This is a genomic window from Streptomyces sp. NPDC031100 (assembly GCF_055570785.1).
Window position 1 is genome coordinate 475,872 of the sequence record NZ_JBVIGN010000003.1, and the last position, 55,524, is coordinate 531,395.

The following is a 55,524-nucleotide window of genomic DNA, read 5'->3' on the forward strand; positions in this document are numbered from 1 at the left end:
GTGGTTCCCAGCTAGGCCTCCTCCCCAAATCCCTTCCCCTTCCCCCCCGCCCCCCCCCCCCCCCCCCCCTCTCCCTCCCTCCTCCCCCCCCCCCCCCCCCCCCACGAGGCACTCGTCGCCTGGCACGACATCCCGTTCTTCCATGTGCCGGTCACCGCCTCGACCAAGCCCGAGGCCGAAGCCCGACTCCTGGAGATCGTCGACTCGTTCGACGTCGACCTGGTCGTGCTGGCGCGCTACATGCAGGTCCTCTCCGACGAGCTGTGCACCAGACTGGCCGGCCGGATGATCAACATCCATCACTCGTTCCTGCCCAGTTTCAAGGGCGCCAAGCCCTACCACCAGGCCCACGAGCGCGGCGTCAAGCTCGTCGGCGCGACAGCCCACTACGTCACCGCCGACCTCGACGAAGGCCCGATCATCGCCCAGGAGGTCATCGGCGTCGACCACAGCCACACCCCCGACGACCTCGCCGCCATCGGCCGCGACGCGGAGTCGGCGGCCCTGGCCCGAGCGGTCCGATGGCACAGCGAGGGCCGGGTGTTCGTCCAGGGCAGACGCACGGTGGTCCTCCGCTGACGTCACCACCGGCGGGGTGTCGACGCGCAGGTCGCGGGGCCGGCTGTGGTAGTACACCGCCGATGTTCGGGCCTGTGCTTCGCAGCCCTGGCAGGTCTAGAGCCTGTGTCATATCCCCGGTCGCCCGGCCGGGGATATGACACAGGCTCTAAGGGCCTGTTGCCTTTTCGATCTTCAGGGGCGCGGGAGTGTGTGTCACCACTCGATGGCGCGTCCGTCGACGGTCGTTCCGGGGTAGAGGTGTTCGGCAGTCAGGGCCAGGATGGTGGGATTGATGCGGTCCAGGTGACGCAGCAGCATCAAGTCGGCGAACTCCTTGGCGTGGCGGGCGACGGCGGCCACTTCCGCGGTGTCCTGCAGGTACTTGCGGGTCTCGTCCAGGTGGCGGGGGTCGTCGTCGTTGGCGGGGTTCTTGTGTCCGGCGACGACGGCGCGAGGGTGGACCGCAGCGATCTTGTCGATGGCGGCGATCCAGTCCGCGCGCCGCTCGGGCAGCGGCCGGGCCTTCTCGCCGCCGGCGAGGTAGGGGTGGACGCCGTTGTAGACGATGTCGCCCGCGACGACGAGGCCGATGGACGGCACGTGCACGAACGTGGTGTCCGGTCCGTCGCTGTCGCCGGCCTCGACGAACCGGACCTCCTCGCCCTCCAGCAGGAAGGTGTAGTCGTCGATCACCTCGGGCAGCACGATGTCCTTGACGATCTGGCCGGGAAACTGGCCGTTCCAGAACGCCATACGCTTTCCGGCGGTGAACTCCGCCAGGGCCACGGTGCCCTCGGTGGCGATCATCCGCGCGTCAGGAAAGTCCTTGGCGACCTCGGAGAAACCGAACCAGTGGTCGCCGTGGCCGTGAGTGGCGTACATGGCGACCAGGTTCTTGCCCGAGGCCAGCACCCACTCGGCCACCTGCCGGGACTGCTCCTCCAGGTGCGGGGCGTCGATCAGGATGGCATCCCGCTTCCCGTAGATGAGGGTCGCCGACATCGGGGACCAGGCCGGCAGCGGCCGGACCGAGGAACCATCGGGCAGGACCGCCCGGGGAGGAAGGGTGACGAGGACGTCGTATTCGAGAGCCACGGTTGTCCGCTTTCTATACTTTCGATGCTTCATTCTTATGTTTGCCTAGAACACCCGAAATGCTCCCGGCCGGGGTCGGCGACCTTGTTGTCGCCGAGTCTGTGGGGCGCAGAGCACCTTCCGGTCTCAGGACCGTGCGACTCTCGCGGTCACCAGGCCGGAGCCGGTTCTGCAGCAGGCTGGTGGCGGCGGATGATCAGGTGTGTGATCTCGGCCGCGCCGAAGGCAAGGACGATCAGTGCGGCGCCGACGGGGCCGAGCCAGTGCACGCCGGCCCAGTTCAGCGCGCCCTGGCCGACGACGGGGGCGATGGACACCCCGACGTAGAGCGTCGCGGAGTGGAGGCCCGTCAGCATCGGGGCAGCCGCCGGCATCGCACCGATCAGGCGGTGGGTCTGCGGCGTGATGAATCCCCAGCCGCACAGGCCCCACACGATCAGCGCGACGACGGCTGTGCCCATGTGCGCACTGGACCATGGCATCAGCACGAAGTCGATGGCGAGCACCACGAGGGCGGTGTTGATGATCCGGCGGGCGCCGAGCCGGTCGACCAGGTGCCCCGAACCGAGCGTGCCGATCGTCGAGGCCACACCCCACACAAACAGCAGGATCGAGAGCGTGATGCCGCTGCCGCCGGTCGCGCGGTCCAGGCCGTCCGCGATGTAGGAGTAGACGATGTACAGGCCGATGAACAACAGGAGTGTCGTCAGCAGACCCATGCCGACACGGCGGTCGCCGAGCGGCGCGAGCCGCGTCCGCAGCGGGACCAGCGGCGGGTTGGGGATCTTGGGCAGCAGAAGCGCGATGGCCAGCGCCGCAACAGCCCCGAGAGTGGAGACGAACACCATGGTGATGCGCCAGTCACCGGTCAGACTGCCGATGGCCGTGCCGATGGGGGCACCGAGCGCGGTCGCCGCGCTGAGACCGGCCATCACCGTGGAGATCGCACGCCCCCGGCGCTCCGGCGGAGCGAGCGCGGCCGCCGCAGCTATCGCGGTCGGGGTCACCATCGAGCCGCCCAGCCCGGCCAGCGCCCGTGCGAACAAAGCGATACCGAAGCTCGGAACAAATGCGGTCAAAAGGTTGCCCACGACGAAAATGCCGAGTCCGGTGAGGAACAGCGTGCGTCGCGGCCAGCGCGTGGTGAGTGCCGCCATGACGGGGCCGAGGATGGCGTATGTGAAGGCGTAGGCCGTGATCAGCCATCCGGCGGTTCCGATGTCAACACCCAAAGAGTGCCCGGCGTCGGGCAGGATGCCGGCGATGACGAAGCTGTCCGTGCCGATGGCGAAGAGCGCGGCAGTCAGTACGAGGAGCGATCGGTACACGTGGGGTCCTCCTGATGATGTAACCATGTCTGTTACATCACTGTTTTAAAGAGAGGCCGATCCGAAGATCGGCCGGAAATAAACCGGATATCACCGAGCGGGCGCGTTTCAGGCGGCGGCGATCGTCTCCTTCAGGACGTCGGCGATGGTGATCGCCGCCAACTCTTCCTTCATCGCGCGCTCCGCGCGGCCATACACACCTTGCAGCACCGGTGGGAGACCCAGGCCGACGGGACACTCCTGACTGGGGAGGGTCGAATGCAGCGCGATGAGCGGCTCGGGTTCGACGGCTTCGTAAACATCTTTCAAGGTGATCGACTCGGGGGGCCGCCCGAGCTTCACACCCGCACCCTGACCACGCACCGACACGACCAGGCCGGCCTCACGCAGACCGCCGAGGATCCGACGAATCACCACGGGGTTTGTATTGACACTCGCCGCGATCCTGTCGGAGGTCACAATGCCGCCGGGACGTCGAGGGCAGGTGAGCGCCATCCAGGTCAATGCGTGTATGGCCACGGTCATGCGACTACTGACGGCCATCGGATCCTCCTGCCTCGAGCGACCAGTGTTGTAACAGATTCAATTACAACACGACCGCCTGTCAAGCGCAGCGAGAGCCGACGGTCAGGCCCTCCTGAACGGCGGCGTCCGTCGCGCGAGGCCTGGCCTCCCAGCGCCGCCCTCGCCTTGCGAGACCTGGGCGGAAGGCTGAACCTGAACGTGAGGCATGCCTACCGACCAAATGGACCGAGCGCAGACGGCTGTGGGGCTCGGCCACCGCGGCCCGTGCAGGGAGCGGGTTCCTGATGAGGCTTGTCGTCGATCTCAACCGGTGCCAGGGATTCGCGCAGTGCGTCTTCCTCGCCCCGGACGTCTTCTCCCTGCACGGGGAAGAGGCGCTGCTGTTCTCCCCTCGCTTCGACGAGGCACAGCGTGACCGGGTGGAGAAGGCTGCTGCCGCCTGCCCGGTCCAGGCCATCCTGGTCGACTACTCCGACGAGCCGACGAAGGGTGTGGAGTCCCATGTCGGCTGACACGGACGTCGAGGTCCTGCGGCGCCAGGGCCGCATCGTCGTCGTCGGTGCCTCGCTGGCCGGTCTGCGCGCGGCGGAGACCCTGCGCGAGGAGGGCTTCACCGGATCGCTGACCATGATCGGCGACGAGCCGTACGAACCCTACGACCGGCCGCCACTGTCCAAGCAGGCGCTGCTCGGGCGGGCACGGCCCGAGGACACCGCGCTTCCGCGGCGGCGCGACATCGACGCCGCATGGCGTCTGGGCGTCGCCGCCGAGGGCCTGGACCGGGACGCCAAGCAAGTGCGCCTGACGAACGGCGACACCGTCCCCTACGACCGCCTGCTGATCACCACCGGGACCAGAGCGCGGCCCTGGTTCCACCCGGAAGAGGCCGCGCTGGACGGGGTGTTCGTGCTGCGTACCCGCGACGACTCCGCTCGCCTGCACCGGAAGCTGACCGGGGGCGTGTCCCGGGTGCTGGTGATCGGCGCCGGTTTCACGGGCTCGGAGGTCGCCTCCGCCTGCCGGGAGCTGGGCCTTCAAGTCACGGTCGCCGAGCGCGGCCCGGCACCGCTGGTGGGGGCGCTCGGCGGAGTGATCGGCGCGGTCGCGGACCGGCTGCAGCGCAAGCACGGAGTCGACCTGCGCTGCGGCATCAGCGTCACCGCCCTCGAGGGCGACGATGTGGGACGACTCAAGCGCGCCCATCTGTCCGACGGTTCGGCGATCGACGTGGAGGTGGCGGTCGTCTCGCTCGGGGCCATGCGGAACACGGAATGGCTGGCCGGCTCGGGGGTGGCCGCGGGTCCCCGGGGCATCGCGTGCGACGCCGGTTGCCGGGTGTTCGACGTCAACGGCATCGTCACCGACGACATCTACGCCGCCGGTGACGTCGCCCGCAGCCCCCACCCGCTGTTCGACTACCAGTTCCTGTCGCTGGAGCACTGGGGCAACGCGGTCGAACAGGCCGAGATCGCCGCCCACAACATGATCTGTGCGGGCCCGGATCGCCGTCCACACTTGTGGCTGCCTATGTTCTGGTCCACCCAGTTCGGTGTCAACATCAAGTCGGTGGGTGTGCCCTCGCTCGGCGACCAACTGGTGGTCGCCCAGGGGGCGCTCGACGAGGAGCGGTTCGTTGCGGTGTACGGGTACCGCGGCCGCGTCATCGCCGCGGCGTCCTTCGACGGAGCCAAGTGGCTGGGGTTCTACGAACAGCAGATCGCGTCCGGCGCCCCCTTCCCGCCGGAGTACCGCACGGTCGACCGCCGCACCGAGACGCTGCAGCCGATCGACCCGGCCTTCCCCGACCCCCATCTGCCCACCCATGGGGCCACGGTCACGCTGACGGGCCACTCACCGAGCGAGCGGCGTGTCGCGTTCGTTCCGTCGCATGCCTGATCACCGGCCCTGCACCGCCCGGAGCCCTCAGGAGTCACCATGACGTCCGGCAGCATCGTCGCGCAGATCACCGACTACGCCAATCGGGCCGATCCGTACCCGCTCTACGCGGAACTGCGCAAGCAACCGGTCAGGCGGGAGGACGACGGCACCTACCTGGTCAGCACCTATTACGAGGTGCGGAGCCTGGCCAACGACCCACGGCTGAGCAACGACACGAGCAACCGTCCACCCGGCTACGCCCGCCCCGGACAACCGGTTGAGTCCGGCCTGCCGCCCAGCTTCATCTTCACCGACCCGCCCCTGCACGACCGGCTGCGCGACACCATCAACCGGCCCTTCGGTCCGCCGCACAGCCCCAGATTCCTCGACGGCCTGCGCGCAGAACTGGCCAAGACCGTCACCGAGCTGCTCGACGCCTTCGAAGGCAAGGACCAGGTCGACATCGTCGAGGACTTCTCCTACCCCCTTCCTGTCACCGCCATCTGCAAGGTCCTCGGCGTCCCGCGCGAGGACGAACCGCGCTTCCACGTCTGGGCCGACGCCCTGGCGTCGTCAATCGATCCCCACTCAGGCAACGACGGCGGCCCGGAAAAGGCACAGCGGGCCCGCCAGGAGCTGGGCGCCTACCTGACCGATCTGATCGAGACCAAACGCCGCCACCCCGGCCCTGGGATCCTCAGCGCCCTCGCCCCCGCCATGACACCGGCCGACCTGGAGGCCACCGCGGTGCTGCTCCTGGTCGCCGGCCACGAGACCACCGTCAACGCCATCACCAACACGACCCTCACCCTGCTGCGCCACCCCGACGTCCTCCAGCGGTTCCAGAAGGACCCGGACCTGGCCGTCCCGCTCATCGAGGAAGTGCTGCGGTACGAGCCTCCGGTCCAGTTCGTCCCGTGGACCACCGCCCTGGCCGACATCGACGTCGCCGGCACCACCATCCCCAAGGGCTCGCCGGTCTGGCTCATGCTGGCCGCCGCGAACCGCGACCCCCAACGTTTCAAGGACCCCGACCGGTTCGATCCCGACCGCAAGGACAACGAGCACCTGGGCTTCTACACCGGCATCCACTACTGCTTCGGCGCCCCGCTCGCCCGCATAGAACTACATCTGGCCGTGCCCGAACTCTTCCGCCGGGTCACGTTCTCCCGGCTGCTCGAGGACCCGCCTCCGTACCGCGCCAACGCGGTGCTGCGCGGCCCACGCCATCTTCCCGTGGCCATCGAGGGCCTGACGGCCTGAGCACTCCTGACGCAGGGCCTGCTGAACAGAGTGCCACTGGCGGCATCAGTGCCCTGCGGGGTCGTGACTCCCGCTCGTTGGGCACCTTCAAACTCTGTGGCGGGCACATGGCCACACGGTCGGTGGAGTCTCACCGACCCAGTCAAGCGCTGCTGCCCGGGTCTTGGAGCACCGGTTTGGAAGATCGTGTATGCGGATGCGTGTCGACCTGGCGCGATGTTGACCCGCGCGAACGCAGGCGGCTCGCCATTGTTCCCCGTGGCTCCCCGTTGGTCGCTGACCGTTCGGGCACGAAAGGGGCACAGCACCTCAGGCCGTGAAGTTCCTCTCGGCGCAGGCGTCGGTTTCGTCAGTCTCAAGATCCACGGCCACAGCAAGTGGCCGGACGAGTTCTCCAGAGCGCTTGCTCGGCTTTCCAGAGTAGGCAGATGGACAGCGTGCCTCTGGTCCGCCATGCTGCCTTGGCGATAATGCGCCAGCGGTGGCTGCATTCTGTGAGGGGCGGGGATTGATGGAGCAATCGCAGGTCGCAGCTATGTCACCGGAGCGCATCCGTTACCGGTTGACGCGGCTGCAACGCTTGCTGCCCATGCTGCCCGGCTTCGTCGTCATGGCCTTCCAGGTCTTGTTCTGGTTGGACGGGGAACCGTTTGGTCCTGTACTTGTCTCAGGACTGCTCGTGTGGGGTGTCCTGCCGCCCGTGGTGTTGATCACCTCGCGGTCCTTCGGGGTCACTATCACGCCATCGGCGGCCATCGTGCACAACCTCCGCCGCCGGACCATCCCGTGGTCGAACGTCCAAGCCATCCAGATCGAGTCTCTCTTCGGAAGCCGGACCGTCGTGATCTACGAAGCGGGCGGTCGCCGTACCCCCCTGCGGGCGCCGATCACCGGGTTCCTCAGCTGGGATCGCAGCTTTGAGGAGAAGTTCCACACCATCGGTAGGTGGTGGCTGGATCACCGCGGCCCGGACTGGGCTCCTGTCCCGCCGCCGTGGGCGCAGTGGGGTTGCCCACCGGCGTCCGACGGGAACCCTTACGCCCCTCCCGCATAGGCAGCAGCTGATCCACGCACCCTCCGGGCGGCGGAGTCTCCATGACTGGGTCAAGCCACGGGGCGCCGTCCATAGGTCGGAACAGTGCCCGTGCCGGCCACAGACTTGAAGGTCTGGCCTCATCTTTATCAGGCCGATCATAGGGGTCTGCCAACGTCGACCAACCGCCCCTGTGCCTCGACCGATCGTCCACCGGGCTCTGGCCTCGACCGTTGCTGTTCGCGCTTGTTGGTGTCAGCCGCCCCGCGCGGTCTTGACAAGGCGGTCCCACCGGAACAAAGCACCGGGTTGGAAGATCACGTATGCGGATCCGGTCTGACATGGGGAACGCTGACTTGCGCGTTCACGGAGCGCTGCCCGGTGTTCCCTGGTGGTCCCTCTGGCGTGCCTCTCGAACGGTCACGGCAGCGGCACGATGGACAGCTCGCCAGCTCACCCCTCATAGGCCCAAGTAGATCCTGATGCCAAGAGCGGCGACGAAGATTACGGCCATGCCGATCAGGAAGCGGCGGACCGGCGTTCCATCCTTGGACAACGTATAAGCGACCACCGCCCGCTTCGGCTTCCTCGGGTCATAGATGACGTCGACCCGCTGCCTGATCTCTGCGCTGGCCTGGGAGCTGCGCGGCGTGGTGAAGGTGACCGACTCCCCATCTGGGAGCCGGAATCGGATCAGACAGCTGACCTTGCCATCCCTCGGTACGGAATGGCTGACGCACACACCTCGCCCTTTCACGCCTCGCCGACGAAGCCGTTCGTTCCAAAAGTGAGGAACCGCGAAAAAGAAGGAGATAACAGCCACCATGAACATGACGGCCTCAGCCAAAAAAGCTGCTTCCGCGTGCGTCATCTGCTCCCCCCTCAGATCAACACGCCCCACGGGCCACCACAGCATCACTGCTCGTAGAGCCTTGGTCAAGCCTTGATCACAATGAGGCAAACCTGCAGATCTCCCTCCCGCACCAGCCCACCACTCACCCCAGCTCCCATCCCGTCCGCCGTCGACCCACACACCGTGGAGCAGGCGTGGTGTCGGTTCTGAGCCCGCCGTGATGCCGCGGTGGCGGCATCACGGCAGGGGCGGTGACGGCATCGGAGGGCTCAAGCGAGGGCGATGGCGCGCACCTTGACGGTCCGGACGGACTGCTCGGGGGTGCCGGGGCGGCCATGCGGGGTGGTGCTCAGAGGCTGCGGGCAGTGATGTCGCCGTGGGAGGTGGTGGCGCGGATGTCGAGTTCGGCGGTGCCATCGTTCTTGAGGGCGTTGCTGACACGGCCGTAGCCGGTGCCGGCGTCCAGGGAGGCGGAGACGCCGGCGGCGGCGACGACCGAAATGTCGCCGGACTGGGTGCGCAGCACGACCGTGCCGCGCACGGCCTCGGCGATCCGGATGTCGCCCCTTGCGGTGCTGATCTCCGCGGGACCGCCCAGCCGGCCGACCTCGACGTCGCCGTCGACCGCGGTGAGGCGGACACTCGCGGCCTCGTCGATCTTGATCTGGCGGTACGCGCCTTCGAAGACGACGTCACCGAGGCGGCCGACGCCGCGGAGCTCGCAGCTGGCGGACTTGGCCTCGATGCGGGAACCGGCGGGCAGTTGGACGGTCACCTCGATGGATCCGGAGTTGCCGAGGATCTGGTTCTTCGCCGCCGGGACCTCGATCCGCAGGACGCCGTCGCCGTATGCGACCTCGGTCTGCTCCGCCGCCTTCACGTCGCGGCCCTTCGCGGCGTTGGTGGGCAGGACCTCGACCGTGGTGTCGTCCCGGTCGGCGGCGATGAACTGGACGCGCCCCGCGGGGATGTCGAGGACGGCGGAGATCGGGGCGGGGGTGTCGAACTTCTGCATCGTGCTCTCCTTCTGCGGCTGTCGTTTCTGACACCGGAAACGCTACGTTGCATTCGAGGATCAGGCAACAAGTCCGTTGCACACATTCAGCATCTATGCAGGTGAAAGCCCAATTTTCGTTGCAACAGCTCTGTTTCTAACGCAACGACAGCCACTCTGTTCGTTGCATTGGGTGGAGAGTGAACGCTATGTTGGAGGCATCAAGGAAGCGTGAAGGGAGATCGCGATGCCGGGAGGCAGGCTCACCCAGCAGGAACGCCAGCAGATCGCGCTGGGACTGGCCGACGGGCTCGCGTACGCGGAGATCGCCAGACGTCTCGACCGCCCCACCTCGACGATCACGCGTGAGGTGATGCGCAACGGCGGCCCCACCGCCTACCGCGCCGACCTGGCCCACCGCGCCACCGAACGCCGCGCCCACCGCCGCAGACAGGCCGCACCCCGCGGGCCGCAGGCGCCCGAGCAGGCCCACGGACGCGACGCCGAGGCCGTGCGCGAGTACGAGGAGGCGTTCACCACCCTCCTCATGCAGCAGGGCCTGCCCAAGATGATGTCCCGGGTGCTGACCTGCCTCTACACCACCGACGCGGGCAGCCTCACCGCGTCGGAACTCGTCCAGCGGCTCCAGGTCAGCCCGGCGTCCATCTCCAAAGCGGTCACCTTCCTCGCGGGCCAGGGCCTCATCCGGCGGGAACGCGACGAACGCCGCCGCGAGCGGTACGTCGTCGACACCGACGTCTTTTACCAGGGGATGATGGCCGCTGCCCGGTCCAACGCCCAGCTCGCCGAGACCGCACGGCAGGGCGTCGGCCTCCTCGGCCCCGACACCCCGGCCGCCGCCCGCCTGGAGAACATCGCCCGCTTCGTCGACTTCGTCGCCGAGAGCATGGCCCGCGCCGCGGAACAGGCCCGCGACATCCTCTACACGAAACCCGAAGCGACCTCAGGCGGCACTGCCACGCCACGTTCAGATCGCTGACGCGATACGGACGTTCTGGAAGGCGCCCCGGACCACCGGGACTCGTTCCTCACGGAGGAGGAGCGGGCTGCGGGGCGACACGATGACGATCTGCGTGTCGCGGCGCCGGGGCGCCCGTCTGGTGCCGGATCCGTGACACTCGGGCCGGGTCAGGAGGTCAGATAGGCCTCCACCTCGCTGAACTGCCCTGCCGGCCAGCCGGTGTTGGCGCTGACGCTGAGCCGCAGGTAGCGCAGGTCGGCGGAAGCGGGCAGGGCAACGGTGGTCGTGTTGCCGGTGGCCGGATCGAAGCGGTAGCCCTGTGAGCCGACCACCGTCGAGTAGGTCGAGCCGTCGGTGCTGCCCAGCACCGTGATGGTCTGGGTGCGGGCGCCCCAGGCCGAGGACGGGGGCAGCTTCAGCACCAGGCGGCGGACTGCGTAGGAGGAGCCGAGGTCGACCGTCCAGGACTGCGGGAAGGCGTTGTTGGTGGACTCCCAGTAGCTGTTGGCGTCACCGTCGACGGCCTTGCCGGGCATGTAGACGTCCTGCGAGCCGGTGGCACTGGCCGGGCGGCCCTTGGCAAGGTTGCGGTTCGGGTCGGGGTCGGGGTTGCCCTGGCCCGGCTGGGGCCAGGTGGAGCAGTCCGACCAGGTGCTGGACCAGCCGGAGTTCCCGCCGCCGTCGGTGAGCGTGAAGGAGCCCGAGTTCGCCGGGTAAGGGCAGTTGTAGATGCCGGCAGCGCCGACCTGGTCGGCGGTGACGTTGCGGAACGTCGCCGCGCCCTGCGCCTCGGCCTGGACCACGACCGTCCCTGTCCTGTTCACCGTAGCGCCGGTCACGTTGACGTTCCTGACCGGGTAGCCGTGTCCGCCGCCGGAGACGAACTCGAAGGCGCTGTACGGGCTGTCGCTGATGGTCGTGTTGGTGATGTCGACCGTCGCGTTGATCGCGCTGTCGTAGGAGTCGACGCGCAGGGCGCCCATCGGATGGTTCCAGTTGGGGTTCATCGCGCCCGCGCGGACGAGCGTGTTGCCGTCGACCGTGATGGTGCCGGCCAGCGGATGGAACGGGTCGAGGAACTTCTGGTTCGAGATCGCGATGCCGCTGCCGAGGGCGTTGGTGTCGGAGATCAGGTTGTTCTTCACCGCGATGTCGGTACCGCCGTAGATGGCGATGCCGTTGGCGAGGTTGGGCTGCGAGATCGTGTTGTTCTCGAAGCTGGAGTTCGTGTCGGGTGAGTACAGCGACCACATGGCGAGCGCGTCGTCGCCCTGGTTGCGCAGGAAGTTGTTGCTGACGCGGACGCCCTTGGCGGTGCCGTTGAGGTTGAGGCCGTCCGCGGTGGTGTCGAGGATGCGGTTGTTCTCGACGACCAGGTTGTCGTTGTTGCCCGTCAGCCAGAGGCCGACCTTCATGTGCTGGATCCACATGCCGGACACCGAACTCCCAGGGCCCAGTGAGCCGTTGACGAAGTTGTCCGGGCTGGAGTCGACGCGCTCGGTGACCTCGCCGATGACTACGAAGTCCTTGATGTGGACGCCTCCGGAGGAGCTGGACTGGTCGATGAACCGGGAGGTGTGCACGACCGAGTACCAGCTGCCCGCGCCCTGCAGGGTCACGTTCTGCACACCGCTGAGCGAGGAGGTGGTGCGGTAGTCGCCCGGCGGGATCCACACCACCCCTCCCTGCGCCGCCGCGATGGCGTCCCGGAAGGCCTGGGTGGAGTCGCCGTTGCCGCTGGGGTCGGCGCCCTTGGACACGACGGACACCGAACCGGCGGGCTGGGCGGCGGCCGCCGCGACCTGCTCGAAGTCGGCGACGTCCACGGTGACCTGGGTGCCGGTCGACTCGAAGGCGATCCTGTCGCCCGCCTGGACGGTCTGCCCCAACAGCAGCCGGGCGTTGTCGAAGAAGTGGTGGGTCTTCGCGCCCGGGATCCAGCCGGTGTCGATGTAGGAGTACTTGGACGTCACCGGGAGCGTCTTGGCGAGCTTGGTGCCATTGACGTACACGTTGAGCGAACCCGACTGCCCGTCCGGGACGCTGTAGGCGAGATTCACGGCGTTGGACGCGCGCGGCACGGTGAACTCCACCCGCTGACCGGAGGTAAGCCGTACGGCCTGCCGTCCGGAGGCCTCCGAGGCGAGGGTGCCCTGCGTGTAATCGGGGCCGATCTTCGTGCCGGTGGTGCTCGCCGACTCGGCCTCGACGGAGGTGAAGGGGAGCGTGGCGCCCGAAGCCGCGTGGGCGGTGGGGGCCACGGCGACGAGCATGCCGGCGGCCAGGGCCACGACCGCCCCGATGGCCGGCATGCGCCTGACATGTTCGGCGGTGCTGCTGCTGTGCATGTGCTGATCCCTTCGTGGTGGGGGTGCGTGGGATAGCAAGGGGTGCGGGGGGCGGCTCAGGCGCGCAGCCAGGCCGCCGTGTCCTGTGGCAGCCGGCCGGCGTAGTCCAGCGGGCCGCTGCTGAGCAGGAGTTCGGAGTGCGCGGGCAGCTCGGCGGGTGCGGCGGCGAGGTTCACCACGCACGACACGCCCTCCGTGCGGGAGAAGGTGAGCACGCCCTCGGGGGCGGGCAGCCAGGTCAGGGCGCGGTCGCCGAAGACCGGGCGGGTGGCGATGGCCTCGCGGTAGAGGGTCAGCATGGAGGTTGGGCTCTGCTGCTGACGGTCGGCCGCGTACGACGGCCAGTCGACCGGCTGCGGCAGCCACGGCTCCTCGCGTGAACCGAATCCCGCATACGGTGCGTGGGCCGCCCAGGGCAGCGGCACCCGGCAGCCGTCACGGCCGGGGTCGACACCGTGCGAGCGGAAGTACATCGGATCCTGGATGCGGTCGACCGGGATCTCGGCCTCCGGCAGCCCCAGTTCCTCCCCTTGGTACAGGTACACCGCTCCGGGCAGCGCCAGCGACAGCAGCGCGGCCGCCCGTGCCCGGCGGGTGCCGAGGGCGAGGTCCGTCGGGGTGCCGAAGGCCTTGGTGGCGAAGTCGAAGCCGGTGTCCGAGCGGCCGTAGCGGGTGGCCGTGCGCGTCACGTCGTGGTTGCACAGCACCCAGGTGGCCGGGGCGCCGACGGGGGCGTGCTCGGCGAGGGTGCTGTCGATCGAGGCGCGCAGCCGTCCGGCGTCCCAGGGGCAGGACAGGAAGGAGAAGTTGAAGGCGGTGTGGAGTTCGTCGGGGCGGAGGTAGCGGGCAAAGCGTTCGGGGTCGGGGAGCCAGACCTCGCCGACGAACACGCCGTCGTAGGTGTCGGCGACGGCCCGCCAGGCGCGGTAGATGTCGTGGAGCTCGTCGCGGTCGACGAACGGGTGCGGCTCGGGGTGCGTGGCGAGATCGGGCAGGTCGGGGTCCTTGGCGAGGAGGGCCGCCGAGTCGATGCGGACGCCGGCGACACCGCGTTCGAACCAGAAGCGCAGGATGTCCTCGTGCTCCTGGCGGACGGCCGGGTGGGCCCAGTTGAGGTCGGGCTGCTCGGGGGTGAACAGGTGGAGGTACCAGTCGCCGTCGGGCAGCCGGGTCCACACCGGTTCGGTGGAGCCGGCGAACTGCGACGGCCAGTCGTTGGGCGGGAGGGCGCCGTCGGGCCCGCGTCCGCGCCGGAAGTGGAACAGCTCGCGCTCGGGGCTGCCGGGCCCGGCGGCGAGGGCCGCCCGGAACCAGGGATGCTGGTCGGAGACGTGGTTGGGCACGATGTCGACGATCGTGCGGATGCCCAGCTCGCGCGCCTCGGCGATGAGTTTCTCGGCCTCGGCGAGGGTGCCGAAGGCCGGGTCGACGGCACGGTAGTCGGCGACGTCGTAGCCGCCGTCCTTCATGGGCGAGAGGTACCAGGGGTTGAACCACAGGGCGTCCACGCCGAGTTCGGCGAGATACGGCAGTCTCGAGCGGACTCCCGCGAGGTCCCCGGTGCCGTCGCCGTCGCCGTCGGCGAAGCTGCGGACGTACACCTGGTAGATGACGGCCGAGCGCCACCAGTCACGGTCCTTCCGGGCATGGGTGGGCTGTCCCACTGAGCTTGCCTTTCTGTAGACGGGGCGCTTTCTGTAGACGGGGCGGCTGCGTCAGCCCTTGGTGCTGCCCGCGCTGATCCCGGCGATGATGTGCCGCTGGAAGACGAGGAACAGCCCCACCATCGGGATGCTGGCGATCACCATCGCGGCGATGAGCACGGTGAGCTGGATGTTCTGCGACAGCTGGACGAGGGCCACGCTGATCGGCTGCTTGTCGGTGTCGGAGAAGACCATCAGCGGCCAGAGGAAGTCCTGCCACACCCCGACGAGGGCGAAGATCGACACCACGCCGAGGACCGGCCGGGACATGGGCAGGACGACCGACCACAGGATGCGCAGCGTGCCCGCGCCGTCGATCTCGGCGGCCTCCAGGACGTCGCGCGGCAGCTGGTCGAAGAACCGCTTCAGCAGGTAGAGGTTGAAGGCGTTGGCGACGGCCGGCAGCCAGATGCCGAGGGGGTCGTTGAGCAGACTGGTGTGGATCAGCGGCAGGTCGGCGACCGCCAGGTACTTCGGTACGACGAGGGCCTGTGCCGGGACCATGAGGGTCGCGAGGATGCCGCCGAGGATCACCTTGCCGAAGGCGGGCCTGAGTTTGGACAGGGCGTAGGCGGCGGCCGTGCAGAACACCAGCTGGAACGCCCAGGCGCCGGCCGCCTGCACCACCGTGTTCCACAGGTGCTGCGGCAGTTGCATCAGCTCCCAGGCATCGGTGTAGCCGCCGGTGTGCCAGTGTTTCGGGATCAGCGTCGGCGGGGTCTGCGCGACCTCGTCCGGGGACTTCATCGCGCCGGTCACCATCCAGTAGACCGGGAAGAGGAAGGCGAGCGCGAAGAGGGCGACGACGGCCGTGAACACCGTCCAGTAGAGCGCCTTGCCGCGCGGGCGGGCGAGGGCGGCCGGGGAGATCAGGGTGCGGGTGCTCATGCGGTGTCTCCCTCGCTGCGGGTGAGCCGCAGATAGACGGCGGAGAACGCGCCGAGCAGGGCGAGCAGCATCACGCTGAGCGCGCAGGCGCCGCCGAAGTCGTTGTAGAGGAAAGCGTACTTGTAGATGAGGTAGAGGACGGTGACCGTGGCGTTCTCCGGGCCGCCGCCCGTGATCACGAACGGTTCGGTGAACACCTGCATGGTGGCGATGATCTGAAGGAGCATCAGCATCAGGATGACGAAGCGGGTCTGCGGGATCGTCACGTGCCGGATGCGCTCGAGCAGGTTCGCGCCGTCCAGTTCGGCGGCCTCGTACAGCTCGCCGGGGATGGACTGCAGGGCGGCCAGGTAGATGAGGACGGTGCCGCCCAGGTTGGCCCAGGTGGCCACGATCACCAGGGAGACGAGCGCGGTGTCGGTGCCGTTGGACCAGTTCGAGGTGGGCAGGTGCAGCAAGCGCAGCGCCTCGTTGGCGAGGCCGGATCCGGGGTCGTAGAACCACTTCCACAGCAGGGCGCTGACCACCGGAGGGATCATCACCGGCAGGTAGACCACCACCCGGAAGAACGCCTTCGCGTGCCGCAGCTCGTTGAGGACGAGGGCGAGGACGAAGGGGACGGCGAAGCCGATCAGCAGGGCCAGCAGGGTGAAGGTGAAGGTGTTGCGCCAGGCCGCCGTGAACTCGGGGTCGTGCCAGACACGGGTGAAGTTGGCGGTGCCGACCCACTCGGGCGAGGAGCCGGGCGTGTACTTCTGGAAGGCGATGACGACCGCGCGGATCGCCGGGTACCAGGAGAACAGCGCGAAGCAGATCAGTCCGCCGAGGAGGAACCCGTAGGCGCGGGCCTGGTCCGCCAGGCGGCGCCGCCCCCGGCCCCCTACCGGGGGCGGCGCCTGGACCGGGTGAACGGCGGCCGCCTCGACCGGGTGCCGCTCGGCCGTCTTCGTCATGGCGGTCAGCTCCGGGCCAGAATGCTGTCGATCTTGCCGGACGCGTCCTTCAGGAGCTGGTCGATGTCCGCGTCCTTCTTGGTGAGGACGGCGGATACGACGCCGTCGAGGACGGAGTAGATCTGCTGGGCGTCCGGCGGCTCGATCTTCATCCGGAGCTGCTGGTTGCCGTCGAGGAAGGCCTGGTAGATCTCCACCGGGACATTGGCGTTGGCCTTCTTGGCCTGCTGGTCCTCGGTGTCGGCGGCACCGGTGAACAGGCGCGGCTCGGGCAGGCCCACGGGTGCGTCGTTCTTCTTGGCGCGGGCGTAGTCGCCGAGGAAGCCGGATCCGGGGGTGAGGAACATGTGGTCGAGCCACTTCAGGCCGGCGCGGATCTGGGCGGGCGTGTCCTTCTTGTTGAACATGTAGCCGTCGCCGCCGATGAGGGTGCCCTTGCCACCGGGCATCGGGGCGAGGGCGAGGTCCTTGTAGTCGCCGCCCTTCTCCTTGACCAGGATCGGGATGTTGTCGGGGGCGGAGAGGTACATGCCGAGCTTGCCCGAACCCATCATCTGCTGCACGTCGTTGATGATGAGGAGCTGCTTGCTGCCCATGGAGTCGTCGGTCCACCGCATGTCGTGCAGGTTCTGCAGGACGGCGTGGCCCTCGGGGGTGTCGACGGTGGCCTTCTTGCCGTCGGGGCTGACGACGTCGCCGCCTTGCGAGTACAGCTCGGCGGTGAAGTGCCAGCCGCCCTGGTTCTGCGCGCTGTAGTCGGCGAATCCGACCGTGCCGTTGCCGAGGGCGGCGATCTTCTTGGCGTCGGCGCGGACCTCGTCCCAGGTCGCCGGGGGCCGGTCGGGGTCGAGGCCGGCCTTCTCGAACAGCTTGCGGTTGTAGATCAGCCCCATGCTGTATCCGGTACGCGGTATGCCGTAGACCTTCCCGTCCACGGTGTAGATGTCCCGCAGCTGCTTCTGGAGGGTGCCGTAGCTCTTCAGTTCCTTGAGGTACGGCGTGAGATCGGCCGCCTGGTTGATGTCGACGACGTGCCGGGCGTCGGTGAAGTACGTGTAGAAGACGTCCTCCATCTGCCCGCCGGCGAGCTTGGCGTCGAAGGTCTTGGGGTCCTGGCAGGGGAAGGCGTCGTGCGCGACGACGTCGATCTCCGGGTTCTGCTTCTCGAAGGAGGCGATGTCCTCCTCGAAGAACTGCCGGTCGACCTTGGCGCTCTTGGGCGGCTCGCAGTTGACCGTGATGCGGGTCTTGCCGCTCGCCGTGTCGTCGTCGCCCGACCCGCAGGCGGACGCGGCGAGGGCGAGGGAGGAACAGACGCCGATCGCGGCGAGGGTGCGGCGGAACCCGGTTCTTCTCATCGGTGGACCCCTCAAGGCAGGAGCGGTGGGCGCCGCACACTCAAGCACCGACGACACTCTGCCGCAAGATGTCGCGCGAAAGCTGAAATTATTTAACAGACAGTTGGATCCGCTGGATCTCAGTCACGCGGGGCTTGCGCGGTGGAGCCGCGCACCACCAACTCGGGCTCGAAGAGCAGCTCCTCGGCGGGTACGGCGATGCCCCCGATCCGGGCGTTCAGCAGCTCCACGGCCGCGCGGCCCATGGCCTCGATGGGCTGGCGGACGGTGGTCAGCGGGGGTTCGGTGCAGTTCATGAAGGCGGAGTCGTCGTAGCCCACGACCGAGATCCGCCCCGGGACGTCGTATCCCTTGCGGCGGGCGGCACGGATCGCACCCAGGGCGAGGGGGTCGCTGGCGCAGATGATGCCGGTGACACCCCGGTCGATCAGCCGTGCGGCGGCCGCATGGCCTCCCTCGATGGAGAAGATGGCCCGGGCGACGCACTCGTCCGGCAGGTCGGGGGCGAGGGCGCGGGCGGCGGCCAGCTTGCGGGCCGAGGGGACGTGGTCGCCGGGGCCGAGGACCAGGCCGATCCGCTCGTGGCCGAGGGAGGCGAGGTGGCGCCAGGCCTGCTCGACGGCGACGGCGTCGTCACAGGACACGCCCGGGAAGCCCAGGTGTTCGATGGCCGCGTTGACCAGTACCACGGGGATGTTGCGGTCGGCGAGCAGTCGGTAGTGGTCGTGCGGCGCGTCGGCCTGCGCGTACAGGCCGCCGGCGAAGACGACACCGGAGACCTGCTGTTGCAGCAGCAGCTCCACGTAGTCCGCCTCGGAGACCCCGCCTTTGGTCTGCGTGCACAGCACCGGGGTGAGCCCCAGCTGGGCAAGCGAACCCCCGATGACCTCGGCGAACGCCGGGAAGATGGGGTTCTGCAGCTCCGGCAGGACCAGGCCGACGAGCCGGGCACGTTCGCCGCGCAGCTGGGTGGGGCGCTCGTAGCCGAGGACGTCGAGAGCCGTCAGGACCGCCTGCCGGGTGGCATCGGAGACTCCGGGCTTGCCGTTGAGCACCCGGCTGACCGTGGCCTCGCTGACGCCGACCTTCTTCGCCACTTCCGCAAGTCGTCGTGTCATGCACGCAAGGCTAGCGCAATTTACGCAAGCCGTTTGCGTAAACCGGCCTGGGGTGCCGCGTAAACGGGGCTAGGAGTGCCGCGGGAACGGGCTAGGCCTGTCCGGCGGATCATGTGACCGTTGCGGCTTCGGGTGACGCTCCCGGGGCGGCCTCACCTGCAAGATCCACCTCCCCGGTGAGGGGGACGCCACCCCCTGGCCCTGCTGATCACTCCGGGCCCGTGGGGCGACGCTCCGCAGCTCATTCCGGGATGTCGAAGGTCAGGTGGACAGCCTGATCGTGGAGGGCGGCGGTGCTGACGACCGCAACGGTCTCATCTCCGATCGCGGCGAGGGTGGCGGTGTAGTCGCCGTACGTGACTGCCTGCGCATTGACCTCCGTTCCGTCGACGACGAGCCGGCCTGTTCCGGCGGTGAGTACGTTGGGCAGCCAGATCGGTCCGTCAGGCGAGGAGTTGAAGAGGAACTCGCCCAGGAGCGCATCGGGCTGCAGGGTTGAGAACACGCGGACGTGCTCAGGCAGGCGCCGCTGGGTGGTCACCTGCACCAGCATGGTGTGCTCCTCGTAATATCCGAGGTCGATCCGCTGGAGGAAGCCGTCGACGGACCCCTGGCTTACCAGGCGGCGCCATCCGGGCTGGGGCCGCACGAGGACGGCCACCGGGCGGCTGAACGCCCCGAGTGTCTCCAGCCAGATGCGATCGTCGGGACGGCCCGGGTGGGCGGAGCTGTGGAACATGACGGCCCCCTCTGGATGGTCGCAGCCGCGGACGCGGTGCCTTCATCGTGGCATCGCACCGGCGTTCGCGGTCCGGAATATCGACGGACCCGATCATGGAGGACACCGCGGCGGGGCAAAGGAAAGGTGCGTGCCGTGCGCGGGGCGCGAGGCGTCCGCAGCAAGGGTGCGTATCGGGTCGTGATCGATCTGCGGGGGTCGCCCTCGCGGCGGGCCTGAACCGGTAGATCTTTTTGCGTGACGCGCGGGCAACTGACGGACGAGGAAGGGGAGTTCATCGGGTCGTACCTGCCGATCGGTGAGTACCGCACGTATCCCGAGCGGCTGCGGCAGCAGTTCGAGGGCATGATCTGGCGGTTCAGGACCGGGGGTCCTGGGCGTAGGGCCCGAGCCTGCGGCTCGGTAAAGATCCGCTGCCAGATACCGTCTCGCTGCCAGCAGCGGAACAGGTCGTACGCCCGGCCCCAGAGCCTTCTTGCCCTTCGGTAACAGCCGCTCCGCACCGCTCACTGCGCATCCGTCAGATCTCCTCGCCCCACGAATCAAGATCACCGCATGCTCGAGATCCACTTTTGATACACGCCCAGGGGGTGCGGTCGGTGTACTGGGGCTCCCGCTACAGGTTCGTCGCCGCCCTACGCCGGCCGACACCGGAGCGATCCGGCGCCGTATGACCGTGCGCCCGAGGGAGATTCAGCGGGGTGCGACCGGTCCGCTCCACGCCGTGGACGTGGACGTGGATGTGGCGCTGGCCTGGACCCACGGCGGGCCCTGCCTCACCCAGGGGTAGCCCGTCGAGCGGCCGGGACTGAGTGTGGGGGCCATCGGCACCCTGTAGACGGGCCGCACCGCCCGCCTCGGCGAACTGTCGCTGCGGCTCCCCGCCGAGGCGCTCGGGCTGTTCTCCCGTGAGGCCGGGCGGCTACCGCGGCTGCCCCGCGCCAGGTCCCCGGCAGCTCCCCCGGATCTGTGCGCAGCGGCGGAGCCGCCGTCCGCGCCCCGCCACCGGCGCGTCGGCCGGGGTGCGCCGACCGCCGTCCTGACGGCCCATCTCGCGCGGCCCGAGCCCGACTCCGGCTGGCCCGCCATCGTCCGACCGCCCGGGGCCGGAAAGACTTGCCGGTGCTGCGGGCCGCTCACGAGGTGCGCGGCCGGTTCCCGGAGGGATGGGTCTTCGTCGAAGCGCACCCCACCTCCTCGCTTCCCTTCTCCTCGGACATGCTCGTCCACTCGGAAAACCTCGCCCGCTCGGCCATGCTCGTCCGCTCGGACAACCTTGCCCGCTCGGCCATGCTCGTCCACTCGGCCATGCTCGCCCGCTCGGACAACCTCGCCCGCTCGGACATGCTCATCCGCTCGGACAACCTCGCCCGCTCGGCCATGCTCATCCGCTCGGACATGCTCATCCGCCGGATCCTGCACATCCTCGGCGGCTCCCCGGCCGCGGGAAACCCGGAGGATGCCCACGACCGACTGCGGGACGCGCTCAGCACACGGCGCATGCTCGAAGTACTCGAGAATGTCGAAAGTGAGGCGCAGGTGCGGCCGCTGCTCGTAAACAGCGGGCCGGGCGCGGCCCTGGTGGTGGCCGCACGGCCCGAACTGTCCGCGCAGCCAGATCGCTTCCGGCACCGGATCGGCGCCCTGAACCGGCCGGATGCTCACCGGACGCCAGCCGGCTTGGTGGGGGTCGAGCGCGACGGGCGCGGTGGCGGACAGGACGACGAGCGCGGCACAGGCCGCGAACGTCCACCTCCCTCTGCGGGGGATCCCTCTGCGGGACATGGGACTCCTCGTGAGAACACGGGACACTGAGCGCGGCGCAGGGCAGCACGGGAGCGACCACGTAGGGTGATTGAATGCCCGTATTTCATCACATACCGTGGCGATTTGAGGGGCTCACCATGCCGGGAAGTCGGGAACCGGGCCGCAACTGCACCCACTTGGCGATGGTGGGCACGCCCCGCTCGTCGAGCAGGTACAGCAGGTACAGCAGGTAGAAGCCGGGCGGCGCGTCGTTCGCGGACGGCGGGGTTGGAGCACTAGCTTGTTGCGGGCGCTGCCGGTGATGGGCCGTTCGATTCGGCGCCGGCTGGTGTCCACCGCGTGGGTGGTGGTGATGGGCGCCATCAGGACGGCTTTCTTCGCCAGTTCGGGCGTAGTGGCGCCGACCCGGAGGCCGGTTCCGTGGCCGTCAGCGTCGGTCGCTTGCCGCCGTGATGCAGATACGGCGGCTCGTAGGCGTCGATCGTGCCATTCTGCCCGGACCTGATGTCGGGGTTGTTGACGATCTCCTCCATCCGCATACCTCACACACCACTGCATACAACCAACTCCCTCGAGCCGATGATCGGTCGCCGCCGGCGTCGCGCTCCTCGACCAGGCAGCCGCACGGTGCGGCAACCGCCTGGAGAAGGCGCTAGTGGGCCAAGGGTTGAAGACGAGATCGTCATCCACGGTGCGCTGCAGGACATCGCCGTCGAAACCGTCCGCCGCAACCCCGACGATCGTGGCAGGGGCTTCGTACCGCAGCCGAAGAGGTGGATCGTGGAACAGGTCAACGCGACCTTGATGTTGCACCGGCGCCTGGCCCGCGAGTACGACCACCTGCCCGACAACTCCGCCTCGCGCGTCTACTGGGCCCGCCAACATGACCCGCCGCCTGACCACGCCCGCACCGGCCTGGCGCGACACCCGCGAGTTGGTGGCGTGAACGTCACCGAGCTCCTGGCCAACCTCCAGGCCGGCAGGACGAGGCCGCCACCCGGGCCGGCGAACTGCGCGACAAGATCGAGCACCTGAACGCCGCCCTGGCCGAAACCGAGGCCCGCCTGGCTGAACTCGTCACGACCCGGAAGATCATCGCGGAACTCGCACCAGCCCAGGCCGAGCCGGAACCAACCGAGTTGACCACCGTCTACCAGGTCATCGGGTACGCCTTCAACACCCACCCCGACCAGGCATTCCGGGTTCGTGACCTGCATGCTCTCCTCGGCATGCCCACCGGGCGTGCGAAGATCCAACGGTCGGATAAGCGCACTTCGAAGGATGGCTATGTTCGCGATTTCCTTGGGGGACGGGGCCGAGCTGCGGCCTTTGGAGCCGTGGCGGGCCGAGGAGTTCCTCGCGCATATGGACCGGGGCCGGGACTTCATCGGTGAGCACATGGAGCTGCCCGACCTCGCCGTAGACCTGGACTCCGCCCGCAGCTATCTCCAGCGCTACGCCGACAAGGCAGCCTCCGACACCGGCCGACTGTACGGTATCTGGCTCGACGGCACCCTCGTGGGTGGCGTCTCCTTCCCGAAATTCGACGCCGCCGCCGGCACCTGCGAGGCAGGCTGCTGGCTGGAGCCTGCCGCCACAGGCCGGGGCCTGGTCGGACGTGCAGCACGGCTGATCATCAACTGGGCGTTCAACGAACGCGGCATCCACCGTGTGCAGTGGCTGGTGTCGCCGAAGAACACGTCCAGCATCAACGTGGCCAAGCGACTCGGCATGACCCGTGAGGGCGTCCTGCGCGAAACCTACCTCTACCGCGGCGTCCACCACGACGCCGAGGTCTGGTCGGTGCTGGCGCGGGAGTGGCAAGCCCTGGGCAGCTGAGCGGTCCTTTGATTTGCCGTTTCTTCATGTTCACAGCTGATGGGCATGTCGACGGTCACGTAATTCCCCAGGCGGTGGCCGTAGCAGCTGCCGGGGCCCGCTCGTGATGCGGCGTCCGACGGGTCGGTCCGGTCCGTCCAGCTGTGGTTCGGGGATCCTGATGAATCGTGCGTGGTCCGCAGCCTGCCGTGAAGCCGCCTGTATCCGAATCCGGTTGCCGCTTCGTGGCCGGCTGCGCATCCTGCTGGGATGCGCTTCTCCGTCAACATCCCGAACTTCGGTGACTTCGCCGACCCCCGCAACGTCGCGACCGTTGCGGCTGCCGCTGAACAGGCCGGCTGGGACGGACTCTTCGTCTGGGACCACGTACTGCACCGGCAGCACCAGGGGCGTCCCTTCGGAGACCCCTGGATGCTGCTGACCGCAGCCGCGCTGGCGACCTCCCGGATCCGACTGGGCACACTGCTGACGCCGGTCCCCCGTTACCGTCCGCAGCAACTGGCCCGCCAGGTGGCCACCCTGGACCACCTCAGCGGCGGCCGGGTGATCTTCGCCGCGGGCCTGGGCGGTCCGGTCGAGGACGAATACCGCAGCTTCGGCGACGCCGCAGAGCCACGCCTCCTCGCCGAGCGGCTGGACGAGGGACTGGAGCTGTTGCGGCGCTTCTGGTCCGGCGAGCCGGTGAACCACCACGGCCGGCACTACGAAGTCCGGGACGTGACGCTGCTGCCCGCCACCGTGCAACGGCCCGGTCCGCCGGTGTGGATCGGCGGGTTCTGGCCGCGTCGTGCGCCCATGCGGCGGGCAGCACGGTGGGACGGCGCGGTGCCGCTCTTCGAGACGGCCCGGCACGGGCATGTGCCGGACGTGGCGGAGGTACGGGAACTGGTCGGCTATGTGCGCAAGCACCGTACGGCCGGGGCCGAGCGCCCCTTCGAGTTCGTGCTCGGCGGTGCCACGCCCCCGGACGCAGCGAAGGCCAGGGACGTGATCGGTCCGCTGCACGACGCCGGCGCCACCTGGTGGGACGAGCGACAGGTCCAGACCGGCCCCGACCTGGACCGCCTCCCCCCGGTGCTGCGCCGCATCGAGGCGGGGCCGCCGGTGGTCTGATCAGCCATTCGGCCTTGTGCCGTGCGCGTTCAGAATCCCCCTGGAGAATCGTGACCGCGCGGGTGGGGAATTACATGACGCCGGATTCGACCACCGGCATCCACGGGGTGCGTGGCCTTGTGCTGTCGGTAGATCTACTGGGCGTTGCGGCGACGGCGCAGGACCGTTAGGCCGATGCCGGCTGTGGCAAGTCCTGTGGCTGCTGCGCCGGCGATGAGGCCCGTGCTGGGCCCGTCGTCGTGGTGGGTGTCCTGCGCGGCCTGCTGCTCGTGGTCGGCGCAGGCATGGCCGTCGGCGGCCGCGACGTGCACAGTGGTGCGCCATCCGCTTTCCAGGTCATCAGCGGTGACGCCGGGGCCTTTGAGGACGACCTTGTAGATGCCGGGCTTGAGCCCGCAGCGGATCTGCGCGGTGCCGTGGGCGTCGGACTTGCCTTCGGTGAGCTTGACCGGCTCGGTGAAGGCCTTGGAGTCGATGGTGAGGTGTTCGGGGCCGGTGCTGAGGCCGAAGATCCGGACGTCGGCGGTGACGTCGACCTGCCCGCCCGGCCGCAGCGGTGAGGCGGCGGCGGTGTGGCCCGTGGCGGAGTGCGGGGTGACGCCCAGCAGGGAACCCGATCCGTCGCCGGCCGAAGCCGTCCCGGCAGCGCCCAGGACAGCGGCGGCGCAGGCTGCGGTGAGGGCGGTAGCGCGCATGAGGGGCATGAGTCCTCGTTTCGGGTCAGTGGACCTTTGGGGCACACGCTGCTGTTCCTTGCCGGCACGGCTGCTGGTGTCGGCGAAGACGGACACTGCCCGTCCGACCAGCGCACGAGGAGATCGTCAGGCCGCTTGTTGCCGGTCAAGGAGCCGCCGGTCATCACCGCGGCGTGCGTCCACAGGGCCTTGGGCTTCAGCATGCGGTGCTCACCGCCGATGCCATGGGTGCTGCTGTCCGTGTAGAGGGTCAGTTCCCCGTCCGACCAGCGGACGATCACGTCCCAGTTCGCGCCTTGCGCATAGTTGCCGGTGGTCAGGATCGCGGCGTGCTTCCAGGTCTGGTTGGGCTTCTTCAGCTTGTGCTCGTGGAGGAATCCGCGCCCGTCCACGTCGGTGCAGAGGGTCAGTTCACCGTCGACCCAGCGCACGATCACGTCGTCGGTCCACTTGTTGCCGGTGTAGCGGCCGGTGACGACCTGGGTGGCGTTCTTCCACGTTTCGCTGGGCTTTTGCATCTGTGTCTCGGAGCGGAGCTTGCCGGTGTGACTGACGTCCTTGTACAGGGTGACTTCCCCGTCCACCCAGACGACGATCAAGTCGGACGGGTTCCCTCCGCTGAAGTCCCCGCCGGTGATCGCGGGCGGTTCGCCCAAGTCTCGTTCTTTGCGGCGAGCCGGGTCTCCCCGGAGTAGCCGCCACGGCCGTTGCCGCGGTAGAGAGTGACTTCGCCCGTCCGACCAGACGACGATCACGTCCGCGTTGCCGTCGCCGGTGTAGTCGCCGGATGCCATGTGCTTGGCGTGAACCCAGGTCGAGCCGCCGTTCTGGTGCTTGGATCCAATGGGGTAGACGCTGGGGTACTTGTTGGGTGTGCGGTTGTGCTGGGCGTCGTCGGAGATCTCCAACGCCCGCTCGCCGTAGGTGGCCGCCTAGGAGATCCGGTCGACGTTCGGACCGCCTTCAAGGCCGCCTCCGTTCCAGCCGCCCAGATTGCCGATCACGGTGCCGGTGCCGGTCGTACGGTTGAAGCCTTTGATCCAGGGGGCTCCCGGACGTGCCGGCCCGCTGGTAGCCGGCCAGACGGGTAGTGGTCAGGCGCGCTGCCGCGCGGAGCCGGGGCAGATGATCGGCCGGTTGTCCGGGTTGTGGCTGGCGCCCGGGTAGCCGATGACGCTCACGCTCTGCTTGAACTGGCCGCCGATCGAACCGAGCTTGAAGGCCGCGCCGACCGCCTGCCGCACCTGCTTGTGCTTGGGGTTCGCGCGGACACGAGCGAACGCGAAGTCGTAGTCGGAGTAGAGGCCCTTGGTGTTCTTGGTGTAGCGATTGTCCCGGAACCAGCGCTGCAGGGGGAACACGCATGGGTGATGGGAGGAGCGGCGGCCCTGGAAACCTCGTTGCTCCCCGAGGGCCCCACCTGGATCATGTGGCCATGGGGAGACGAGCAAGCGCCGAGACCACCGGAGTGCCTGCGGCTGCGGGCGTGCGCGTGGACTGGTGGGCTGTTCCCTCCAGCGTGAGAAGCCGGGTTGAGGCATCCCTGGGATCCCCCGTGGAGAAGGCCGTTACCCAGGCCGGTGGCTTCTCGCCTGGTGTCGCTGCTCGCGTGCGCCTCGTCGATGGTCGGCGGGTCTTCGTGAAGGCGGTGGGACCTGAACCCAACCCTGAGACTCCTGGCCTTCACCGGGCGGAGGCCCGGATCACAGCAGCCTTGCCGATCACTGCTCCTGTGCCGTCGCTGCTCATGGCCTTGGACCTCGAAGGCTGGGTCGTCTTGGTCCTCGAAGACGTGGACGGTAAGGCGCCAGCTCAGCCATGGCAGCTGGACGAGCTCCAGCGTGTCCTTGCGGCGGCTACTGAGCTGTCCGTACTGCTCGATCCTTCGCCGATCGAGGCGCCAACGGTTGCTGACCGTTTCGGTGAGAAGTTCCGAGGCTGGCGTCGGCTTGCCGCTGCTTCTGAAGAGGAGGCAGATGACCTGGCTTGGCTCGACCCCTGGGCGCGACGCAATCTCGGACGTCTCGTCGATCGAGAAGCTGCCTGGATCGCCGCTGCAGCCGGTAGTGCCCTGATCCATGGCGATCTGCGTGCGGACAACGTTCTGCTGACCGATGACCGCGTCATGGTTGTCGACTGGCCGTGGGCCGCAGTCGGTGCTTCGTGGTTTGACGTCGTGGCGATGGGCCCGAGTGTGATCATGCAGGGCGCCCCAGATGCTATGAGTTTTCTTGATCAGCATCTGCGCGCCCGCGGTGCCGACCCCGAAGACGTGACCACCGTACTCATCGCTATGGCTGGCTATTTTCTTCGCCAGTCCGTCCAGACCCCGCCGCCGGGGCTGCCGACAGTGCGGGGCTTCCAGCGCGCTCAGGGTGAAGCTGCCCTGGCTTGGGTGCGTGAGCGGACACGTTGGCGTTAGCAGACCTGTCTTGTGAGATGGAGAGGCCGTGGTGGATATGTGGCTTGTCATCGCGATTCCGGGGGTGAGGGGGCGTTTCGCGGTTCGGGGATGCCCAGGTCGACAGGTGGTCGCTGGGTTCGGCGTTGGGTTTCCTCGCGCTTGGCGCGAAGAAAGGTGAGTGTGAGGTCGATGCCCTCGGTCTCGCCGGCCCAGCCCTCGGGCCTCGGCGCGTGCTCGGCGGTCGAGGAGATCGGCCTCCAGCTCCGCGAGGCGGGGCAGCATTTTGGGGTTGACGTGCAGCATCGGGCACCGGACGCATGCGTGCTCGTGCTGGCAGGGAGTGCCGTAGGGTCGGCCGCAGGAGCCGAGTTCGACCTCGCGGCGGTCGAAGTGCTCCTCGAACTCGGCCCACTCGTCGGAGGTGGTGTCCCGGTATTCGCCCACGGGGCGAACATGGCGCCGGTGCTCCAGGTGTTCCTGGTAGTGGCGGATCACGTCTTCGTCGAACACCGCGACGTAGCCACGAGTGGTCTGGACATTCAGGTGTCCAAGCAGGGCCGCACCGATGTGGATCGGCAGGCCGCTGTTGACGAGTTCAGTGATGGAGATCCGGCGGAAGTCGTGCGGGGTGAACTTCAGTCCCTTGAAGCCGGGATGTACTTCGGCGAGGGCGAGGCAGCGCCGCTCGATCATCTTCCTGGATCGTGCCCGGGTTGAAGACCGCGGGAACCGTGCCGTTCTGCCGCTGGAAAAGGAACGGCATCGGAGGACTCCAGACCTTGTCGTGCGGGTCGTAGCGAGTCACCAGCGGAATCGGCCGACCGGTGCGAGCGTGTCGGCGGATGATCGACGCGATCACGTGGAAGAGCTCGGCGGACATCGGGATCACGCGCTCGCGGTCGGTCTTCGAAGGCGCGATGACCAGCAACGCGATGACCTCGCCACCAGGCCGCTGGTACTGCCGGATACTCAGGTGGGTGGGCTCGCATAGCTCCTCGATGCGCACGCCGGAATGCCGCAACGTCTCCACCGCCGCCCAGTCCCAGAAGGCGGCTTCCTCCTCAGCGGCGATGTGGACCATCTCGCCGCTGTCGTTGTTGCGCAGACGCGGCGGAATCGGCGCGCTGTGGCGGCTGAGCTTCCGGTCGGCCTCGCTCAGCACGCGCGTGTAGCTGGTGGCGGCGAAGGTGAACGGCTCTCCCTCGCCCGCTTCCTCGGCGAGTTGGAGCAGCTGGCGGGAGTGGTCGTAGCGGGACTCGACGTGCTCGACGAGTACGGGCAGCAGAGGCTGGCGCTGGCGGGTGCGGTCGGCGCTGCGCTCGTTGATCCGTCGGCGGCGTGCGCCGAGTCCGTGCATGTCGGACGGAGGGACCGGGCAGGGGGCGACCCACGCAGCCCACCGCTCGGGTTCCTGAGCGGCCCAGGTGTGCAGGTCGTAGTAGAAGCTGCGGACCGAGATGACCAGGCCGTCTGCCCCGGCGCGTGGAGCACCGTTGTCCTTGACGGCGATCATCTCCCGCCAGGCGGTGTAGACCTCCGGGGAGATCCGCAGGTCGACCTGGTCTGGGCTGATGCGCTCGATCTTCTCCCAGAAGTAGTGAGCCAGGTGCAACACCAGGTTCTTCAACGTGCCGTAGTCGGTGTCCGCGCAGCGGCGCGTGAAATAGTCGATCAGCAGCCCGCGAACGGCCTGGTTGCGGATGGGATAGTGATCGACGAGTTCCTCGATGCTCTTCTGACCCCGCATGAGAGCAGCGCGCATCGTTGCCGGAACCGTTGGTGACAGTCGGCCCATGGCGTGGAGCACGTGCCACACACCTTGACCGCGGAGCCGGTTTCCGGCCTTGTTCCCCGGGTCCACTACCGACCACGCACGCCGGTTCTCCTGCGCGAAGTGCAACAGCGCGGGCGCCGTGACATCGCTCAGTGCGACACCCTGGACGGCCAGCAGAACGCACAGGTCGAACAGAGCCTCGGCGCGGTGCGCATAGGTGTGCTGGTGCACCTCGACCTGCTTGACGAACTCGTCGAGCCGCGAGTCCTTCTGCGCGGTGATGAAATGGGACGCGAAGCTGGTCATGTGGTGGCGGCGGAAGGCCACCATGGACGGCTGGATGACGCGCAGGCAGATCAGCGCCCGCAGGCCGGTGGTGAGCTTGATGCTGGGGCTGCGGCGGCACTCCAGGTCGTTGACGTGGGCCAGCCCCTGCCCGACCGGGCTGGCGTCCCACCGCTCCTGCCAGGTCAGGCCGGGGTAACCGGCCAGGTAGTCCAGGACCGCGCGGGCGGCCATGCCGCGCTGCTGCCGCGTGGACAAACCTCCCTCCCAGACGTCGACGATCAGCCTGGCGATGGGCAGGGCACTGGTGCGGGAAAGGTCCCCGAACGGACGAGGCGGCGTGCCAGCGGTGGCTGGCTCGGCTGTCATCGGGCCGCCGACGAAGCGGCTGGGATAGTCGAGGCCCTCGGCGATCGGGCCGTGGCGGCGGCTGACGCCTGTGGTGGGGCTCGCGGCGGTCTTAGGCACCGAACACCGCCGCGATGTCATCGGCGGCGTAGCCGGTCGGATAGCTGATCTGCGGCCGGGGCTGGTTGTAGTGCTCCAGCAGCGCGTCGAAGATCTCCTCAACCCGCACCGCCAGGTACCGGCTGGTGGTCTGGATGTTGGCATGGCGCAGCACCGCCTGGACTTCGGGCAGGGTGAGCTTGCCACCGTTGGCCATCCGGTGAGCTGCGGTGTGGCGCAGGTCGTGAAGCGTCCAGTTCGTGCCCAGGTTCTGCTGGGCCCGCTGCACCACCCGACGCATCGCCCAGTAGGTCAGCGGCCGGTCTTCCCGTGCCGAGTTCGCCAGACGGGCTCACCGGCCGGGGGCGTGCCGGTGCTGTTTAGGTAGCGGGCCAGCCGGACACACGCCTCCGGCGAGACCGGAACGAGCTCGCGTTCCCGGGTGCCCTTGGAGATGACGTAGAGGCTGGCTTGGCCCAGTGGATGTCGCCGATGCCGACGCCGAGCAACTCCTCCGCCGGTGCACCGCTGGAAACGTAGCAGTCGAGCAGGGCTCGATCCCGCTCGCAGCCCATCGCGGTGAACGACTCGTCCCACAGCGGATCGGGAATGGAGCGCGGAGGCCGATTGCCGACCTTCTGTCGCAGCCGTGCCCGGCCCAACACCGGCTTGGGCTCCAGCGGGCTCAAGTGGCTCAAGGCGCGACGCCGCTGCGGCGAGACGGGCACCGGGTTCACCACCGGCCCACGTCCGTAGTGCGCATGGAACGTGTAGAAGCCGCTCACCACCGACAACACATGGTTGATCGTCGTCGGCGCGTACCCAGGGCCGAGGTACGGCTTCCCGGTCCGCGAATTGACAGTCCCCGGAGGTGGCGACTGAGGGTTGCGCCGGCGACGCTGCGGGTTCGGGGCCGTGCGCAGCCAGCCGGTCAGGACGGCCGTCTCCCTCTCGGTCGCCCGTTCCCAGGCGACATCGAGCAGCCACAGCAGCCGGAACCACCGCAGCATCCCGAACCCGTAGCTACGGGCAGTCAGCGGGCTGCTGTCGCTCAGGGCCAGGTCGCGTAGGTACGCGGTGACCGGCTCCACCTCGCACCCGAGGCCGTTGACGACAACGTACGGAGGGTGGGCCTCACCGGTCTCCACCACGGCACCAGCGCGGGGCAACTGGGCCCGACCCTCCAGCAGTTCGTTACGTAGATCCACTTCACTCTCCTTGATCGTGGTGACCAACACCGCGATCAACGAGGAAGGGAGGTGCAGATAACTGTGCAGTGACCGGCGGTCAGGATGATGTTCTTGCCCGGACTGTCGATGACGCTCGCCGAGCGGAAACGGTCCTTGAGGTCCTTGGTGACACTGAAGAACCTACCCACCGTGCGTACCCCGCCGAAGTGCACGGCCTTCAGGCCGCCTGCTTTCAGGCCGCGGCGCGCGGAGGCCTCCGGCTGCTGCTGCGGCTTCGGGCCCTCGGGCAGGGCAGGGCTGCGGCCATGCGCGCAGGCGTCCAGTACTTCTCCGCCGCCTGGCCGGTCCACACACCGCCGCTGTTCGCTGGCTGGCCAGCCGCTTGGGGCGGCTGGGGCGTGGTCGAGGACTGCGGGGAGGGCGGTGCGGCCAGTGCGGTGTGTGCGCCGGCGGTCATGAGCGTAGCGCCCAGGACGAGCGCGGCGGCCGTACTCAAGGTTTGACGTATATGGCGTATGTAGGCCAAACCCGTGGGTCCTTCAATTTCTATGGCGTTCTTCGCATTCCAGTCGGACGGCACGCACCCAAGAGGTTCAACAGCTTGTGGAAGCGGCCTGGCCGGGAGTCTGCAGGGAGGTGGCGCTGCATGTGGTGCCGGCGAAGTGTGCTGCGGCGATTGTCCTCATCGCCATCCGGCATCTGCGCGGCTTCGCGGACCTGACGCAGGCTTAGGAGACTGCGGAAGGGGTGCTCCTGAAGGGGAAGGTCGCCGACGTGCACGCCATCGCCGTGGGGATCCGCCGACTCGGCGTCGCCGTCGGTACAGGCAGTGCGTAGCAACCTGCAGGACCTGCGGTACCTGCTCAAAGTCCTCGATAACGATCAGGGGTTCATCATCACCGACGTCACCCGCGGCACGGTCGGCAACGGCGAGCGTCCGGCGTTCCTGTTCGACACGTGCCGGTCACACCATCCGCAACAGTGGGCGACGGCAAGACAGGACAGCGCGGGAGGCGGGCGAGCCCGGCATGCGACTGCGTTGCCCAAGCAGCAGCGCCAACCGCTCGATGCCCAGCACCACGATGCGGACCGCTGCAACCGCCGAGGCCCAGCGGCGGCAGCGGGCACTGCCCCTACTTCAAGCCGAGATTCTGCTCGGCCGTCACCCAGTTCGAAGCAATGGCCTTCTGGGCCGCTGCGAGGCTCACGCGCCCGTTGCAGATGGCGGTGTGCAGGTGGGACTCGACCTTGCCCTTGTCGTCGTTCGGACCGCGCCGGGCTTGTGGCCGGGGCTCCGCGGATGTGGAACCGTCTGGGATTCCTGAGTCGGGAATGAGTCATTCCGAGGGCTCTGGCGGCCTTGCGCGGACCCTCCTGTATGTTCTTTCGAGCTCGCGGAGGGTGAGTTCCCTGGGGCTGAAGAGGTCGATCGTGGCTGATGAACGGCTTGATGCCGAGTGGGTCCGGGCTTGGTGCGAGCAAGCGGGTGTGGCACTCACTGAACTGATGCAGTCGTTCCAGGCGCGACACGGTTTCCCGCCCGGCAGGAACGCGGTCGCGCTCGCAACGGAGGAGAGTCATAAGGCGACGGACGCGCTCGTGGAACTGACGCCGATTCCCTCGGACCTGACCACGATGTACTGGGTGATCGACGAGGTGTCCCTGCCCGATGTGGACAACGGCTACTTCATCCATCCGTCCTCAACGGTGGCAAGCCACTTCCGCACGTACGGGGCGGTTCAGATCGACGGGGAAGAGCCTGCCCTGGTGTTCGCCAGCGACGGCGGCGGCCGTCTGTTCGCACTGGCAGGATCCGGGCGGGTCTGGAGGTCCACCACCGCCTCCTGGTTCGATCAGTTCGACCTTGCCGCCGCAAGCCTCCAAGAGTTCCTCGAAGGCCTGGCACAACGGATCAGCGGTCAGCTCTGACCGGCCCGCCAAAGTCGATGACCGAGGCGGCAGAATGCGGCGGTGACGAATCTTGCCGAGATGAGTGAGCGCCAGTACTTCGCCCAGTTCGCCAAGCGGACAGGCATGTTCATCGGCCGGACGACGCTCAGTGGAGCGACCGCCTTCATGGTGGGTTATGACCAAGCTGCCCGCCGGCATGGCGGGCCCGGCCTGGAGGGTTGGCGCGAGTGGCTGATGGCGAACCACCAGGTCAGCGACAACCTCGTCTGGGAAGCCCATATTCGGCAGATTGCCCTTCCGGATTGGCCGGGCGGGTGGGACCTCACGCCCGAGCAGGAAGTGCACGTTCTCAAGGTGCTCTTCGAGTTGCTCGACAAGTTCCTCGCCGAACGGGAGGGATCCGCTTCACAGGTTTGACGTATCACTGTCCACCACGCGGGCGACGTAGCCGCTGTAGGTGCGGCCCGCCAGGTCTGACCAACGGACAGCGGTGCTGGGGGTGATGCCGAGAGCCTGTGCAAGGAGGGGTGCTTCGATGCGTGCGGCCAGATGAAGCAAGGCCCGTGACCGTGCCGGTCCGGGGTGAAGCCCGAGCCGGCGCAGGCGAACCACGGCTCGGGGGTGGCTGAGTGGCTGGCCCGCCTTCATGCCGGGAAAGAGCCAAGAGCCCGTCACGATGGCAGCTCCTGCACGTGGCAGGCGATCTTGCTGCAAGTATGGGACGACAAGTTGGTCGAGTAGCGGTGGTAGGCGAAGCTCGGTCGCTCCCAGCCGCAGGTAGACGTCGACGCCGCCGTCTCCGTTGTCGGTGATCCGGACGTCGTCGGTGCGGATCATCAGTGTTTTCGTCAGCGGGATGGCGTAGGTCAGGATGATTGCGCTCATGACGCGGCGGCGAGATCGCTGTGCAGCAGCACGCTGCGCAGTTCGGTAACGACGTTGTTCATGTTGGAGGCGAGCGTCATCTGCACCCACGGATTGCCGACCAGACACCGCCGTGTCTGCTCCCGCAGGCGATGCGCCGCCCGCGCCGCGCCGGTCGCCGTCCACTGCCCGGCCTGGTCCCGGGTTCGCTCCCGCTTGCCCCGGCTCGTCTTCCCCACCCCCTGGCCCCCTCCCACCATGACCGATGGCAAGGCCGTACCCCAGCGCTCTCCGCACGACACGACGCGATCCGGTCGCATGACGGCGGCATCGGTGGGTCCGGGCCTGCTCCATCGCGGCGCACAGCGCGACCCGGGCCGGCTCGACGCGAAACAGCTCGCCACCGCTCATGCCTGCCCGCACGGGAGGCAGCCGAGGTTCAGGTGACCGTCCACAGTCAGGTGGGGTTCGGCGGAGTGATGCCGGTTCCCGCATACAGCTCGGACATGGCAAGCCGACGTCGGCTGTCCCTGGCCATCTCCGCGCAGGGCCGGGACAGCCCGCCGCCGCTGTTGGAGACGTCCGTTCGGGCCCCGGCGGGCAGCGGGGTCCGCGTCGAGACCCTCGTCCGCCTCGCCCGGCCGCCACAACTTGCAGGCCTGGAGCGGGATGTACCCCGATGCGCTGGGCCGGCTGAGCACAGACCTGTCCCCACCCGCCGCGGGCCGGTAGGGGTCAGCGGGAAACGCGCCTCAGCGCCGGACCGGGCGCACCGGGCGCACCGGGAGCGCTTCGACGCTGTTGCCGATGAAGCTGCGCTGGCGGGGCAGTTCGGCCTCGGGGACGGCGAGGTCGAGATCCGGGAAGCGGGTGAAGAGCCGTTCCAGGGCGATCGTGGCCTCGAGGCGGGCGAGCGGGGCGCCCACGCAGTAGTGCACGCCCTGGCCGAAGGAGAGGTGCCGGGCCGCGCCGGGCCGGGTGACGTCGAAGCGGTCGGCGTCCGGGCCGTGGAAGGCCGCGTCGCGCCCGGCGGCGGTGTAGCCGGCGAGGACCGGGGTGCCCTGCGGGATCACGGTGCCGCCGAGGGCCAGGTCGCGGGTGGGGTAGCGGAAGGGGAACCAGCTGACCGGCCCGTCCCAGCGCAGCGTCTCCTCCACCACGTCCGACCAGGTGGCCTTGCCATCCAGGACCAGCGCCAGCTGGTCACGGTGGGTGCACAGTGCCCGTACGGCATTGCTGATCAAGTTGAGGGTGGTCTCGTGGCCGGCGACCAGCATCAGGCGCATCGTGCCGATGAGTTCGGCCTCGCTGAGCCGGTCGCCGCCGTCCTCGCGGGCGGCTATCAGGGCGCTGGTCAGGTCGTCGCCGGGGGCGGCCCGGCGAGCGGCCGCGATCGTGCCGAGCAGCTCGACGAGCTCGCGTACGGCGGCCATCACCTCCGCCGGGGTGGTGTCGGTGGCGATGACCACCGTGTAGGTGAGGTCGTGCAGCCGGCCGCGGTGCTCGGGGTCCACGCCGAGCAGCTCGCAGATGACGCTCATCGGGAGCGGGAGCGCGAAGTGGGTGCGCAGGTCCGCGATGCCGTCCGGGTCCCCGGCGGCGGCCCGGCCGAGGTCGTCGAGGAGGCCGGAGGTCAGCTCCTCGATACGCGGCCGCAGCCGCTCGACCTGGCGGGCGGTGAAGGCGTTGCCGACGAGGGAGCGCAGCCGGCGGTGGTCGGCGCCGTCGGCGGTGTGCATGCCCTGGGCGTTGGCGAAGACCCGCAGCGGCCAGTCCGCAGGGATCGTGCCGTCGTTCAGGGCCGGGCAGTGGCGGGCGTCCTTGGCCACGTCGGGATGGGAGAGGAACTCCTTGAGCGCGTCGTGCCCCAGGACGACCGCTGCGGGCACCCCGCCGGGCAGGACGATGTCCGCAACGGGCCCCCGGGCCCGCAGGTCGGCGTTCAGGGCGTGCGGGCAGCCGCCGGCTGGGTCGACGACATGGGCGGGCGCGGGAGCGGGGGTATGGGAAGACAAGCCGGGACTCCTGACTGTGGACGAATACCGGCCAACAGTGCGGTGTCGAAGGCCGGTTGTACAAGTCCGGCCCGCCAACGCCTCGGCCGGGGGCTCGGTCCATCCGGCCCGCTGACTTCCGAAGCCGGGGACCGGAGACTCCAGCCTCGCCTTCCGTCTTCGGACCGGGGTCCGGCATATCCAGCCTCGCCGGGCGTCTGAGGCGCGGGGTCTGGCAATTCCAGCCTCGCCGGTTTCTGAGGCGCGGGGTCTGCGGCGGTGGCGTTCTTCACCTTGCGGTTCTTCAGCCATGTTCCGATCCGCCTCGCCCCGCTGCGACGGATCGCGGGCGACGCCTGGTGCACGGCCGCCCACCTGGGCAGGGCGACCGTCGACCACTCCGTCTCCAAGGCCGTCGCGAAGATCACCCACTCCCGTCTCATCATCATCGACGACATCGGCATGCTGCCCTGCGGCCAGGCCGCCGCCGAGGCGTTCTACCGCGTCACGATGCCGCCTACGAACGCCGCTCGACGCTGGCCACCGCCGCGGTCGACCGACTCCTGCACCATGCCCACGTCGTCCTGGCCAAGGGGTCCTCGCTCCGGCTGACCCAGGCCACCAGCGGTCAGGGCGTCGTTGCGCTGAACCAGCCGGGCTGATTCCCGGCCCCCTCAGACAGGCTCCGGAAGCGGGCCGATGTGCTTGATGACACGCTCGCGCAGAAGGAGGTACTCCTCCCAGCGTCGCGGCAGCGGGCCCGGCGGGCGCTCGACGACACGGGCAGCCGTGACGGTCTGTCCGCGCTGGAACTGCTCGCGCGTCAGGTCGAGTTCCCAACCGCTGGGCAGCCTGTTCCACCAGTGGAAACCCTGCTGGGTCCCGTCACAGTGCACCTCACCGACCATGAGATCGCCGCCGAAGACGTCGTTGACGATCAAGGCAGTGATGTCGCAGTGCCCCCAGGCCGGGTTGTCCGGCTGCCAGTCGGCCTGGTCGTCGGGCGAGCAGGTGTCGGCGGCCCAGCTGGCTCGCAGAGCGTTGTCAAGATCAAGCAGGTTCCACGGGATCATGCCGTCAGCATCGCAGCCACCACTGACACACGACCCGCCAGACAGGGGACGAACTGCCGTCACGGTCGCCGGGCGGAGAGGAGTTCAGACCAGGTGATCCCAGCTGTCCTCGGCTGCCTGACGCGATGACCTCCGGGAGCTGCTGGTGGGATGCCGGGCCGGGCTCAGCGGACGGTGCGGCGGCCCTGGGCCGGTTCGCCGCGTAGGGCTGTCACAAACGGGGAGGCCGTCTAGTCCTTGCTACGGACAGTCTCTGTTTGGAGGAACACATGAGCGCTGAGCACGCACATCTGCCCCCGGGCGTTGAGGTGATCACGACTCTGCCGGAGGCGGCGAACCGGATCCCGGCCGGCGCCGAGGCCAGGACCATCCGGGTCACCCTGCCGCCCGGTGACCCCGGCGCGCCGCCGCACCGGCACCCCGGGCCGCTCTTCGGCTACGTGACCCAGGGCGAGATCCTCTTTGAGCTGGAGGGGCAGCCGCCCCGGGTGCTCAAGGCCGGTGACGGCCTGTTCGAGCCCGGGGGCGACGTGATCCACTACCAGGGCGCCAACAACCTCCCGGACGCGCAGTCACAGCTGGTGGTGACCATGTTCGCGCCGCCGGGTACCCCGGTTCTGACCGTGGTCAGCGCGGAGGAGCTGGCCGAACGACGACACCTACGGTTCACCCAGCCATGATGACCACCCGGTTCGGGGGGCTCACACGTAGGCGCCCCTGGCCGCCGAGGCGTGGACCACGGCGACCGGTGTGCCGTCGGTGAGGACGCCGGTGATCCGGAAGTACGACGTCTGGCCGAACTCCATGGGCACGTAGGCGTGGTAGAGGCGGTTCGGGGCCGCCGCGACGGAGGTGACCGGTTCGTATGTCCTGGTGGTCGCGTTCCAGCGCTCCACTCGGTACGTGGTGATGCCGGCGCAGGCCGTCGCGTCGGAGCAGGACCACTCCAAGCGGCCGCCGGTTCCGGCCATGGTGCTGGTGTTGAGGACGATGAGGGCGCCGGAGTCCTCGCCGAGGGCGTCGTCGGGCCTGTTGTCGAGTTCGGTGGTGGTGACGGTGGGGGCCTGGCCGAGGGCGATGTGGTTGGCCCATTCGTCGACCGCTACGACGAGGAAGGTCACCGTCTCGCCGTCCGCCGGTCCGGCGCACAGCATCGCATTCGGCAGGGAGGCGGGCTTTGTGGGGTCGACGGCGTCGTGGCACCCGTCGCTGTCGTAGCCGGTGCTGCCGTCCGGCCGCCGTACGACTCGGGTGGCGCTGTAGCGCAGGCCGCTCTCGGCGGGGGCGTCCCAGCTCAGCAGGACGCCGTCGGCGCGGGGCGTGGCGGTCAGGCCGGTCAGCGGGGCCGGGGCCACGCTGTCGGGGGTCACCGAATCCGGTGCGGACATCGGTGACGCGTTGCCGGCGGCGTCGGTCACCCTGACGGCGTAGGTGTAGGTGGTGCCGTCGAACGCCGGCAGGTCGTCCACGTACACGTAGACCGACCTCGGCGACGACGCCATCGACGTTGTGGCGATGAGTTCGGGGCTGTCGCCGAGGGTGTTGCCGGTGGAGCGGTAGATGCTGATGGTGCCGCCGTTCCTCATCTCCTCCTCGGTGCGTGCGTCCCAGTTGATCTTCAGGGAGCTGGGGGTGTTCGCCATGTGGGACACGGCGATGACGGGCGCCGCCGGTGCGACGGTGTCGATCGGGTTGACCGTCAGAACGGGGGCGCTCTCGGACAGGTTGCCGGCGCGGTCGGTGGCGGCAATGTAGTAATGGATGGGCTTGCCGTCGCGGCGCAGTCCGGTGTCGGTCCACGTGGTCTTCTCGGTCAGGACCATGGGAGCCCAGTCACCGACCGCGGTCTGCCGGTAGACCCGGTAGTAGGCGAGGTCCATCTCCTTGTTGGGCGCCCAGGAGAAGGCGGCGGAGTCGGTGTCCTTGTCGTACACCACCTTCGCCGCGGTGGGCGCGAGCGGGGCGACATGGTCGACGGTGGCACCGGTGCGCGGGGTGTAGGCGAATGTGACGGCGGCGGCACCGGTCCAATGGGCGTAGTCGATGCGGAGTGTGTGAGTGCCGCGAGGGATGGTGAGGTCGACGGTCCGGGAGACGGTGCTGGTCCCGTTCTTCCAGAGGTCGATCTTGCGCACGCCATCGAGGTACACGCGGATGCCGTCCTGGCCGGAGGCGGCGAACGAGAAGGGCCCGCCGGAGCCGAAGTCACGGGTCACGGTCCAGCGAACGCCGAAGTTGTCCTTGGCGATGCCGGAGACGCCGGGCGAGTTGGTGCCCCAGTTCTCGCTGACCGCAGTGTCACACTCCGTGCGCTTCGGCGCGCCCGAGAAGGAGGTGTTCGCGAAGAACTGCCGAGTATAGGTGTTCGCGGTGCACGTCGCCGCCGATGCCGGTGAACTGGTGACCGCGACAAGGCCGCTCGTCATCGCCACCACCGCCGCGGTCGCGGCCGCCAGACGGGACTTTCCGATACTGCTCACTGCATCCCCTTCAAGACGCGTGACCGTCCTTCGGACAGTCATACGAGAAGTGGGATTCACGAGAGCGGCCTGGGGTTGTACGGCCTGAGGCCTGTCCGGGGGATCATGCGGGGCGGCCCACCGGCGCTCAATCGCTGTAGCGACCCGCCGGACAAGGAGCTGGGTGGAGCGGGTTGGGTCCGTCGATAAATACCTCGACATCGGTCGCGGTGATCGGGGACGCTTCGCGCGATGACCAGAATCGACGACACGCCTCCCGCGTGGGACGAGCGCACCCAGCTCACCACGTTTCTCGACTACGCACGTGACACCGCCCGCGCCAAGTGCGATGGCGTCTCCGCGGAGAACGCACGCAAGGCGCTCCTGCCGGGCTCACCTCTGATGACCATGAGCGGAGTGATCAACCACCTCCGCTGGGTCGAGTACTACTGGTTCCAAGTGGTCTTCCTCGGCGAGGAAGACCGGGGCCCCTGGACCGAGGAGGACCCCGACCGCGAGATGCGTATCGCCGTCGACTTCCCGCTCGCGCAGTTGCTCGACGAATACGCCGAACAGAGCGCCCGCTACTGCGAACTGGTCGCCGGGCACGGCCTGGACAAGCAGGCTCAGCGAGCCGTCCGCAACGGCCTCCACGTCGACCTGCGCTGGATTCTCCTCCACCTCACCGAGGAGACGGCTCGCCACAACGGCCACCTGGACATCCTGCGCGAGATGCTCGACGGCACGACCGGCGGCTAGATCCAGCGGAGATCACGGGCGGAGCCAGAGTCGGATCGCGGCGACTGTGACGGTGCCGTGGAAGATGTGGCCGCGTTTGTCGAACGTCGTGGCCATGGCCTGGGAGTTCTTTGTGGATCTTGTAGGTGAGGCCGCCCTGGAGCATCCCCTGTCCCTCGTCGGGGCGGTGCTGCCGGGGCGTGCGCCCTAAACGGTGGCAGGTCGTCTTGACGCCGGCCCGCTCCGCAGGGGCGGCCAATCAACCCCGTGAACCTTGCCGGTCACAGCAGAGGCTTTCCGGCCCGGCCCCGTCGGCGACCTGAACGCCGACGGAGCCGGGTCAGTCCTCGGGTGCCGGGACGACCGTCAGATGGGCGCCCGTGCCGCGCGGCCTGCGCGGGCGTCGCGCGGCCGCGAACGGGCGCCGGGCGTCGCGCAGGACCAGCGTCAGGCGGGTGCAGCCGATCTCCCGCAGGGTCGCGGGCGTCTCGTCGACGATCCGGCACTCGGTGGGACCCCGGCGCGGGTCGGGGTGGAGCAGGAGGCGTACGGCGCCGTCGAGCTGCGTCCCGGCCTCGCCGACGGCGCGGATCCAGTGCGGCAGGCCCTGCCGGAAGGCGGCTTCCATGATCGGGTCCTGGGCGATGTCCCGGCGGACGGCCTGGAGTTCGTGGTCGTGGCCGTAGCGCTCGAGCGCGGTCTTGAAGTGGGCCAGCATCGGCAGGCACCAGCCCGCCTCGTGATCGCCCAGGATCCCGGGGGCATCGGGGTGGAACAGGACGAACCGCAGGAAGTTACCCCCGGGCATGGCCGTCGAATGAGGGCGCACACCCCGGAAAAGTGTCTCGAATGCACCGTTGGACAGCATCACGTTCCAGCGGTGGTCGACGACCAGGGACGGGAGCGGGACGGCCTCCAGAAGTGTGGCGTAGTCCTGGAGATAGGCCTGGACCTCGCATGCCTCGGGGACGAGCCGCGGCGCCGGCCACTGCCCTCCTGCCTGATGTGCCATCGGGAGGTCACCCCTCTTGCCTCTGCGGCCTTCACGCGGCGAAGCGATCCTGCTGCCGGACGACAGCCGTGTCAACTATCGTGGCATTCCATGCCGGTTGACGGCTGAAATCCGCCACAGTTGTGGCGACACCTGGATGCGAGTTCGAAGCACCCGCTACTCTCCGGGAAGTTCACGACAACCGCTTGTGAGAAGCACTGCGCACCTCAAGCCCTCGAGAGACGTAGGAGTTCTGTCGGTGACGGATGGCTACGAGGATCCGGGCGCCACGGAGACCGCTCAGCTGCCGGCCGTCGTCGCCCGCGTCACCGCACTCGCCGACCGGCTCGGCGTGCCGCACGCCGAGGTCTTCGACGTAGGGCGGCTCAGTGTTGCCTGCGGTGTCCCGGAGCCGGTGGTCAGGGCCCTGCTCAGCGGCCGCCCGGCGGGCGAGCCGGACGTCCAGGCCCGTTTCCTGCAGCGCCTGGACCTGCTGCGCCGCACCCGACTGAAGCCGGGCGGCCGCAAGTACACCCAGCAGGAGATCGCCGACGGTGCGGGCATGTCCCGGCAGCAGGCCGGCGCGCTCATCAACGGCGACCGCCGGCCCACCATGGAGCACTGCGACGCCCTGCAGCGGTTCTTCCGCGTGCACGCGGGCTTCCTCACGGCGGAGGACCCCGAGGCACTGGCGGGTGCCCTGCAGCGCACCGAGCAGGAGCTGCTGCAGAAGCTCGCCGACCGGGAGCGGGCCGCGGCCGAGGCGGCCGACGATCCGCTGGAGCGGCTGCTGCAGGACCACGGGGTGCGCGGGATCGCCTGGCGGGCCGCGCAACTGCCCACCGACCAGCACCGCGACAAGGTCGCGGAGTGGCTCGACATGCTCCTGGAGAGCGTCAAGCGGCCCGAGTCGTGAACCTGGGGAGAGCAGTGGGCATCGGCAGGGACATGCGCCGGCTGTGCGCGGAGCTGGTCGGGGAACTCACGCTGCCCGCGCCGGCCCCGCCGCAGGAGCTGTACCGCGCGCTGTGCGAGGCGATGAGCCGCCGCCGCGGCCGCCCCGTCCACTTCCGTACGGCCGCCTTCCCGCCCGGCACGGCCAGCGGGCTGTGGCTGGACATGGCCGACCGCGACCTGGTCGTGGTGGAGGAACGGACCGCTCCCGAGCACCAGTTGGTGATCCTGGGTCACGAGCTGTGGCACATGCAGGCCGACCACTGCGGCCACCAGCTCAGCGGTGCCGGCCTCGGTGTGGCCACGCGGCTGCTGAGCGAGGGCACCGACGAGGCCGCGCTGCGGGCCACGGTCCTCCGGGTCGCCGCCCGCACCCCCTCCGACCAGGCCGAGGAACGCGAGGCCGAGACCTTCGGCCTGCTCCTGGCCAGCAAGTGCCGCACCTGGCTGACCGGTTCGGCCCTGCGCGGCCCGGGCCGACGCGACGACGTGGCGGGGCGGATCGAGGCGTCCCTGGGGTATCCGGGGCCGCAGGGCTGAACGGACGAGGACCGGCGGATCTCCGTGGGGTTCCGCCTCCGCTGAGCGGGCGAACCCGGGCAGAACCGAACGGCGTTGTCAGTGGCGGACGGCAAGCTGGATGCGTGCGCCGTACCACGCGGTGCACCGCGCCGCAGGGCGCGTGACCGTGATGCCGAACCGGGGAGAGCCGACCGATGCCCACCGCCGTACTGACCGACCGTGAGCGCACCGCCGTCCAGGCCTATCTGCGGCTGCTGCATACCGTGCGCGCAGCCTTCGACGGACCACCGGACGGCGTGCGGCCCGTCGTGGTGCCGCCCGCCGTGCTCGCCGAGGCGGAGAGTGCGCTGAGGCGGGCGGGACTCGCGGGCAACGAGGAGGAGTTCTTCCGGCTGCTGCGCCATTGGTGCCCGCAGGAGTGAGCCCGCGCACCCGTGACCGTCCCGTTCACTGGTGCGGGACGGTCACCGCCGTCAGCACCAGACCGCTCTCGACCAGCCAGCTGCCGTCGAAGGCACCCAGCTGTACGCCGTCCACGAGCGGCCCGGGGACGAGGAGCCGGGCGTGGAAGCGGCCGCGCGTGCCGGGCCCGGGGTCGGGGACCAGCTCGATGTCGGCCTCGGAGAAGTCCAGCCAGGCGCGGGTGAGCGGGAACCACGCCTTGTAGACGGACTCCTTGGCGCTGAACAGCAGCCGGTCCCAGTGGACGCCGGGCCGGTCGGCGCACAGCCCGCGGTGCCGGTGCTGCTCGGCGGGCAGCGCGATGGTGTCGAAGACGCCCTCCGGGAGCGGTGCGTGCGGCTCGGCGTCGATGCCGAGGGAGGCCAGGTCCGTGGCGCGGACCAGGGCGGCAGCGCGGTAGCCGTCGCAGTGGGTCATGCTGCCGGTCAGCCCGTCCGGCCACTGCGGGGCACCGCGCTCGCCGGTCAGGACCGGCTGCGGCGGCACACCGAGCTTCTCCATGGCGCGCCGGGCGCAGACCCGTACACCCGTGAACTCCCGGCGGCGCTTGGCCACCGCCCGTGCCACGAGCTCCTGCTCCTGCGGGTACAGCGCGGCGGCGTCGGTGTCCTGGTCACCGAACCCCTCCACGGCCACCACCGACTTCGGGAGCAGCTCCTCGATCACCGGGTCCGACCTCCATCGGCAGAATGCGGCGCAGCTGCCCCGGCGAGGCCGGGCGCTTGCGCCATTCACGGGGGTATCCCACGGACACCTCTTCGAAGCGGACGCCCTCGTGCCAGGTGGTCCGCGGGATGTGCAGATGTCCGTAGACCATGGTCTCGACACGGAACCGGTGGTGCCAGTCGGCGGTCAGGGCGGTGCCGCACCACATGGCGAACTCCGGGTACCACAGCACGTCCATCGGATGCCGGTCGAGCGGATAGTGACCCGCGAGGACGGTGGGCAGGTCGGCGGGCAGCTCGGCGAGCCTGCGCTCGGTCTCGGCGACCCGGGCGCGGCACCAGTCCTCGCGCGTCGGGTAGGGGTCGGGGTGCAGCAGGTACTCGTCGTTGCAGACGATGCCGGTGCGGTGCGCGTAGGCCAGCCCCTCCTCCTTGGTGGCGCAGCCGGCCGGCAGGAAGGAGTAGTCGTACAGCAGGAACAACGGGGCGACGACGAGCGGGCCGCCGGGGCCGTGCCACACCGGGTACGGGTCCTCGGGCGTGGTCACGCCCAGTTCCCGGCACACGTCGACGAGGTGCTCGTAGCGGGCGACGCCGCGCAGGGTGACGGGGTCACTCGGGTGGGTCCACAGGTCGTGGTTGCCGGGCGCCCACAGGACCTTGCGGAAGCGGTCCGCGAGCGTGCCGAGGGCCCAGCGGATGTCCGCCACGGTCTCCGCGACGTCCCCGGCCACGATCAGCCAGTCGTCGTCCGTTCGGGGGCGCATCTGTTCGACGAGCGCGCGGTTCTCCGGATAGGAGATGTGCAGGTCGCTGATGGCCAGCAGCTGTCCGGCCCCGGCCGTCGACTCCACCCCGCGCCCCTTCCGATCATCCCGTCGGCACCACAAGAACACATTCACCGACCGTGGGACAAGGGCAACCCCCGGTTGGGTGGCCCTGGACAGCCCGGGGAAATCCGTAACATCCGCGTTGCACGCACGGGCCTTTGAAAGCCGTATGATCGCCCCAACGCCAACGCCCCTAACCTCCCTTCGCACAGGGCCGTTTGGTGACCCCTTTGGGTGACCCTTCCTTCCTCCTGCCCGGGCACGGGCCGCTGAGCCCTGCCCGAAAACCGTGAAAGGCGGCCTGCATGCCCTCTCGCGTACGCGTCTGGCTCAACCGCACGTACGCGGAGAACGTGTTCTTCATGGATCAGCTGCGGAGAAATCCCAGCGACCGGGCGGTCGAGATCCATGCCACGCACGGGGACGCCGACTCCCCCGTGCTGGCCGCCGCCGACACCGCCGACCTGGAGCCGGAGGGTCTGTCCCCGGCCGGCTACGTCGAATACGCCCTGGACCAGTGCGTACGGCGCGGCATCGACGTGTTCGTGCCCCGGCTGCACCAGGCGGCGATCGTCGCGCACCGCGCCGACTTCCGGGCGGTGGGTACGGCGCTGCTGGCGCCGACACCCGAGGCGGTGGCCGTGTTCGAGGACAAGGCGACGGCGTACGAGGCGGTCCGCTCGGTCGGCGTTCCGGTGCCGCCGTGGTGGCGGGTGCGTAGGGCGGAGGAACTCATCGCCGCCGTCGAGGAGTTGGAGGCCGCCGGGCACAGGGCGTGCTTCAAACCGGCCGCCGGTGCGGGCGGGGTGGGCTTCCGTGTGATCACGCGCGCCCCCTTCTCACTCCTGCACCTCGACGGCTTCCCGGGCCCGTACGTCCAGCTGGACCTGGTCGTCGAGGCGCTGCGACAGGCCGAGGAGCCGGTGGACTGGCTGGTGATGCCGCGCCTGGAGCAGCCGGAGGTGTCCGTCGACTGCCTGACCGGGCCGGACAACCGCATCCGGCTGGCCGTGGGCCGCACCAAGAACGGCCGCCGCCGGGGCTTCACCCTGCACCAGCAGTGGCTGGAGCCGGCGCGGCTGATCGCGGAGGGCTTCGGGCTGCACCACCTGTCCAACATCCAGTTCCGGATGTTCGGGGACCGTCCGGTGCTGCTGGACGTCAACACGAGGCCCGCCGGGGGCCTGCATCAGCTGTCGCTCTGTGGGGTGAACGCGCCTTGGGCTGCGGTGCAGTTGGCGCTGGGCGAGGACCCCGGTGTGATCGAGCCGCCGTTCCTGGGACAGGACTACACGGTGGTGTCGGGGCCGCGGCCGTTGAGGCCGGTGTCGCTGCCGCAGCAGAGGGTCGAGGAGGCGGAGGTGCTGCTGCCCGCCGTACCGGCACCCACGCACGACGTCACCACGAAGGCCGGCACCCCCGCCACCGCCCCCGCATAGCCTCGCCCCTCACACCGGTCTGGACCAATCAAGGTCCATCCTCTTGACACCCTGATTGGTCCATACCAACTTGGTTGGCGCACCTTCGCACTCCCCTGCACTCCCGAACACCCCATTCCCCACAGGGAGATCGCGTGCGCCACATACTCGGGCGTCCCAGACGCCGGCTTCTCGCTCTGCTCGGCTCCGCCGCCCTCGCGGTCGGCGGAGCCGTCGCGCTGCCGGGCACGGCCCAGGCGGCCAACATCCTCATCAACCCCGGCTTCGAGTCGGGCGGTGTGTCCCCCTGGAGCTGCACCGGCAACCTCGGTTCGGTCGTCTCCTCCCCCGTGCACGGCGGCTCCAAGGCCCTGCAGGGCGCGGTGACGTCGAGCGACAACGCGCAGTGCAGCCAGACGGTCGCGGTCCAGCCGAACACGACGTACGCGCTCAGCGGATGGGTGCGCGGCAGTTACGTCTATCTCGGCGTCACCGGCGGCGCCTCCACCTGGACGACGTCCCCGTCCGCGTACAGCCGGCTCAGCGTCTCCTTCACCACCGGCGCCTCGCAGACCAGCGCCACCATCTATGTGCACGGCTGGTACGCGCAGGGCACCTACTACGCCGACGACATCAGCCTGGACGGTCCGGGCGGCGGAGGCGGCGGGGACACCCAGGCGCCGACCGCGCCCAGCGGGCTCACCTCGACCGGCAAGACCTCCTCGAGCGTGTCGCTGCAGTGGAACGCCTCCTCGGACAACGTGGGCGTGACGGCGTACGACATCTACCGCGGATCGAGTCAGGTCCTCAGTGTTTCCGGTACGTCCGCCACGGTCAGCGGGCTGTCGCCGAGTACGGCGTACACCTTCAGCGTGAAAGCGCGGGACGCGGCCGGGAACACCTCCGCGGCCTCCAACTCCGTCTCCGTCACCACGGATGCGGGCAGCGGTGGCGGTACGGGGTTCAAGCAGGCGGCACCGTACCTGTACGAGGGCTGGGGCGATCCGCCCAGTCCCAGCACGGTGATGAGCGCGACCGGCATCAAGTGGTTCACGATGGCGTTCGTGCTGGACTCGGGCGGCTGCACCCCCGCCTGGGACGGCAGCCGGGCGCTGACCGGCGGGGTCGACCAGACGGCCATCAACCAGATCCGCTCGGCGGGCGGTGACATCGTCCCGTCGTTCGGCGGCTGGCAGGGCAGCAAGCTCGGCGCCAACTGCTCCTCCTCGAGCGCGCTGGCCGGAGCGCTGCAGAAGGTGATCGACGCCTACTCGCTCAAGGCGATCGACATGGACATCGAGAACACGGACGAGTTCGAGAACGAGGCCGTGCAGGCGAAGATCCTCACCGCGCTGAAGACGGTCAAGGCCAACAACCCCGGTCTGAAGACCATCGTGACGTTCGGGACGTCCACCACCGGGCCGACGTACTACGGCAACCGGCTCATCGAGCAGGCGCAGTCGCTCGGCGCCGACGTCGACGTCTTCACGATCATGCCGTTCGACTTCGGCGGCGGCTCGGACATGTACGGCAACACGGTGAACGCGGCCGAGGGGCTGAAGAACAAGCTGAAGTCCACCTTCGGCTGGGACGACGCGACCGCCTACTCCCACATCGGCATCTCCGGCATGAACGGCCTGTCCGACCAGCAGGAGAACACCACCCCGGCGATCTGGACCCAGATCCGCGACTGGGCGAACGCGCACCACATCGCCCGGCTCGCCTACTGGGCCGTCAACCGCGACCGGCCCTGCCCCGGCGGCGGCGTGGTGAGCAACTGCTCCGGCATCAGCCAGAGCACCTGGCAGTTCACCTCGATCACGGCTGGCTTCACCGGCTGAGCGAGGCACCGGCACGACCGGCATCCCCCCGGCTTCAGGGCCGGGGGATTCTTTTTCCGCCCGGGGTGTATCAGGGGGCGAACTGGCCGCTCTACATATCAGGAACGGGGGAAACGGGGGGAGCACCACCGGGGGGAACACGGGGGAAGCACCAACGGGGGAACGGGGGATCGGGTCGGCCGGCCGCGGTCACGGGGAGCGACCGGCCGACCCGATGCACATCTGATGCACATCTGTGGGGGCCGTGGGCAGGTCCACCGCCTTCAGAGGCGGCCGGCGCCCCGGTACAGCTCCAGCTCACCATCCAGTTCCACCGCGAGCACCGTGGCGTGCGGGTCGAGGTCGGCCGCGGCGGGCGGCTCGATCCACGGCACCCCGGGCGTCTCGTGCAGACCGCCGGTGACCCGGTGGGTCAGTTCCTTGCCGCTGCCGAGCACGGTGACCCGGCGCACCTTTCCCAGCAGCCCGCGTACGTTGATCTCGGCGCGCGGGGGCGTCGGTCGACTGACTTGTGGTGGTGGTCGTGGTGCTGGAAGCCCCAGGAGTCGTTGACCGTCAGGCACAGCTCCCAGGGGCCCTTGGGCGGGATGACGGGGGCGCCCTGCTCGGGGGTCGCGTAGTCGCCCTCGCCGAGTATGCGGGCGTTGAAGACGACTTCCGGCACGTACGAGCGGATCAGCGCGGCGAGTTCGCGGATGCGCCACTGCTCCTCGCTGCGCTCCCAATCGCCGTCGAACCACATCAGGTCGGGCCGGTAGCGGGAGGCCAGCTCCCGGATCTGGCCGTCCCGGTAGGCGAGGAACCGTTCCCAGGCGTCCGGGTCCTCGCAGTCGGCGGCGGCCTCGGAGTACCGGTTGTCCTCCTGCTCCGGCGGCCGGCCCGGCCTGCGCGTGGAGGCGTAGTCGGGGTGGCTCCAGTCGGAGTGCGAGTAGTAGAGCCCGACCTTGAGGCCCTGCTCGCGCAGGGCGTCGGCGTACGGGCCGAGGAAGTCGCGGCCCAGTCCGAGGCCGCCGTGCGCGGTGTCCCACAGGGCGACGCCGTCGTGGTGCCGGCTGGTCAGGACCGCGTACTTGGCGCCCGCGCGGGCGAACAGGGCCGCCCACTCACGGGGGTCGTAGCGCGCGGCCGTGAACCGGTCCAGCTGGGACATGTACCGGTCGTAGGGCACGAGGCCGTCGTAGAACGACCAGGACTCCTGGACGCCGTCGACGGCGTAGATTCCCCAGTGGACGAAGATCCCCAACTTGGCGTCGGTGAACCAGGTTTGCATGGCCATGGGTCAGACCGCCTCGGCGCGCCGCAGTCGCAGGGTCAGGATCTGGAAGGGACGCAGCGTGACGGGGACCGTGCCGCCGGCCGCCATGTCCGCGTCCTCCAGCGGCCGCTCCAGCAGGTCGGTGACCTGGGCGCCGGCGAGCGGGAAGCCGGTGCGCAGGACGCCGTCGGCCCGGCCGCCCCGGGACTCGTAGAGCCGTACGACGACATCGCCGGAGCCGTCGTCGGCGAGCTTGACCGCCTCGACCGTCACGCCCTCGCCGTCCACCGAGACCACCGGCTCCGGCGCGAGCGCCGCCTCGGCCACCCGCAGCGGGAGGTTCAGCGCGTAGCCCTCCGCGACCGCGTCCGCGATGTCCGCGCCGGGCAGCAGGGAGTAGGTGAAGCGGTGCCGGCCCTGGTCGGCGCCCGGGTCCGGGACGCGCGGGGCGCGCACCAGGCTCAGCCGGACCGTGGTGGTCGTACCTCCCCCAGCCTCCGGCCGGGGGGACCCCCATCTCGCTTCGCTCGCCCCCCGGACCGTGCGGGAGACGTCGTGTCCGTACGTCGAGTCGTTGATGACCGCGACGCCGTAGCCGGGTTCGCCGATGTGCACCCAGCGGTGGCCGGAGACCTCGAAGCGGGCCGCCTCCCAGCTGGTGTTGGTGTGCGTGGGGCGCTGCACGTGCCCGAACTGGATCTCGGCGGAGGAGTGCGGCGCGCGGATGTCCACCGGGAAGGCGGCCTTGAGGATCTTCTCGGCCTCGTGCCAGTCGATGTCCGTCTCGAAGTCGATGCGGGGGCTGCCCGCGCGGACGGTGATCGTCTGGGTGATCCGAGAGCCCTTGCCGAAGGAGCGCGTGACGCGGATCGCGCCGATCAGCGGGTCGTCTTCGACGACGGTGACGGACTCGGCGTCCAAGAGGTCCGTGTACCGGTTCTTGTAGTGCTTGTCGATGTCCCAGGCGTCCCAGTAGTTGGGGAGGTCGGTGTGCAGGCGGAGGAGGTTGCCGGGCTCGGCGAGGACTTCGCGGTCGGCCCGTAGGTCGTACACGGACGACAGTGTGCCGTCCTCCGCCACCTGTACCCGGACCAGGCCGTTGTCCAGCACCCGTGCGTCGACCGTCACCGGCTGCGGCGGCTCGGCGTTCGCCAGGGGCGCGCTGCCGCTCGCCGGTACCTCGACGTAGGCCGGTCGCCCCTCGGCGGTGCGGACCACCTCCGCGCGGGCGAAGGGGCTCGTGTTGAACACGCGCGTCCCGCCGGCGCCGAGCGCGGCCACCGCCGCGGCGGTCAGCTCCTCCAGCTCCCCCGCCACGCGGGCGTATTCGGCCTCCGCCTCGCGGTGCACCCAGGCGATGGACGAGCCGGGCAGGATGTCGTGGAACTGGTGCAGCAGGACCGTCTTCCACAGGCGGTCGAGCTGTTCGTACGGGTAGCGGTAGCCGGGTGCGTGCAGCGCGGCCGTCGTCGCCCACAACTCGGCCTCGCGCAGCCGGTGTTCGCTGCGCCGGTTGCCCTGCTTGGTGCGGGCCTGGGAGGTGTAGGTGGCGCGGTGCAGCTCCAGGTACAGCTCGCCGACCCAGACCGGGGCGTCCGGGTATTCGGCGCGGGCCTTGGCGAAGAACGCGTCGGGGTGTTCGATCTCGACCCTCGGGGAGCCCTCCAGGTCCCTGAGGCGCCGGGCTCGTTCCATGATCTCGCGGGTGGGGCCGCCACCGCCGTCGCCCCAGCCGAAGGGGGCCAGCGAACGCGTGGCGCCGCCCTTCTCCTGGTAGTTGCGCACCGCGCGGGACATCTCCTCGCCGCTGAAGCGGGCGTTGTAGGTGTCGATCGGCGGGAAGTGGGTGAAGATGCGGGTGCCGTCGATGCCCTCCCACCAGAAGGTGTGGTGGGGGAACCTGTTGGTCTGGTTCCAGGAGATCTTCTGGGTGAGGAACCACTCGTTGCCGGCCAGCTTGGCCAGCTGCGGGTAGGCGGCGGTGTAGCCGAAGGAGTCCGGCAGCCACACGCCCTTGGTCTCGATGCCGAAGTGCTCGAGGAAGAACCGCTTGCCGTGGATCAGTTGACGGGCCATCGCCTCGCCGCCGGGCAGGTTGCCGTCGGCCTCCACCCACATGCCGCCGACCGGCGCCCACTGGCCCTTCTTCACGGACTCCTTGATACGGGCCCACACGTGCGGGTAGTGGTCACGTACCCACGCGTACTGCTGGGCCTGCGAGCAGGCGAAGACGAAGTCGTCGTACTCGTCGGCCAGCGACGTGACGTTGGAGAAGGTGCGGGACGTCTTGCGCTTGGTCTCGCGGATCGGCCACAGCCAGGCCGAGTCGATGTGCGCGTGGCCGACGCCGGAGATGCGGTGCGCGCTCGCGTGCGCGGGCTTGGCCAGCACCGGCCCCAGGGCCTCGCGCACCGCGGTCGCCGAGCCGGAGACGTCGTCCAGGTCGAGCAGGTCCATGGCCCGGTCGAGGGCGTGCATGATCTCGTGCCGGCGCGGGTCGTGCTCACCCAGCTGCAGCATCAGTTCACGCAGCACCTGGACGTCGAGGTCGAGGTGCCAGATCTCCTCGTCGAGGACGGCGATGTCGGCGCGGCGGAAGGTGTACAGGGGACGGTCGCCTGCCGTCAGCACATCGCCCAACGGGGTCGGGGCCGCGAAGTCGCCCGCGAGGATGTCGGGGTTGGAGGCCGCCTCGACCAGGTAGTGGATCTCCTCGCCGCCCGCGGCCGGGTTGGCGATCGGCACGTACTGGTTGAGGGGGTTCACCGCCTTCAGCGGCATCCCGTCGGTCCGGTGCACCAGCGCCTCGGCCTGGTTGCCGGGCCAGTCGCCCACGAAGCCGAGGTCGATGACGGCCTCGACGCGCCGGCCCGCGAACTCGGCGGGCACCTGCCCGCGCATCCGGAACCAGGTCGTCCCCCAGGGCGGTCCCCACGGGGTGTGCATCGCGAAGGGCTCGTACGGCGCGGCCGCGGCCTCCTCGAAGGAGACGGGCTCCCCCGGCGCCTGCCAGGCCGCGACCTCGAAGGGGACGGCGGCCGCGTACACGGCGGGCTTGATGCGCTGGTTGTGGAGGCGCTCTACGCGCTCCTCGATGCGGCGGCGTTCGTCGTGCATGGAGGTCTCCAGGGAAGCGGGGAGGGAGAGGGGGAAAGCGCTTACCGAAGATACGCCAGGCCGGGGTGGACCTGGGTGTAGCCCTCGACCAGCCTGCGGGCCACGTTCACGGAGTCGACCAACGGGTGCAGCGCGAAGGCCTTCACGGCCGTGGCGCGCGAACCGGACTCGGCGGCGGCGAGGACCTCGCGCTCGACGGCCTTGACCGCGCACACCAGGCCGGTGGCGTGGCCGGGCAGCGGATCGACGGCGACCGGGTGGGCGCCGCCTGCGTCGACCAGGCAAGGGACCTCGATGACGGCCTCGGCGTCCAGCACGGACAGCGTGCTGCGGTTGCGCACATTGAGGATCAGGGTGGTGCGTTCGTTGCGGGCGATGGCCCGCATCAGCGCGAGTGCCACCTTCTCGTAGCCGCCGGAGAGGTCGTCGGCGGCGCGGTCGCCGGCGCCGGCCGTCTCCCGGTTCTCGGCCATGTAGGTCGCCTCGCGTTCGGCGCGGGTGCGGTCCCAGAGGTCGAGCGCGCGGACGCCGGGGCGCCCGGCTTCCTCGTAGAACCGTGCCTGCTGGTCGCGCAGGAAGGCGCCGCGGGTCTTCTCGGCCTGCTGGTAGGCGCGTACGGCCTCGCGGTTGAAGTAGTAGTAGTGCAGGTACTCGTTCGGGATCGCGCCCAGCGAGCGCAGCCAGCCGACGCCGAAGAGCTTGCCCTCCTCGAACGAGCCGAGCAGACCGGGGTCGGCGAGCAGGCGCGGCAGTTCGTCCCGCCCTGCGATGCGCAGGCCGCGTACCCAGCCGAGGTGGTTGAGGCCGACGTAGTCGATCCATGCCTCGGCGGGGTTCGCGCCGAGTACGCGGGCGATACGGCGGCCGAGGCCGACCGGCGAGTCGCAGATGCCGATGACGCGGTCGCCGAGGTGCCGGGACATCGCCTCGGTGACCAGGCCCGCCGGGTTGGTGAAGTTGATGACCCAGGCGTCGGGGGCGAGGCGGGCCACCCGCCGGGCGATGTCGACGGCGACCGGGACCGTCCGCAGACCGTAGGCGATGCCGCCCGCGCCGACGGTCTCCTGGCCGAGGACGCCCTCCGCGAGGGCCACCCGTTCGTCGTTCGCCCTGCCCTCCAGGCCGCCGACGCGAATCGCGGAGAAGACGAAGTCGGCGCCGCGCAGGGCTTCGTCGAGGTCGGTCGTGGCGGTCACGCGGGGGGCGTCGTCGACGGTCGACGCCTGCTCGGCCAGGACACGGGTGACGGCGTGCAGTCGGCTGTCGTCCAGATCGTGCAGCACGACCTCCGTGACCCGCCCCTCGCCGCGGTCCGTCAGCAGCGCCCCGTACACGAGCGGCACCCGGAATCCGCCGCCGCCCAGAATCGTCAGCTTCACCCGGTTCCTCCGATCAGGTAAGCTGCGCGCAACGCGTTGCGAGAACCAAGCACGCGGCACCTCCTTGAACTCGCTTCAAGACCCCGGGCTGGTTCCAACCCGGCTGGTGTTGAGGGTGTAAGGCCTCGCTGTTCGCTGAACGGTGAGGCAGCCTGAGCCAGGAATCCCCCCGCTTCAGCTGGGGGAGGGTTCAAGTCTGCACCTTTCCCGCCAGGACCACGTCGACGCCCGCCTCCTCCAAGGAGGCCCGCGTCGCCGGGTCGACCGGCCCGTTCGTCACCACCACGTCCAGGTCCTCGGGACCGCAGACCCTCGCCATCCCCGTCCCCGGGAACTTGGCCGCGTCGGCGAGCAGCTGGCATGTGGCCCTCCCGGTCGTCCGCCCGAGCCTCGCCTTCCTCGGCATCTTCACCTTCATGAGCCAGTGGAACGACTACGCCTGGCCCCTGATCGCCCTCACCGACCCGGACAACGTCACCCTCCAGGTGGCCCTCTCTCAGCTGAACGGCACCCACGGCACCACCGACTACGGCATGGTGATGACCGGCGCCCTGCTCGCCCTGATCCCGCTGCTGATCGTGTTCGCGATCGGCGCCCGGCAGATCATCGGGGACCCGGCCAAGGGCGCCATCCGCTGATGGCCCGGCCGAGGGACCGCCCGACGGACCCGCTGCCGGCGCTGCGCCCCCGGGAGGCGGACCACTGGGCGGCCATCGAGTCAACGCCGGCTCTTCAGGGCGGCTTCACCCGGGGGTTCTGGGGCCACGGAATCGTGCAGCGCGTGAGCGACGGAAGACCGGCCGGGCGCGCGGGCGCCGGACTCTTTGACAACGGTGTCGCGGCGCCCGGGCACCGCCGGGCGTACGGCGGCGACTTCGGCGAGACGGTGCACGACGGCGCCTTCGTCGCGGACGGGCTGGTCCTCCCGGACCGCACTCCGGAGCGGGCCCTGTCCGAGCACGGGGAGACTGCGGCTCCGGTCCGCATCCGGTGCTACCGGCACGAGGGGATCGTCCTCGCCAACCACCAGCGCTTCCGTGGCCTGAGCCATCTGGCGGCCACCTGGCAGCTGTCCCTGGCCGACGGCCGTACGCTGACCGGCCCCGCCGAGCTGCCCGATCTGCGGCCGGGCGAGACGGCCGCCGTGCCGCTGCCCTTCGCCCTACCGGCGGACGGCGGCGAGGCCTGGCTGACGCTGCGAGTGAGGGCCGCCATGGACGAGCCGTGGGCACCGCGCGGCACGGAGGTGTGCGCGCCGCGGGTGCGGTTGCGGGCGCGCGCCGTGCAAGAGTCCGAGCCTGCCGTGTCCGCGCCGCGGGTGCGGTTGCGGGCGGCCGCCGTGGCGGAGCCCGAGCCTGCCACCTCCGCACCGCGGGTGCAGCCGCGGGCGGCCGCCGCTGTGGAAGCGTCCGGGCCGCCGGTGGCGGTGGACGACGACGGGCTGCTGGTGCATCCGCTGTTGACGGCGGCGCCCGTGCTGTCGCTGTGGCGGGCGCCGGCCGACCACGACGAGCCGGGCCGAATCGCCCGGCGCCGGCGCACCCGGGGCCTGGACGCGCTGGTCCGCAAGGTCGTCTCGGTGCGCCGCGAGGGCGATGCGGTGACCGTGCTCGCCGAGTACGCGGGGACCGCCGGTGTCGTACGGCACCGGCAGGAGTTCACGCCGGTCGAGGGCGGCATCCGGGTGGCCGAGTCCGCGGAGCTGCCGCCGGAGTTCGCCGATGTGGCCCGGGTCGGCTCGGTGTTCGAGACGGTGCCGGGGCTCGATCTGCTGGAGTGGTCCGGGCAGGGGCCCCGGGAGTCGGGCCCGGACGGCCCTCACACGCTGCCCGTGGACGCGGTGATCACGCCGTGTCCGCGCCCGCACGAGAACGGCGGCCGGCACGGGGTGCGGCGGTTCACGCTGTCGGCACCGGAC

At 69.5% G+C, this 55,524-nt stretch carries 48 protein-coding genes and 11 pseudogenes (1 of these 59 cut by a window edge); 24 read left to right on the top strand and 35 right to left on the bottom strand.

Annotation, left to right across the window (positions count from 1 at the left end):
* Positions 1–111: 111 nt before the first annotated feature.
* Positions 112–579, top strand: a pseudogene (locus tag ACZ5DS_RS10030) (formyltetrahydrofolate deformylase); the annotation flags it as partial.
* Between the two features lie 195 nt (positions 580–774).
* Here ACZ5DS_RS10030 and ACZ5DS_RS10035 read toward each other — a convergent pair.
* The 3 genes from ACZ5DS_RS10035 to ACZ5DS_RS10045 all read right to left on the bottom strand — a co-directional run bounded on the left by ACZ5DS_RS10035 (position 775) and on the right by ACZ5DS_RS10045 (position 3,527).
* Positions 775–1,656 (bottom strand): MBL fold metallo-hydrolase, encoded by an 882-nt coding sequence (locus ACZ5DS_RS10035; RefSeq protein WP_468235668.1) that lies wholly within the window; start codon positions 1,654–1,656, stop codon positions 775–777.
* Between the two features lie 149 nt (positions 1,657–1,805).
* Positions 1,806–2,984: an MFS transporter gene (locus tag ACZ5DS_RS10040; protein WP_468235670.1), complete on the bottom strand. Its 1,179-nt coding sequence runs from the start codon at positions 2,982–2,984 to the stop codon at positions 1,806–1,808.
* 108 nt (positions 2,985–3,092) lie between these two features.
* Positions 3,093–3,527 (bottom strand): Rrf2 family transcriptional regulator, encoded by a 435-nt coding sequence (locus tag ACZ5DS_RS10045; RefSeq protein ID WP_468235671.1) that lies wholly within the window; start codon positions 3,525–3,527, stop codon positions 3,093–3,095.
* Positions 3,528–3,793: 266 nt separating this feature from the next.
* Here ACZ5DS_RS10045 and ACZ5DS_RS10050 point away from each other — a divergent pair, with 266 nt between their 5' ends.
* The 4 genes from ACZ5DS_RS10050 to ACZ5DS_RS10065 all read left to right on the top strand — a co-directional run bounded on the left by ACZ5DS_RS10050 (position 3,794) and on the right by ACZ5DS_RS10065 (position 7,704).
* Positions 3,794–4,021: a ferredoxin gene (locus ACZ5DS_RS10050; protein ID WP_468235673.1), complete on the top strand. Its 228-nt coding sequence runs from the start codon at positions 3,794–3,796 to the stop codon at positions 4,019–4,021.
* Positions 4,011–5,405, top strand: a complete 1,395-nt coding sequence (locus ACZ5DS_RS10055; protein WP_468235674.1) for an NAD(P)/FAD-dependent oxidoreductase — start codon at positions 4,011–4,013, stop codon at positions 5,403–5,405. Before ACZ5DS_RS10050 ends, ACZ5DS_RS10055 begins: the two co-directional genes overlap by 11 nt.
* A 39-nt stretch (positions 5,406–5,444) precedes the next feature.
* The gene (locus ACZ5DS_RS10060) at positions 5,445–6,650 is read left to right on the top strand and encodes a cytochrome P450 (protein WP_468235675.1); all 1,206 of its coding nucleotides are present in this window, start codon (positions 5,445–5,447) and stop codon (positions 6,648–6,650) included.
* Between the two features lie 511 nt (positions 6,651–7,161).
* Positions 7,162–7,704 (top strand): hypothetical protein, encoded by a 543-nt coding sequence (locus ACZ5DS_RS10065; protein WP_468235677.1) that lies wholly within the window; start codon positions 7,162–7,164, stop codon positions 7,702–7,704.
* Between the two features lie 439 nt (positions 7,705–8,143).
* On the opposite strand, the gene ACZ5DS_RS10070 is transcribed toward ACZ5DS_RS10065, so the two are convergent.
* Positions 8,144–8,554: a DUF3592 domain-containing protein gene (locus ACZ5DS_RS10070; protein WP_468235678.1), complete on the bottom strand. Its 411-nt coding sequence runs from the start codon at positions 8,552–8,554 to the stop codon at positions 8,144–8,146.
* Positions 8,555–8,885: 331 nt separating this feature from the next.
* A complete protein-coding gene (locus ACZ5DS_RS10075; RefSeq protein ID WP_468235679.1) occupies positions 8,886–9,551 on the bottom strand; it encodes a DUF4097 family beta strand repeat-containing protein in 666 nt (221 codons plus the stop codon).
* A gap of 226 nt (positions 9,552–9,777) precedes the next feature.
* Between ACZ5DS_RS10075 and ACZ5DS_RS10080 the strand changes: the two genes are divergently transcribed.
* Complete coding sequence (locus ACZ5DS_RS10080) at positions 9,778–10,530, top strand: helix-turn-helix domain-containing protein (RefSeq protein WP_468235681.1); 753 nt, start codon at positions 9,778–9,780, stop codon at positions 10,528–10,530.
* Positions 10,531–10,533: 3 nt separating this feature from the next.
* A pseudogene (locus ACZ5DS_RS10085) lies at positions 10,534–10,666 on the top strand (oxidoreductase); the annotation flags it as partial.
* 13 nt (positions 10,667–10,679) lie between these two features.
* On the opposite strand, the gene ACZ5DS_RS10090 reads toward ACZ5DS_RS10085, so the two are convergent.
* The 6 genes from ACZ5DS_RS10090 to ACZ5DS_RS10115 all read right to left on the bottom strand — a co-directional run bounded on the left by ACZ5DS_RS10090 (position 10,680) and on the right by ACZ5DS_RS10115 (position 18,880).
* A complete protein-coding gene (locus tag ACZ5DS_RS10090; RefSeq protein ID WP_468235682.1) occupies positions 10,680–12,860 on the bottom strand; it encodes a galactose-binding domain-containing protein in 2,181 nt (726 codons plus the stop codon).
* 56 nt (positions 12,861–12,916) lie between these two features.
* Positions 12,917–14,524, bottom strand: a complete 1,608-nt coding sequence (locus ACZ5DS_RS10095) for a glycoside hydrolase family 13 protein (RefSeq protein WP_468235683.1) — start codon at positions 14,522–14,524, stop codon at positions 12,917–12,919.
* 51 nt (positions 14,525–14,575) lie between these two features.
* Complete coding sequence (locus ACZ5DS_RS10100; RefSeq protein ID WP_468235684.1) at positions 14,576–15,451, bottom strand: carbohydrate ABC transporter permease; 876 nt, start codon at positions 15,449–15,451, stop codon at positions 14,576–14,578.
* Positions 15,448–16,404: a carbohydrate ABC transporter permease gene (locus ACZ5DS_RS10105; protein ID WP_468235686.1), complete on the bottom strand. Its 957-nt coding sequence runs from the start codon at positions 16,402–16,404 to the stop codon at positions 15,448–15,450. Before ACZ5DS_RS10105 ends, ACZ5DS_RS10100 begins: the two co-directional genes overlap by 4 nt.
* 5 nt (positions 16,405–16,409) lie before the next feature.
* On the bottom strand, positions 16,410–17,762 hold the full coding sequence (locus ACZ5DS_RS10110; protein WP_468235687.1) for an ABC transporter substrate-binding protein: 1,353 nt from the start codon (positions 17,760–17,762) through the stop codon (positions 16,410–16,412).
* Positions 17,763–17,881: 119 nt separating this feature from the next.
* Positions 17,882–18,880: a LacI family DNA-binding transcriptional regulator gene (locus ACZ5DS_RS10115; RefSeq protein WP_468235688.1), complete on the bottom strand. Its 999-nt coding sequence runs from the start codon at positions 18,878–18,880 to the stop codon at positions 17,882–17,884.
* Positions 18,881–19,016: 136 nt separating this feature from the next.
* On the opposite strand from ACZ5DS_RS10115, the pseudogene ACZ5DS_RS10120 reads away from it, so the two are divergent.
* A pseudogene (locus tag ACZ5DS_RS10120) lies at positions 19,017–19,156 on the top strand (IS5/IS1182 family transposase); the annotation flags it as partial.
* On the opposite strand, the gene ACZ5DS_RS10125 reads toward ACZ5DS_RS10120, so the two are convergent.
* A complete protein-coding gene (locus tag ACZ5DS_RS10125; RefSeq protein WP_468235690.1) occupies positions 19,122–19,619 on the bottom strand; it encodes a hypothetical protein in 498 nt (165 codons plus the stop codon). The pseudogene ACZ5DS_RS10120 and the gene ACZ5DS_RS10125 overlap by 35 nt on opposite strands.
* 1,122 nt (positions 19,620–20,741) lie before the next feature.
* Here ACZ5DS_RS10125 and ACZ5DS_RS10130 point away from each other — a divergent pair.
* Positions 20,742–21,434, top strand: a complete 693-nt coding sequence (locus ACZ5DS_RS10130; protein ID WP_468235691.1) for a hypothetical protein — start codon at positions 20,742–20,744, stop codon at positions 21,432–21,434.
* Positions 21,435–21,492: 58 nt separating this feature from the next.
* Here the strand turns inward: ACZ5DS_RS10130 and ACZ5DS_RS10135 are convergent.
* From ACZ5DS_RS10135 to ACZ5DS_RS10145, 3 genes and pseudogenes are all read right to left on the bottom strand, one after another.
* Positions 21,493–21,666, bottom strand: a pseudogene (locus ACZ5DS_RS10135) (galactose oxidase-like domain-containing protein); the annotation flags it as partial.
* 82 nt (positions 21,667–21,748) lie between these two features.
* Complete coding sequence (locus ACZ5DS_RS10140) at positions 21,749–21,919, bottom strand: hypothetical protein (RefSeq protein WP_468235692.1); 171 nt, start codon at positions 21,917–21,919, stop codon at positions 21,749–21,751.
* 333 nt (positions 21,920–22,252) lie between these two features.
* Complete coding sequence (locus tag ACZ5DS_RS10145; RefSeq protein ID WP_468235694.1) at positions 22,253–22,603, bottom strand: hypothetical protein; 351 nt, start codon at positions 22,601–22,603, stop codon at positions 22,253–22,255.
* Positions 22,604–22,673: 70 nt separating this feature from the next.
* Between ACZ5DS_RS10145 and ACZ5DS_RS10150 the strand changes: the two genes are divergently transcribed.
* Positions 22,674–23,225 carry a GNAT family N-acetyltransferase gene (locus tag ACZ5DS_RS10150; protein ID WP_468235696.1) on the top strand — a complete coding sequence of 184 codons (552 nt, stop codon included), beginning with the start codon at positions 22,674–22,676 and terminating at the stop codon, positions 23,223–23,225.
* Positions 23,226–23,474: 249 nt separating this feature from the next.
* Positions 23,475–24,338, top strand: a complete 864-nt coding sequence (locus ACZ5DS_RS10155) for an LLM class flavin-dependent oxidoreductase (RefSeq protein ID WP_468235697.1) — start codon at positions 23,475–23,477, stop codon at positions 24,336–24,338.
* 134 nt (positions 24,339–24,472) lie between these two features.
* On the opposite strand, the gene ACZ5DS_RS10160 is transcribed toward ACZ5DS_RS10155, so the two are convergent.
* On the bottom strand, positions 24,473–25,033 hold the full coding sequence (locus ACZ5DS_RS10160) for a hypothetical protein (protein ID WP_468235699.1): 561 nt from the start codon (positions 25,031–25,033) through the stop codon (positions 24,473–24,475).
* 1,094 nt (positions 25,034–26,127) lie between these two features.
* Entirely contained in the window at positions 26,128–26,394 is a 267-nt protein-coding gene (locus tag ACZ5DS_RS10165) for a hypothetical protein (protein WP_468235701.1), read from the bottom strand.
* Between the two features lie 194 nt (positions 26,395–26,588).
* On the opposite strand from ACZ5DS_RS10165, the gene ACZ5DS_RS10170 reads away from it, so the two are divergent.
* The gene (locus ACZ5DS_RS10170) at positions 26,589–27,455 is read left to right on the top strand and encodes a phosphotransferase family protein (protein ID WP_468235702.1); all 867 of its coding nucleotides are present in this window, start codon (positions 26,589–26,591) and stop codon (positions 27,453–27,455) included.
* A 543-nt stretch (positions 27,456–27,998) separates the two neighbouring features.
* Here the strand turns inward: ACZ5DS_RS10170 and ACZ5DS_RS10175 are convergent.
* The 5 genes and pseudogenes from ACZ5DS_RS10175 to ACZ5DS_RS10195 all read right to left on the bottom strand — a co-directional run.
* Positions 27,999–28,046 (bottom strand): annotated as a pseudogene (locus ACZ5DS_RS10175) (hypothetical protein); the annotation flags it as partial.
* Positions 28,033–29,964: a tyrosine-type recombinase/integrase gene (locus ACZ5DS_RS10180; protein ID WP_468235703.1), complete on the bottom strand. Its 1,932-nt coding sequence runs from the start codon at positions 29,962–29,964 to the stop codon at positions 28,033–28,035. The gene ACZ5DS_RS10180 and the pseudogene ACZ5DS_RS10175, both read right to left, overlap by 14 nt.
* Entirely contained in the window at positions 29,957–30,244 is a 288-nt protein-coding gene (locus tag ACZ5DS_RS10185) for a tyrosine-type recombinase/integrase (RefSeq protein WP_468235704.1), read from the bottom strand. The genes ACZ5DS_RS10180 and ACZ5DS_RS10185 overlap by 8 nt, the downstream gene beginning before the upstream one ends.
* Before the next feature lie 79 nt (positions 30,245–30,323).
* Positions 30,324–31,151 (bottom strand): hypothetical protein, encoded by an 828-nt coding sequence (locus ACZ5DS_RS10190; protein ID WP_468235706.1) that lies wholly within the window; start codon positions 31,149–31,151, stop codon positions 30,324–30,326.
* 35 nt (positions 31,152–31,186) lie between these two features.
* Positions 31,187–31,483 (bottom strand): hypothetical protein, encoded by a 297-nt coding sequence (locus ACZ5DS_RS10195; protein ID WP_468235707.1) that lies wholly within the window; start codon positions 31,481–31,483, stop codon positions 31,187–31,189.
* Between the two features lie 1,081 nt (positions 31,484–32,564).
* Between ACZ5DS_RS10195 and ACZ5DS_RS10200 the strand changes: the two genes are divergently transcribed.
* Positions 32,565–33,062, top strand: coding sequence for a hypothetical protein (locus ACZ5DS_RS10200; RefSeq protein ID WP_468235708.1), 498 nt, complete (start codon positions 32,565–32,567; stop codon positions 33,060–33,062).
* A 42-nt stretch (positions 33,063–33,104) separates the two neighbouring features.
* Positions 33,105–33,461 (top strand): hypothetical protein, encoded by a 357-nt coding sequence (locus ACZ5DS_RS10205; protein WP_468235710.1) that lies wholly within the window; start codon positions 33,105–33,107, stop codon positions 33,459–33,461.
* Here ACZ5DS_RS10205 and ACZ5DS_RS10210 read toward each other — a convergent pair.
* The 3 genes from ACZ5DS_RS10210 to ACZ5DS_RS10220 form a co-directional block, all read right to left on the bottom strand.
* Positions 33,450–33,929 carry a hypothetical protein gene (locus tag ACZ5DS_RS10210; protein ID WP_468235711.1) on the bottom strand — a complete coding sequence of 160 codons (480 nt, stop codon included), beginning with the start codon at positions 33,927–33,929 and terminating at the stop codon, positions 33,450–33,452. The genes ACZ5DS_RS10205 and ACZ5DS_RS10210 overlap by 12 nt on opposite strands.
* Complete coding sequence (locus tag ACZ5DS_RS10215) at positions 33,926–34,147, bottom strand: hypothetical protein (protein WP_468235712.1); 222 nt, start codon at positions 34,145–34,147, stop codon at positions 33,926–33,928. Before ACZ5DS_RS10215 ends, ACZ5DS_RS10210 begins: the two co-directional genes overlap by 4 nt.
* 513 nt (positions 34,148–34,660) lie before the next feature.
* Positions 34,661–35,923 (bottom strand): cytochrome P450 family protein, encoded by a 1,263-nt coding sequence (locus ACZ5DS_RS10220; RefSeq protein WP_468235714.1) that lies wholly within the window; start codon positions 35,921–35,923, stop codon positions 34,661–34,663.
* A 333-nt stretch (positions 35,924–36,256) separates the two neighbouring features.
* Here ACZ5DS_RS10220 and ACZ5DS_RS10225 point away from each other — a divergent pair.
* Positions 36,257–36,564 (top strand): annotated as a pseudogene (locus tag ACZ5DS_RS10225) (ATP-binding protein); the annotation flags it as partial.
* 12 nt (positions 36,565–36,576) lie between these two features.
* Here ACZ5DS_RS10225 and ACZ5DS_RS10230 read toward each other — a convergent pair.
* A complete protein-coding gene (locus ACZ5DS_RS10230) occupies positions 36,577–36,975 on the bottom strand; it encodes a YunG family protein (RefSeq protein WP_468235715.1) in 399 nt (132 codons plus the stop codon).
* Positions 36,976–37,244: 269 nt separating this feature from the next.
* On the opposite strand from ACZ5DS_RS10230, the gene ACZ5DS_RS10235 reads away from it, so the two are divergent.
* Complete coding sequence (locus ACZ5DS_RS10235) at positions 37,245–37,655, top strand: cupin domain-containing protein (protein WP_468235717.1); 411 nt, start codon at positions 37,245–37,247, stop codon at positions 37,653–37,655.
* A gap of 21 nt (positions 37,656–37,676) precedes the next feature.
* On the opposite strand, the gene ACZ5DS_RS10240 is transcribed toward ACZ5DS_RS10235, so the two are convergent.
* Positions 37,677–39,455, bottom strand: coding sequence for a PA14 domain-containing protein (locus ACZ5DS_RS10240; RefSeq protein WP_468235718.1), 1,779 nt, complete (start codon positions 39,453–39,455; stop codon positions 37,677–37,679).
* Between the two features lie 231 nt (positions 39,456–39,686).
* Here ACZ5DS_RS10240 and ACZ5DS_RS10245 point away from each other — a divergent pair, with 231 nt between their 5' ends.
* Positions 39,687–40,193, top strand: a complete 507-nt coding sequence (locus tag ACZ5DS_RS10245) for a DinB family protein (protein WP_468235720.1) — start codon at positions 39,687–39,689, stop codon at positions 40,191–40,193.
* A 12-nt stretch (positions 40,194–40,205) separates the two neighbouring features.
* Here ACZ5DS_RS10245 and ACZ5DS_RS10250 read toward each other — a convergent pair.
* Positions 40,206–40,304 (bottom strand): annotated as a pseudogene (locus ACZ5DS_RS10250) (IS5/IS1182 family transposase); the annotation flags it as partial.
* Between the two features lie 208 nt (positions 40,305–40,512).
* Positions 40,513–41,184 (bottom strand): MmyB family transcriptional regulator, encoded by a 672-nt coding sequence (locus tag ACZ5DS_RS10255; RefSeq protein WP_468235721.1) that lies wholly within the window; start codon positions 41,182–41,184, stop codon positions 40,513–40,515.
* 238 nt (positions 41,185–41,422) lie between these two features.
* Here ACZ5DS_RS10255 and ACZ5DS_RS10260 point away from each other — a divergent pair, with 238 nt between their 5' ends.
* The 3 genes from ACZ5DS_RS10260 to ACZ5DS_RS10270 all read left to right on the top strand — a co-directional run bounded on the left by ACZ5DS_RS10260 (position 41,423) and on the right by ACZ5DS_RS10270 (position 43,061).
* Entirely contained in the window at positions 41,423–42,079 is a 657-nt protein-coding gene (locus ACZ5DS_RS10260; RefSeq protein ID WP_468235723.1) for a helix-turn-helix domain-containing protein, read from the top strand.
* Between the two features lie 32 nt (positions 42,080–42,111).
* The gene (locus ACZ5DS_RS10265; protein WP_468236404.1) at positions 42,112–42,657 is read left to right on the top strand and encodes a toxin-antitoxin system, toxin component; all 546 of its coding nucleotides are present in this window, start codon (positions 42,112–42,114) and stop codon (positions 42,655–42,657) included.
* A 176-nt stretch (positions 42,658–42,833) separates the two neighbouring features.
* Positions 42,834–43,061 (top strand): hypothetical protein, encoded by a 228-nt coding sequence (locus ACZ5DS_RS10270; protein WP_468235724.1) that lies wholly within the window; start codon positions 42,834–42,836, stop codon positions 43,059–43,061.
* A gap of 25 nt (positions 43,062–43,086) precedes the next feature.
* Here the strand turns inward: ACZ5DS_RS10270 and ACZ5DS_RS10275 are convergent, their stop codons facing one another.
* Together ACZ5DS_RS10275 and ACZ5DS_RS10280 are read right to left on the bottom strand one after the other, a co-directional pair.
* Positions 43,087–43,767, bottom strand: a complete 681-nt coding sequence (locus ACZ5DS_RS10275; protein WP_468235726.1) for a 4'-phosphopantetheinyl transferase family protein — start codon at positions 43,765–43,767, stop codon at positions 43,087–43,089.
* Positions 43,715–44,620, bottom strand: coding sequence for a metallophosphoesterase family protein (locus ACZ5DS_RS10280; RefSeq protein WP_468235728.1), 906 nt, complete (start codon positions 44,618–44,620; stop codon positions 43,715–43,717). Before ACZ5DS_RS10280 ends, ACZ5DS_RS10275 begins: the two co-directional genes overlap by 53 nt.
* A gap of 281 nt (positions 44,621–44,901) precedes the next feature.
* Here ACZ5DS_RS10280 and ACZ5DS_RS10285 point away from each other — a divergent pair, with 281 nt between their 5' ends.
* Together ACZ5DS_RS10285 and ACZ5DS_RS10290 are read left to right on the top strand one after the other, a co-directional pair.
* A complete protein-coding gene (locus ACZ5DS_RS10285; protein ID WP_468235730.1) occupies positions 44,902–46,035 on the top strand; it encodes an ATP-grasp domain-containing protein in 1,134 nt (377 codons plus the stop codon).
* A gap of 134 nt (positions 46,036–46,169) precedes the next feature.
* Positions 46,170–47,855 (top strand): carbohydrate binding domain-containing protein, encoded by a 1,686-nt coding sequence (locus ACZ5DS_RS10290; protein WP_468235732.1) that lies wholly within the window; start codon positions 46,170–46,172, stop codon positions 47,853–47,855.
* Between the two features lie 263 nt (positions 47,856–48,118).
* Here ACZ5DS_RS10290 and ACZ5DS_RS10295 read toward each other — a convergent pair.
* From ACZ5DS_RS10295 to ACZ5DS_RS10310, 4 genes and pseudogenes are all read right to left on the bottom strand, one after another.
* Positions 48,119–49,131, bottom strand: a pseudogene (locus ACZ5DS_RS10295) (alpha-L-fucosidase).
* 3 nt (positions 49,132–49,134) lie between these two features.
* The gene (locus ACZ5DS_RS10300) at positions 49,135–52,227 is read right to left on the bottom strand and encodes an alpha-mannosidase (RefSeq protein ID WP_468235733.1); all 3,093 of its coding nucleotides are present in this window, start codon (positions 52,225–52,227) and stop codon (positions 49,135–49,137) included.
* 41 nt (positions 52,228–52,268) lie between these two features.
* Complete coding sequence (locus ACZ5DS_RS10305) at positions 52,269–53,606, bottom strand: 6-phospho-beta-glucosidase (protein ID WP_468235734.1); 1,338 nt, start codon at positions 53,604–53,606, stop codon at positions 52,269–52,271.
* A gap of 190 nt (positions 53,607–53,796) precedes the next feature.
* Positions 53,797–53,961, bottom strand: a pseudogene (locus tag ACZ5DS_RS10310) (ArsR family transcriptional regulator); the annotation flags it as partial.
* A gap of 1 nt (position 53,962) precedes the next feature.
* Here ACZ5DS_RS10310 and ACZ5DS_RS10315 point away from each other — a divergent pair.
* Both ACZ5DS_RS10315 and ACZ5DS_RS10320 read left to right on the top strand, forming a co-directional pair.
* A pseudogene (locus ACZ5DS_RS10315) lies at positions 53,963–54,244 on the top strand (carbohydrate ABC transporter permease); the annotation flags it as partial.
* 56 nt (positions 54,245–54,300) lie between these two features.
* A pseudogene (locus ACZ5DS_RS10320) lies at positions 54,301–55,524 on the top strand (beta-galactosidase domain 4-containing protein); its annotated part runs 231 nt beyond the window's last position; the annotation flags it as partial.

Excerpts from the sequence above, each read along its gene's own strand:
- ACZ5DS_RS10125 (WP_468235690.1), bottom strand. The coding sequence starts at position 19,619 with ATGTTCCACAGCTCCGCCCACCCGGGCCGTCCCGACGATCGCATCTGG.
- ACZ5DS_RS10285 (WP_468235730.1), top strand. The coding sequence starts at position 44,902 with ATGCCCTCTCGCGTACGCGTCTGGCTCAACCGCACGTACGCGGAGAAC.
- ACZ5DS_RS10150 (WP_468235696.1), top strand. The coding sequence starts at position 22,674 with ATGTTCGCGATTTCCTTGGGGGACGGGGCCGAGCTGCGGCCTTTGGAG.
- ACZ5DS_RS10115 (WP_468235688.1), bottom strand. The coding sequence starts at position 18,880 with ATGACACGACGACTTGCGGAAGTGGCGAAGAAGGTCGGCGTCAGCGAG.
- ACZ5DS_RS10265 (WP_468236404.1), top strand. The coding sequence starts at position 42,112 with ATGCGCCGGCTGTGCGCGGAGCTGGTCGGGGAACTCACGCTGCCCGCG.
- ACZ5DS_RS10070 (WP_468235678.1), bottom strand. The coding sequence starts at position 8,554 with ATGACGCACGCGGAAGCAGCTTTTTTGGCTGAGGCCGTCATGTTCATG.
- ACZ5DS_RS10050 (WP_468235673.1), top strand. The coding sequence starts at position 3,794 with ATGAGGCTTGTCGTCGATCTCAACCGGTGCCAGGGATTCGCGCAGTGC.
- ACZ5DS_RS10185 (WP_468235704.1), bottom strand. The coding sequence starts at position 30,244 with ATGCGTCGGGTGGTGCAGCGGGCCCAGCAGAACCTGGGCACGAACTGG.
- ACZ5DS_RS10210 (WP_468235711.1), bottom strand. The coding sequence starts at position 33,929 with ATGAGCGCAATCATCCTGACCTACGCCATCCCGCTGACGAAAACACTG.
- ACZ5DS_RS10060 (WP_468235675.1), top strand. The coding sequence starts at position 5,445 with ATGACGTCCGGCAGCATCGTCGCGCAGATCACCGACTACGCCAATCGG.
- ACZ5DS_RS10255 (WP_468235721.1), bottom strand. The coding sequence starts at position 41,184 with ATGGCACATCAGGCAGGAGGGCAGTGGCCGGCGCCGCGGCTCGTCCCC.
- ACZ5DS_RS10235 (WP_468235717.1), top strand. The coding sequence starts at position 37,245 with ATGAGCGCTGAGCACGCACATCTGCCCCCGGGCGTTGAGGTGATCACG.
- ACZ5DS_RS10160 (WP_468235699.1), bottom strand. The coding sequence starts at position 25,033 with ATGCGCGCTACCGCCCTCACCGCAGCCTGCGCCGCCGCTGTCCTGGGC.
- ACZ5DS_RS10140 (WP_468235692.1), bottom strand. The coding sequence starts at position 21,919 with ATGGAGGAGATCGTCAACAACCCCGACATCAGGTCCGGGCAGAATGGC.
- ACZ5DS_RS10090 (WP_468235682.1), bottom strand. The coding sequence starts at position 12,860 with ATGCACAGCAGCAGCACCGCCGAACATGTCAGGCGCATGCCGGCCATC.
- ACZ5DS_RS10065 (WP_468235677.1), top strand. The coding sequence starts at position 7,162 with ATGGAGCAATCGCAGGTCGCAGCTATGTCACCGGAGCGCATCCGTTAC.
- ACZ5DS_RS10110 (WP_468235687.1), bottom strand. The coding sequence starts at position 17,762 with ATGAGAAGAACCGGGTTCCGCCGCACCCTCGCCGCGATCGGCGTCTGT.
- ACZ5DS_RS10045 (WP_468235671.1), bottom strand. The coding sequence starts at position 3,527 with ATGGCCGTCAGTAGTCGCATGACCGTGGCCATACACGCATTGACCTGG.
- ACZ5DS_RS10245 (WP_468235720.1), top strand. The coding sequence starts at position 39,687 with ATGACCAGAATCGACGACACGCCTCCCGCGTGGGACGAGCGCACCCAG.
- ACZ5DS_RS10075 (WP_468235679.1), bottom strand. The coding sequence starts at position 9,551 with ATGCAGAAGTTCGACACCCCCGCCCCGATCTCCGCCGTCCTCGACATC.
- ACZ5DS_RS10105 (WP_468235686.1), bottom strand. The coding sequence starts at position 16,404 with ATGACGAAGACGGCCGAGCGGCACCCGGTCGAGGCGGCCGCCGTTCAC.
- ACZ5DS_RS10100 (WP_468235684.1), bottom strand. The coding sequence starts at position 15,451 with ATGAGCACCCGCACCCTGATCTCCCCGGCCGCCCTCGCCCGCCCGCGC.
- ACZ5DS_RS10155 (WP_468235697.1), top strand. The coding sequence starts at position 23,475 with ATGCGCTTCTCCGTCAACATCCCGAACTTCGGTGACTTCGCCGACCCC.
- ACZ5DS_RS10300 (WP_468235733.1), bottom strand. The coding sequence starts at position 52,227 with ATGCACGACGAACGCCGCCGCATCGAGGAGCGCGTAGAGCGCCTCCAC.
- ACZ5DS_RS10270 (WP_468235724.1), top strand. The coding sequence starts at position 42,834 with ATGCCCACCGCCGTACTGACCGACCGTGAGCGCACCGCCGTCCAGGCC.
- ACZ5DS_RS10055 (WP_468235674.1), top strand. The coding sequence starts at position 4,011 with ATGTCGGCTGACACGGACGTCGAGGTCCTGCGGCGCCAGGGCCGCATC.
- ACZ5DS_RS10230 (WP_468235715.1), bottom strand. The coding sequence starts at position 36,975 with ATGATCCCGTGGAACCTGCTTGATCTTGACAACGCTCTGCGAGCCAGC.
- ACZ5DS_RS10145 (WP_468235694.1), bottom strand. The coding sequence starts at position 22,603 with ATGCAGGTCACGAACCCGGAATGCCTGGTCGGGGTGGGTGTTGAAGGC.
- ACZ5DS_RS10080 (WP_468235681.1), top strand. The coding sequence starts at position 9,778 with ATGCCGGGAGGCAGGCTCACCCAGCAGGAACGCCAGCAGATCGCGCTG.